Genomic DNA, 57,671 nt, shown 5'->3' with positions numbered 1-57,671 from the left:
CACCTCCAGTTAAAAAATTAGCCGAATTTATAAACTTGCTTTTATGATAAGAATGCGATTGAATTGTAAATAAAATAGATATAGAAAACAACAACAAGAATAACAAAAAGTTTTTGTTTCTTATTATAAAATTTATAATCTGTTGCATGTTTAATTTTGTATTGCTATTTAATCAATACGCTTTTATATTTAGGTAAATTTTTAAGAGTAATACCAGTGCCTCTAACAACCGCTCTTAATGGATCTTCGGCAATATAAACAGGCAAATCTGTTTTTTGAGACAAACGTTTATCTAAACCACGAAGCATTGAGCCTCCACCAGCTAAATAAATACCTGTGTTATATATATCGGCAGCTAATTCTGGTGGTGTTTGCGATAAGGTTTCCATAACTGCATCTTCAATTCTTAAAATAGACTTGTCTAATGCTTTAGCTATTTCTCTATATGAAATAGAAACTTGTTTTGGCTTTCCAGTTAATAAATCACGTCCTTGAACACTCATATCTTCTGGAGGTAAATCTAAATCTTCAGTGGCTGCACCAATTTGAATTTTTATTTTTTCAGCAGTACGCTCACCAACATATAAGTTATGTTGCGTACGCATGTAGTAAACAATATCGTTTGTGAAAACGTCTCCTGCAATTTTAACCGATTTATCACAAACAATACCACCAAGCGCAATTACTGCAATTTCTGTAGTACCACCACCTATATCTACAACCATATTTCCTTTAGGTTGCATAATATCTACACCAATACCAATAGCCGCGGCCATAGGTTCGTGAATTAAATAAACTTCTTTACCATTAACACGTTCACAAGATTCTTTTACGGCACGCATTTCAACTTCGGTAATTCCAGAAGGAATACAAACAACCATTCTTAATGCAGGCGTGAAAAACTTCTTTTTTAAAGCAGGGATGTTTTTAATAAACATGCTTATCATTTGCTCTGAAGCATCAAAATCGGCAATAACACCATCTTTTAAAGGGCGAATGGTTTTAATGTTTTCATGGGTTTTTCCTTGCATTAAACTAGCTTCTTGACCAACAGCAATAATTTTACCAGAAATTCTATCTCTAGCAACTATAGAAGGAGAATCAACAACTACTTTGTCGTTATGTATTATAAGAGTATTTGCAGTACCTAAATCTATTGCAATATCTTCACTTAGGAAGTCAAAAAAGCCCATGTGTTAACAGTGGTTTATGAGGTTAAAATTCAATTGCAGTAAAAGTAATAAAACTAAATAAAAAAATGGAGGTTTACTATTGTTAGTTGAAAAATAATTTTTAAAGATAGTTTTTCTAACAAAAATCTATAACCGCTTATTTTTTTGTATGAATAAAGTGGTTTTTTGTGTAAAAATATCTTTTTGTCTATTAAATTTGTTTTTTAACGATTTATTTTGTAGGATTGTATTTTCAAATACTTCAAAAGTATTTAATATTGAAGCCAAATTTATTAACCTAAAAAGTAAAAAAAATGAACACAACAAATTTATGTATAACACCTCCTCCAGGAGTTCCTGTTAAGAAAAGTAACATTAGAATTACAAAGCTAGATGCTGAAATTAGTTTTGGTTTTACAATTAATTCATCAAGTGAGAAACCTTTTTCGCCGTTAGTACAGGTTAGTTATGGTGCCTCAGGTAACCTACAAGTAAGTGCAGTGGTTTTTGTAGCTGCTTCTGAAAAGCCTAATTTTTCAGGAGTTAATATGCAATCTGTTATTTCAAATTCTGGAGAAAAGGAATTAGATTTCTTTATAATTTATGATGAGCCAGAAGAAAGGTATCAAAATTTTGAAGCCTACCGAGTTGATTTTATTGTTGAAAACCCACCTGAAGATTTAGCTCAAATTCAAACTTTTTTGTGGAATAAAGATCCTGTTTCTTCTAGAGGTACAGTGAATCGTTTTTAATTATTTTTTTATTCTTTTATTATAGTAAAAGCTATAGGTGAATACCTATAGCTTTTTTTAGATATATTTGTTGTTATGGATTTTTATTTGAAGAAAATAATTAAAACTAATATATTATTCCTATTAATTTTGTCAATTAATACCATGTTTTCTCAAGAAGAAAGCAAAAAATCATTATTGTTTAATAAGCAAATTAAAAAAAAGGCATTACAATATAAATCGAATATTAATTTTTATAAATCGACATCTTTTTTTGTTGAAAAAAAATGGGATTCTACTTTAATTTATGCAATAAAGGTTTTAGCTGCTCCTCAAAATGATACTCTAGCTGATTATGCTCATTATTTTAGAGGAGAAAGTTTCTTAGAGAAAGAATTATTTGAGCAAGCACAGAAAGAATACGATCTAATATCAGATAAGTTTGAGTTTTACTATTTGGTTAAAAATGGTTTAGCACATATAGCTGCTGAACAATATCAATTTAAGAAAGCTATTTCTTATTATATTGAGTTAATAGAATTACCTGAAGAATGTTATGACTTTTTTGATAAAAGTATAGCTTTTAGAAATCTAGGTTTGTGCTATATGTATCTTAAAGAGTTTAAGAAGGCAGAACCTTATTTAGCTGAAAATGTAAGATTAAAAGAACAGCAAAAAGATACCATTGGTATTATTACATCATATGAAAATATAGCCACTTTTTATTATGAGCAATATCAAGATGATTTGGCGATTTCTTATTATAAAAAAGCGTATCAACTTTCAAGAGAAGTTACGGATGTTAGTTTGAAATGGCAAGGAGCTTTTAATATGGCTGTAGTAGAAGAAAATCGTAAAGATTTTAAAAAAGCATTAATATATAGAAAAGAGAGTGAGCAATGGAAAGATTCCTTAAATAATCAAAATAAAATTTATGAAGTAGCAAAACTTGAAAAAGAGTTTGCTGTTAAGCAAAAACAAAAAGAGGTTAGTTTATTACAGGCAGAAAATAAAACGAAAGAAGTAGAGCGAGATGGCTTATTATATTCTGTAGTAACCTTATTAATTTTGTTAGGAGTTACATTTTATTTTTATAAAGAAAAGCAGCAAGCTAATAAGATTATTGTTTCTCAAAAAGAAGGTTTAGATGAGTTAAATGCCACTAAAGATAAGTTGTTTTCTATTGTTAGTCACGATTTACGATCGTCTGTAAATGCTTTAAAAACAAGTAATACAAAGTTATTAGATAATTTAGAAGAAAAGAATTTAGAAGCGCTCGATGTGTTGTTGCATAATAATAGTGCTATTGTTAATGGCGCTTATAATTTGTTAGATAATTTGTTGAATTGGGCATTGCTACAAACCAAGCAATCTTATTTTGAAATTACATCGATACGTTTGTTTTTTATAGTAGAGCAAATGGCGTATAATTATAAACCACTTATGTTAGATAAATCGATAGATTTTGAAAGTACGGTTTTGAAAAAAGATGTGGTGTTTGCCGATCAAGAATCGTTGAAAATTATATTACGAAACTTATTAGATAATGCTATAAAATTTTCTAATCCACACGGAATTATTAAAGTTTATACTCAAAATGAAAATGAAACGTATTGTAATTTAATTATTGAAGATTCTGGTTTAGGGATGAGTGAAGATACGCGCAAAAATCTGCTTGAAGAATCATCGTTATTGTCTAAAAAAGAAAATGAAAACATTGAAGGTACAGGTTTGGGGCTGCAATTGTGCAAATCGTTAATTAAAAAGAACAATGGTAAATTATCAATAGAAAGCGAATTAGGAAAAGGAACAAAAATGATTGTATCTTTGCCTAAAACAGCATTAAATGGAAAAGGTTAATGTTCTTATTATTGAAGATACTCCTGCCGAAAGTAATAGATTAATAAAAGTACTTGAGGCTAATAATTATAATATTGTTGGAGTTGCTACATCGTTTAAAGACGGGTTAGAGCTTTTTTATAACCGCGCAATAGACATTCTTGTTATCGATATTTTCTTAAATGGTAACCCAGACGGAATTTCCTTTGCCGAAACCATTAGTGTAAGTCCAAATGCTTCTAAGCCATTTGTGTTTTTAACCAGTTCTACAGACCGAAAAATATTTGAACGTGCTAAATTAACTCAGCCTTTTAGCTACTTAATGAAACCTTTTAATGAGTTAGAAATTTTATACGCCTTAGAAATGGCTGTTGAAAAATTCTATGAGCAACCCGATGTTTTTTTAGGAGATGAAGAAGATACTATTATAAGTGACGACCATCTATTTATAAAGAAAGGAAAGGCTCTAAAAAAAGTACTTATTACAGATATTATTTATATTGAAGTAGAAGAGAAATATTGTAATATTATTACTAAAAAAGAGAAATTTGTAATTTTAATATCGCTAACAAAAATCTTGAAATTGTTAGACGAATCTGTTTTTTCTAGAACTCATAGAAATTATATAGTAAACACCGAAAAAATTATTGAAATTATTCCTTCAGACAACCTTATTATTCTTTCTGGAAATCATAAAGCTGTACTTAGTGATACTTATAAAGCTATCTTGAAAAAGATTCGGACTTTAAAGTAATTAAATGTAGAGATTATATTTAGTTTTTCAACAAATAATCTTTCTTCAATAGGTGTTTTTCAAAGCACATATTAGGTTTGTTTTTCATTTTTCCGCTCTCATGGGTAAAAATTCCTGTTTCATGCCTATAATTTTAAATACATAACTGTTTAATAATAAATTTATTCAAAGAATAAACCACTATTTATTAATAACGTATGTATTCTGAAAAAAAAGATACTGATAAAGATAGACCAAAAATGAACTTAAGTAGAACTAAAAAAAAGTTGTCAGATTATTTTATTTACATCATAGTAATAGCAATAATAGCGCAATTATTTCTTTTAATTTATAGGTTAACTCAATTGTAATTACTAGAATAAATTGGACTACATAGTTTAGGGTTATTGTAGTTTAATAATTTCTTAGAGAGAGAAGTTGAGGGAGAGGAGTGTTAATACTTGTTATTAAATTAACTCCAAAAAAAAGAGCACTATGGGTAGTGCTCTTTTTGGATTATATTAATTTTTCAATTAATGTTTAAAATGACGTGTTCCTGTCATAACCATAGATACATTATTTTCATTACAATAATCAATACTTAATTGATCTTTAATAGAGCCACCAGGTTGAATTACTGCGCTAATGCCAGCATTTTTAGCAATTTCTACACAATCAGGAAACGGGAAAAATGCATCACTAGCCATAGCAGCACCATTTAAATCAAACTTAAAAGTTTGTGCTTTATGTATAGCTTGCTCTAAGGCATCAACGCGACTTGTTTGTCCTGTTCCAGCAGCAAGTAATTGATTGTTTTTAGTTAATACAATGGTATTAGATTTTGTGTGCTTACAAATTTTTGATGCAAAAATTAAATCACTTAACTCGCTTTCAGTAGGGTTTGTATTGGTTACATTTTTCAATCCTTCAATAGTATCTGTAACGTTGTTTCTGTCTTGTAATAAAACACCATTTAAACAACTTCTAACATTCATTTTTGGCATTTCAATATCATGAAGTACTAAAAGGATTCTGTTCTTTTTACCTTTTAAAATTTCTAATGCATCATCAGCAAAAGAAGGGGCGATAACTACTTCACAAAATAAACCGTGAATTTCTTCAGCAGTAGCTAAATCAATTTCTTTATTACTTATTAAAACACCACCAAATGCAGAAACAGGGTCTCCGGCAAGGGCATCTACATAAGCTTGGTGTAAAGACTCTCTTTGTGCTAAACCACAAGCATTGTTATGTTTTAAAATAGCAAATGTTGGTGCATCGTTTTTAAATTCTAAAATTAAATTAACCGCTGCATCAACATCTAATAGGTTATTATAACTTAATTCTTTACCATGAAGTTTAGTAAAGATTTCATCAAAATTTCCGAAGAAGAAACCTCTTTGGTGCGGGTTTTCTCCGTAACGTAATACTTTTCCTTTTGTTTCACTTATTTTTAAAGCAGCTTCATCATGGTTTTGGTTGAAGTAGTTAAAAATAGCTGTATCATAATGTGATGATACGTTAAATGCTTTTCCAGCAAAACGCTTTCTGTTTTCTTCAGAAATGTTTCCGTTGTTTTCAGAAATAAGTTCTAAAAATTCCGCATAATCATCAACCGATGATACACAAACAACATCAGCATAATTTTTTGCAGCAGCACGAATTAATGAAATACCACCTATATCTATTTTTTCAATAATATCTTGTTCGCTAGCTTCAGAAGCTACTGTTTTTTCAAACGGGTATAAATCAACAATAACCACATCAATTTGCGGAATCTCATATTCTGCTAATTCAGCAACATCACCATCATGATTTTGTCTGTTTAAAATACCTCCAAAAACTTTTGGGTGTAATGTCTTTACACGACCACCAAGTATTGAGGGGTATGAAGTCACATCTTCAACAGGAACAACTTTAATGCCTAAATCATTAATAAATTTCTCAGTACCACCAGTAGAATAAATGATTACACCTTGTTTGTCTAGTTCTTTTACAATAGGCTCTAAACCCTCTTTGCTAAATACAGATATTAATGCCGATTTAATGGTTTTTTCGTTGCTCATTTTGTTGTGTTATGTTTTTAAGGATGTGAAATTTGCAATTATTTGCAAAAGTACTTATTTACTTTAAAAAAGGAGCTTAGATTTGTTAAAAAAGAGGACGTTTTTTTAACTAAAAGAAAGAGTTGTTAACAACTATAATATTTTGGCTACTTCATTGCATACAAATTCTAAAAAGCGTTCGTCTGCTTCAGTAAATGGATCTGGCGTATTAGAATCTATGTCTATTTGCCCAATATTTTCACCATTTACAAAAATTGGGACTACAATTTCAGCTTTAACTGTAATGCTGCAGGCAATATAATTATCTTGAGCAGCTACATCTGGTACAACAAAGTTTTTATTGCTAACGGCTACTTGTCCGCAAATACCTTTTCCAAAAGGAATGATAGTATGGTCTGTTGGCGCACCAACATAAGGCCCTAAAAGTAGTTCTTCTTTAGCGCCATTTCTAAAATAAAATCCTGCCCAGTTGTAATATTCTATATTTTTTTCTAGCAATTCACAAATACTTAAAAGACGTTCGTTGGTTGTTTTTTCTGTTTGTTTAACAATTGTTGTAATTTGTGGTTTTAAAGTATCAAAAATCATAAAGCTAAAAGTTTTGGTAAAAGTATTTAAAAAGCTGTAATTTCGATATTCACTTTTAATAAATTTAACACCTAGAAATATTTTAATTTTTTGAAGGAACTTTTCATAAAATATAAGTCGGTTATAAAATTTATACTTACGTTTTTAGTGGTATATATCGGTTTTTCGGTATTGTATAAATTTTATTTACAATATTCCAATGGTTCAAAATTCTATCCAGATTATATGACGCATTTGGTTTCTAAACAAACTGAGATATTGTTAAATACATTTGGATATAAAACACAAGTTTTGCCACATCCAGATGAGCCTTCAATGAAACTTATTGTAAATGATAGATACCTCGCTAGAATTGTAGAAGGTTGTAATGCAGTTAGTGTAATTGTTTTGTTTATTTCATTTATAATAGCCTTTTCAGGAAAACTAAAAACTACCTTTTTTTATATTCTTTCAGGTAGTGTTTTGATTTACTCATTTAATTTATTTCGTATTGTTATTTTGAGTATGGGCTTATATCATTATCCTTATTATTCAGAATTTTTGCATACAGTTGTATTTCCTGCAGTTATTTACGGTTTGGTATTATTGTTATGGGTTTTTTGGGTGAATCGTTTTTCTAAACTGAATAAGAAGTATGAATAAGATTTTAAAATATATCCTACTATTTATCCTTTTTGGGTTATTGGTTTTAATTCGTTTTTTTGAAGATGAATTATTTTACGATCCTTATCTAATGTTTTTTCAAAATGATTATTTGTATATTGATAGTCCGCGACGAGAAGTTTTAAAAGTTACTGCTTTTACAATGTTACGGTATATTTTAAATACCCTTATTTCATTAAGTATTCTCTACGTTTTTTTTAAAGATAAAAGTATTATTAAGTTCTCTGTTGTTATTTATTCAATGGCCTTTTTTGTGTTGCTATTAATCTATTTGTATTTTGTTGTAAACCCTAGACAAGAAGATTATTATTTGTTTTTTAATGTACGTCGCTTTTTAATTCAGCCTATTATTTTAATTCTATTATTACCAGCATTTTATTATCATAAACTTAGGGCTTAAATGTTAATCATTTAACAAAAAAGAGTTTGAGGTTTAAGTATTTTGTACATTTGTAATGTGATAAAGCAATTTTTACATAAAAGTTTTTCAATACTATTAGCATTACTTGTATTGTTTTCAACCGTATCTTTTACTGTTGAAAAACATTTTTGTGGTGATGTTTTAGTTGATGTTTCTGTTTTTTATGAAGCCCAAAAATGTGATATGGGTTCTAATGGAATGCAACAGGAAACTATTAAGAAAAAGTCATGTTGTAAAGATGAAATAGAAGTAGTAAAAGGTCAAAATGAATTAAAATTCTCTTCATTTGAAGATTTACATTTTGAACAACAACAGTTTATTACATGTGCATTCTATGCTTATATTAATTTATTTGAAAGTATAGAAAGACAATGTATTCCTCATAAAGATTATTCACCTCCCAATTTGGTTGCCGATATTCAGGTGTTAGACCAAGTTTTTATTATTTGAGATATAGATTTTTTGATTCCCTTGAATAAGGGAATCTCTTAAGGTTTTCCGTTTTCAAGGAAATCAAAAAAAGAATCTTAAACATTCAAATAAAATTTCAAAATGAAACGTACATATACAGTTACAGGTATGACCTGTAATGGTTGCAGAACATCTGTTGAAGATAAACTTAACGCGTTAGAAGATGTTATCAACGCAACCGTAAATTTAGAAAATGCAGAAGCTACTGTTGAAATGACTAAGAATATTTCGGAAGAAACATTGCAAAAAACACTTTCCGATAAATACACTATTTCAGAAAATAGCATATTTCAAAAAGTATCTAATATAAAAACAGAAGAAAAAAACGATTTAAAACAATTGTTTCCTTTGTTCTTAATTTTCGGTTATATCATTATAGTATCCGTTTTATTAAATAATAAGCCGTGGGATGCTAGCAGTTTTATGCTCGATTTTATGGGATTATTCTACATTGTTTTTAGCTTTTTCAAGCTTTTAGATTTAAAAGGTTTTCCAAAATCTTTTAAAATGTACGATCCCTTAGCAAAAGTACTACCAGTGTACGGTTGGGTCTATCCGTTTATTGAAGTTACTCTTGGTGTTATGTTTTTAATGCGTATACAAATTTCAATAGCCCTAATAATTACTTTAATCGTTTTAGGAATTACAACCATTGGAGTAACAAAAGCATTGCTTGATAAAAAATCGATTCAATGTGCTTGTTTAGGAACCGCTTTAAAACTTCCCATGACTAAAGCAACTTTTATTGAGAATAGTATTATGATTATTATGGCAATTATTATGCTACTTAAAACCTACAATTAAAATGAAAAAAATATTATATATATTATTAATGCTTCCTGCTGTTTTTAATTCGCAAGACAAAATAGGCGGAATGATTATGGAAGCAAACGATAAAAACGAGCATATAGGATTAGCAGGCGCTAATGTCTATTGGCTTAATACATCTATTGGAGTTGTTACCGATATAGATGGCAAATTTTCAATTTCTTATTCAAAAGAAAACACAAAACTGGTTATAAGTTATGTGGGTTTTAAAACCGATACTTTAACTATTAGAGAACCAAAAATGGTACATCATTGGTTGCAACCAACCGATAATTTAGATGAGGTAACAGTAACTTCTAGAAAACAAGCAACTTCAAAATCGTATATGCAAGCTACCAATGTTTTTACTGTTAGTAGTGATGAGCTGTTAAAAGCAGCATGTTGTAACTTGTCTGAAAGTTTTGAAACCAATCCTTCCATCGATGTTAATTTTGCCGATGCTATTTCAGGAACACGACAAATTAAAATGCTAGGATTAACAAGTCCGTATATTTTAATTGCTACAGAAAATATTCCATCCATTCGTGGTGCTTCACAAGCTTTCGGATTGAGTTTTATTCCGGGTACTTGGGTTAGTAGTATTCAAATAACAAAAGGCGCAGGGAGTGTGGTTAATGGATACGAGAGTATTGCGGGACAAATAAATGCAGAATTGATTAAGCCAACAACCGATGATGAATTGTTTTTAAATGTTTATCGAGCTGGAAATGGACGGTTAGAATTAAACACACATATTAATACTAAAGTGAGTGACAAATGGCATTCTGGTTTATATATTCATGGAAATATTAGGAAAAAAAAGAATGATAATAATAATGATTCATTTCTTGATATGCCATTACAAAAACAGGTGAATTTAATGAACCGTTGGCAATACACAAATGCAGAAAAAGGCTTTATGAGTTTTATAAATTTTAAATTTTTAAACGATGAAAAGCAAACAGGGCAGCTTGATTTTAATCCAGAGACCGATAAATTAACAACAAACCATTGGGGAGGAGAAATAGATACGAGGCGTTACGAAGTTTCGGCTAAGTTAGGTTATGTAAACCCTGAAATTCCATACCAAAGTTTGGGTATTCAAACAGCATTTAGCAGTCATAAACAAACATCTTATTTTGGATTAAATCAATACGATATTACTCAAAATAGTTTGTATACTAATGCTATTTATAATTCTATTATTAGCGATTCTAGGCATAAAATAAAAACTGGTATTAGTTATACTTACGATCATTATGATGAGTTTGTAAATACGGTTTCCTATGAAAGAACAGAATATTCTATTGGCGCTTTTTTTGAATACAATTATGATAATTTAGATAAATTAAACCTAACAGCGGGTGTTCGTGTAGATAATCATAATTTATTAGGAACCTTTGTAACACCTAGATTGCATGTGCGTTATACACCTTGGGAGAAATCGGCTTTACGAGCTTCGGTTGGTCGCGGAAAACGAAGTGCTAATATTTTTGCAGAAAACCAAAATATGTTTTCAACCTCAAGAGTTATTAATATTGTGAATAGCGGTGGTCCTGTTTATGGGTTAGATCCTGAAATTGCTTGGAATTACGGTGTGTCTTATCTGCAAGGGTTTAATTTATTTGGAAGAAAAGCAGATATTACTTTAGATTATTATAAAACAGATTTTCAAAATCAAGTGGTTGTAGATAATGAAAACCCACAGGAAGTTAGTTTTTATAATCTGGACGGAGAAAGTTATGCTAATAGTTTTCAGTTTGAGTTTAATTATAATGTTTTTCAGCATTTCGATTTACGTATGGCATATAAATATTATGATGTGCAAACGCAATATAATTCTGGAAAGTTAGAAAAACCATTAATTCCAAAACATCGATTGTTTGCTAATGCATCCTATGAGACACCTATTAAAGAAGGCGCTAAACAATGGAAGTTTGATGCAACTTATAATTGGTTGGGAAAACAACGTTTTTCATCAACAGCATCAAACCCTCTTCAATATCAATTAGCTGTAAATACACCAACATTAGCAACCTTAAATGCGCAAGTAACAAAAGTATTTTCTCCTAAGTTTGAAGTGTATATAGGTGGTGAAAATATAACTAATGTGAGACAAAATAATCCTATTTTAGGAATCGATAATCCTTTTGGTTCGAATTTTGATTCTACATTTGTGTACGGACCGATTTTTGGAAGTAATTATTATGCAGGATTAAGATTTAAGATAAAATAAAAATTAAAAAACAATAAATACAAACAGATGAAAAAAATACTAGTAATTGCAATTATACTAATAGGAACAGCAACATTTGCACAGAACAAAAATGCAAAAGCAACTATGGAAGTTGATGGTGTTTGTTTAATGTGTAAAACTAGAATTGAAAAAGCATGTCTAAACACAAAAGGGGTAAAATCTGCTGTTTGGAATGTGAAAACTCATGAATTAAAATTAATTTTTGATGAACGCAAAACAGATGTTAAAACCATTAAAAATAGCGTGGTTGCCGTTGGTCATGATACAAAAGAATTAAAAGCGACAGATGAGGCGTATGCATCAGTACATCCATGTTGTAGGTATAGAAGTGAAGAGGTAAAAGATGATCATAAAGAGGTTAAGGAGCATGAAGAGAATGATGCTAATAATCATTAAGAAACAATAATTTTAAATTTGAAAAGCCCAAACAATTTGTTTGGGCTTTTCAAATTTAAAATATATTTTTAGTTTTAGGTCTTGAGTTTTGATGTGTTAGCAAAGTGTTAATTATCAATTATTTAATTTGATATTCTGTATATTAGTAGCTTATGCTTTTTGTTAACTTCAAATAATTATAAATGAAAAATATTTTAACCATTATTTCATGTTTTTTTACAATAACAATTATGGCTCAATTAGAATCTGTAAAAGCTGGTGCCTATAAATGGGCAGATCATCCAGTAAAAGTAGGAGAGGATAGAGAATCTAGAAAAATACTAGAAGGTGTATCTCCTCATTTCGAATATCTAGAAATCCATGCTACCACTCAATTCCCTGGTGCAAAACCAAGTACTGCTCATGCAAATGATGATATAGAAGAATGTATTATTGTAAAAGAGGGATTAATGAAAGTTACTCTTGAAGGTAAAAGTACTGTTTTGGGTGTGGGAGGTGTTTTTTTATTGATGCCGCAACAAATGCACTCACTTCAAAATATTGGAGATACCAATCTTACTTATTATGTAATGCGATTCAAGTCTAAAAAGAAAATGAATATTGAGAGGGGAGAAACCTCTGGAGGTTCTCTTTTGTTAAATCCACAAAACTTGGTTTCTAAACCAAGTTCTCGTGGCGCTAGACGTGCTTATTTTGATAGATCAACTGCTATGTGTGAACGATTTGAAATGCATGTTACTCGTTTAGATTCTAAAGGACTCAGTCATGATCCTCATGAACATGTTGAAACAGAAATGATTTTAGTACTATCTGGAGAAACAGAAATGATGATTGAAGGTAAAAACTATACTGGTATAACAGGCGATTTTTATTTTACGCCATCTCAGTTGTTTCATGGTATTAGTAATGCATCTGATAAGCCATGCTCTTATTTAGTTCTTAAGTGGAATTAATTACTTGTCATTATTTCTTAAAAAATTATATTAATTAATGTTTTATTTTATAACTAATTTACAATACTATGTTTTCTAATTTTACTAAACTGACAATTACTTGTTTATTATTAATATTTTGTACTATGTTTTCATGTAAGAAGCCAACAAAAAAAGATGTTGTTGAAAAACCAGATTATGTTTCTTTGGTTAAAAACGATTCGTTAAATAAACTTGATGTTTTTATTGAAGGAAAATATTTTACATCTTATATGTATGTTGACAGTATTTTGAGAAAACCTGTGCTTTTTCCAATTTTTACAGCTAGTGAAAAAAGGATTACTCGTGGGTTTCCTATAGCTCCAAATCCTCTTGAGCGTATGGATCATCCTCACCATTATGGACTTTGGTTTAATCATGGTGTTGTGAATGATATTGATTTTTGGAATAGTGCCGTTATACCCAGACATCCTAATGTGCGTTACGGAAGAATAAATCATGTAAAGTTTCTAAAAGTAAAGTCTGGAGATGTTGGTACTTTAGAAATTGAAAAAGAATGGCGTAGTGATATTGAAGAACTTATTATTAATGAAAAAACACAATATGTTTTTAGTGGCGATGAAAATAAAAGAATAATTACTTTCACTACCACCCTTACTGCACCAGAAGTTGACGTGTTATTTACAGATTCTAAAGAAGGTATGTTTGCTATGAGAATGAGAAGAGAATTAGAAATAGCTTCTGATAAGCCTGCGGCTCTTTTTGATGATAAACAGGTTGCTGCTGAAAGTGCTGTACTTAACAATGAAGGCGTTTCTGGTCACTATAGAAATAGTAATGGTTTGGAAGGTTATCCTGAAGTTTGGGGTAAAAGAGCTAAATGGATGCAGCTCGCAGGTTCTGTTAATGGAGATAGTATTTCAGTTTGTATTTTCGATTCTCCAAAAAACCTTAATCATCCGCCTCATTGGATGACAAGAGATTATGGATTATATGGCGTTAATCCTTTTGGTAGTAATATATACACTGAAGGTAAAGAGCAATTTAACTATACATTAAAAAAAGGAAAGTCTACAACTTTTAAATATCAAGTAGTTATTATTGATGGAGAATATCCTAAACTTGAAAATATTGAAGCTATTTATGAAGATTTTATTTCAGAAAACAAATAGAATATTTATAATGTCTGAGTCGTAAATGGGTTCTAATTATGTAACTTATATTTTATTATAAGTAAGAAACAGAATTAATAATAGATCTTTTGTTTTAATTCTGTTTTTTACTTTTTCATCATGTTTAAAATTAAAACATTAATCTTCCTTTTATTTATTTGATTTTTTTTGAATAAATAGTCTTCCCATTCTACTTTTTTAGATAACATTATTTCGTCTGTATGCTATTTGCTATATGGGCTTAATAAGTAATATTATACAATCGTTTATTTTTATAAATTTATATTTATAAAATAATATCAAAATTATATATTAACACAATCGATTGTTTTTTATCTTTGTTTTCTTTTTTTGCCTAAATAATTGTCAATTTCGTATTTTATTAGCTTTTAAACTACTTTTTATGAAAAAAGGATTTTTTTTAATTGCAGGAGTAATATGCTCCTTATTTTATTATTCATGTAGGCTTCGATCAGAAGGGAAGCCTGATAATCCCATTAATCCAGAAACTCGTGCCGACTTAAAGTTAATACAAGATGGTTATAGTTTTACTGAGGGGCCTACTGTAGATAAAAAAGGAAATGTATTTTTTACAGATCAGCCCAATGATAAAATTTTTAGATGGGATGAGCAGAGTGGAGATGTATCCTTGTTTTTAGAAGGTACAGGTCGTTCTAATGGAATGGCTTTCGATAGAGATGGTAATATAATTGCTTGTGCTGATATGCACGGTGAATTGTGGAAAATATATCCTGATGGTACTCATGATGTATTGGTAGATAATTATAATGGTAAACTATTAAATGGACCAAATGATGTTTGGATTAATCCTAAAACAGGCGGTATTTATATTACAGATCCAATGTTTCCAAGACCGTATTGGGAGGCATCTGATCCAAGAACGGCTAACAGTTGGCCTCCAACACATTCAGAGCAAGGTTCTGGTATAGCAGGACATGTATATTATTTAGCTCCCGGTAGTAGCTCATTAGTTAGAGTAACACCAGAGGATGGAATATGGAGTCCAGATGATTCGTTTCCTAATGGTGTAGTTGGTACTCCTGATGGGAAAAAATTGTATGTAAATAGATGGACAGGTGATAACATGGGAGGTACATTTGTATTCGATATTAACTCTGATGGTACGCTTTCTAATATCGAAAAGTTTGTAGATATGGGAGGAGATGGTATGTCAATGGATGAGCTTGGGAACGTATATATAAGCAATGGTTTTGGTGTTGTTGCTTTTAATAAAGAAGGACAAGAAGTTCTTCGTGTAGATACTGGAGGCGGTGCTACCAATAATGTTTTTGCAGGTAGAAATGAAAAAATATTATTTATTACGGGGCCAAGAGATAGGGTGCAGTCAGTAAAAATGAATGTAAAAGGTGTTGAAAAATTCAAACATAATTAAAAACGATAATTGTACTTAATAACAAGTAGTAAGAAAATAAAAACGCTTCGAGAAAAATTTATTCTGGAAGCGTTTTATATTTTATAAGATTTTTTTCTTACATCATTCCTGGCATACCGCCACCTCCCATTGGAGGCATAGCAGGAGCATCTTCTTTAATGTCTACTAAAGCACATTCAGTAGTAAGAATCATTCCAGAAACAGAAGCAGCGTTTTCTAAAGCTACACGTGTTACTTTCTTAGGATCGATAATACCAGCTTTAAGCATATCTACATAAGTATCAGATTTCGCATCAAAACCAAAATCTTTTTTGCCTTCAAGAATTTTGTTTATAACTACAGAGCCTTCGCCACCAGCATTTTCAACAATAGTACGTAAAGGCGCTTCGATAGCACGTGCTACAATTTGAACTCCAGTTGTTTCATCTAAATTATCAGTAGTAAGTTTTTCTAAAACCGATTTAGCTCTTACTAAGGCAACACCACCACCAGCAACAATGCCTTCTTCAACGGCAGCTCTTGTAGCGTGTAAAGCATCATCAACACGGTCTTTTTTCTCTTTCATCTCAACTTCACTAGCAGCACCAACATAAAGAACAGCAACACCACCAGCTAATTTAGCTAAACGCTCTTGTAGTTTTTCTTTATCGTAATCGCTCGTTGTTGTTTCAATTTGAGCTTTAATTTGGTTTACTCTTGCTTTAATGTCTTTAGCAACGCCAGCACCGTTTACAATAGTTGTGTTGTCTTTGTCAACAGTAACTGTTTCAGCAGTACCTAACATGCTTAAGTCAGCATTCTCTAAAGTAAATCCGCGTTCTTCAGAAATAACAGTACCACCAGTTAAGATAGCAATATCTTCTAACATAGCTTTACGTCTGTCTCCAAAACCTGGTGCTTTTACAGCAGCAATTTTAAGACCTCCACGTAATTTATTAACAACTAAAGTTGCTAATGCTTGTCCGTCTACATCTTCAGCAATAATTAATAAAGGACGACCAGACTGAGCAACTGGCTCTAGTATTGGAAGAATTTCTTGTAAGTTAGAGATCTTTTTATCAAATAATAAAATGTATGGATTCTCTAAATCGGCAATCATTTTATCAGCATCTGTTACAAAGTAAGGCGATAAATAACCTCTATCGAATTGCATGCCTTCAACTACGTCTACATAAGTATCCATACCCTTAGCCTCTTCAACAGTAATAACCCCTTCTTTACCAACTTTACCAAAAGCAGTAGCAATTAGTTCGCCAATAGTATCATCATTGTTCGCAGAAATAGCAGCTACTTGTTTTATCATTTCTGATGAGTTACCTACTTTTTTAGCTTGTTTTTCTAAGTCAAGAGTAATAGCGTCTACAGCTTTATCAATACCACGTTTTAAATCCATCGGGTTTGCGCCAGCAGCAACGTTTTTTAAACCTTCTTTTACAATAGCTTGTGCTAAAACGGTTGCAGTAGTTGTTCCATCACCAGCTAAATCGTTGGTTTTAGAAGCTACTTCTTTAACCATTTGTGCGCCCATGTTTTCTAAAGCGTCATCAAGTTCAATTTCTTTAGCTACAGAAACCCCATCTTTTGTTACTTGAGGTGCTCCAAAACTTTTTCCAATAATGACATTACGTCCTTTTGGACCTAATGTTACTTTAACAGCATTTGCTAATGCATCAACACCACGTTTTAAACCGTCGCGAGCTTCAATATCAAATTTTATATCTTTTGCCATAATATCTTTTGTTTTATTATTTCCGCGAAAGCGGGAAACTTGTTTTAATTAAAATCTAGTTTGTTTCGTTAAATTTCCGCCTACGCGGAAATGAAAAAGAAATATTTTAAATAATCGCTAGAATATCACTTTCTCGCATAATTAAATAATCTGTTCCTTCGAGTTTAAGCTCTGTTCCTGCATATTTACCATACAAAACAGTGTCGCCAACTTTTACCGTTATAGGTTCGTCTTTAGTGCCTTTTCCGGCAGCAACAACAGTTCCTTTTTGAGGTTTTTCTTTAGCGTTATCTGGAATAATAATTCCTGATGCTGTTTTAGTTTCAGCGGCAGCAGGTTCAATAAGAACTCGGTCTGCTAATGGTTTAATGTTTAAGCTCATTTTAATATTACTTTTATTTAATTAAATTATTATTTATGTGTAAGCTAGAAGCTAAAAATGTGCCAATGATTAATAACTGACAAACTTGCAGAAACAAAAAATGCCAACTGATATAGTTGGCATTTTTTGTATTTATAAAGGTTGTTAATTACTTAACACTATCTTTTATTGTTACAGCACCATTTGCTGTGTTAGCAGGTGCGGTTGGTAAAGGTTGTGTACTTGTTGCATCAGAATCTAATGCTTTAGAATCTATGCTATCAGAACCTTTGTTTATTGCAATATTAGAAAGTAGTATTAATACTAATAATAATGTTGCTAAAGTCCATGTGCTTTTGTCTAAAAAATCTGTGGTCTTTTTTACACCACCTAATTGTTGAGTGCCTCCGCCTCCAAAAGAAGAAGATAACCCGCCTCCTTTAGGGTTCTGTACCATGATTACTACGATTAGCAAAAATGCTACTGCAACTATTAGAATTAAAAATATTGTAAACGTACTCATTATTCTTTGTTATTATGTTCTTGTAATTGTTCTACTGCCTTAATTTGGTTTGCAAAGAAACTACTTTTTTCTGGATATTTCAAACTTAAAATTCTATAAGATTGAATTGCTTTTTTATAGTTTTTTTGTTCTACATATATACGAGCTAAAGTCTCGGTCATTAAAGACTCTGGTTGTATCATTTGTGCTTTTGCAAGATTACCTTTAGATGACGCAGGTTTTTTGGGGTTTATTTTAGGGTTTTTAGTAATGAATTTATCAATTAATTCAAACTTTTTGGCTTTGTCTTTAGATTTAGGAGTAGTTTCTTCTTTGTTAATTTTTGGTTGTTCTTCAATTCCTTCTCTAGATATGGGTTTGTAGTTAGCTATTTTTAACCATTCATTAAAAGAGTGGGTTTCTCTTTTTTCAAATTGAAGAGGCTTTCCTAAGTTTAATATATCGGATGTAGAAGCTTCTTGTGTTTTTGTTTCTTCAGTAGCGTTTTCTATAGATTCAGATTCATCTAAAATAAAAGATGGTATTGGGCGTTCTTCTTTTGCTTTAAATAAAGCTGGGTCTAAAACGCCGTCTGTGTCTTTTATTTGTTGTCTTAATTCATCGTCAATGGTGATGCTTTTGTTTATTGAAATGTCTTCAATATCAACATCAATGTCTTTTAAATGTGCCGTATTTTTTTTGATGAATTGTGAGATTTCATTTTGAATGAATTCATCAGAAGTAATAAAATCAAATAGAATACTTCTATCAGTTGTGTATGCAGCGGTAGTTTTAAGTTCTTGATTGTATTTGAAACTACTCTGATTTTTTAATCCTTTAAGATAAATAGCTCGTGCCGATTGAAAATAAGGAAATTCATCAATAATAGATTTAACACCGTCAGTTTGTTGATGTGTTATAGCTTGCGGATTTTGAAGTATATATGTAAAATCTATTTGATTCATTGACTAAGTCAAATTTAATGTATTTTATTTTTTAATTACCACTTTGCTAATGTAGCATTAAAAATATCTTGTGTTAAGCGTTCAAAAATTTCTTCGTGCGCTGTTGTTTTTTGGCTACCAATTAATTGTGCGCTTCCATTATAATCATAAAAAAATGAAAATGATTGCTCTAAATCGTCCTCTTCTTTTTTTCTATTATAAAATCTAACTTTTACACTAATTGTTAATCTGTTTTGAGCTGCTGTGTTTTGCGAGGTTGAAGTAGTTGGAGAAATTCTGTAATCGGTTATTTCACCTTCATAAACTAAATCGCCATTTGATGGAACTAAGTTTAAATTAGTTTGATTTTGAATTAAATCTTCTAACGAAAGTTTGAAATCTCTTTCTAATCCAGGTTCAACTAAAAGTGCATTGTTTTCAAAACGATTTACTTGATAGGTTTTAACATCGGCAGGAATTGATGCTCCTGTAAAAGAATAGAATCCGCAGCTAGTCAGTAAAAAGCTGAAAACTAAAAATAAAAAGTAAAAAAAATAGTTTTTCATATTAAAAGACACTTTGATTATGCTCAGTGTGATATTTAATTAATAATATAACAACGAATGGTTATTAGTTTTGTTGCGTTTTTAATGCTTATTTTTAAAGACCATATTGTTTTATCTTCCTGTACAATGTACGTTCACTAATTCCTAGTTCGGCAGCTGCTAATTTACGCTTTCCGCTGTGACGTTCAAGTGATTTTTTTATTAATTCTAATTCTTTATCGTGTAATGAGAGTGTTTCTTCTTCTTCAATCTCTTCGGCAAAATGGTATTTATCTTGAATATCTATAACATCATCAAGGTTTGATGAATGTTCGGGTATTGATATAACTTCAGTGTTTTCTTGAGGTTCTTCAAAAGTAGTTGTGGTTTCTTCATCATTGCCATAAATTTTCTGAATAAGACCTTCATGATCTTTTTCAACATCTTTTATGTTACCTGTTTTCATAAGTTCCATGGTAAGCTTCTTTAAATCGCTAAGATCACTTTTCATGTCAAACAAGACTTTATATAAAATTTCGCGTTCGCTACTAAAATCGCTTTCAGATTTAGAAGTTTTAATAACTGCAGGTAAATTAGTATCTGATGTTGGTAAATAACCACTTAACGTATCTGCGCTAATGGTTCTGTTTTGTTCTAAAACAGAGACTTGTTCGGCAATATTACGTAACTGACGAATATTTCCGCCCCAGCGATGTTTTAAAAGCACCTGTATAGCATTATCGGTAAGTTTAACCGTTGGCATTTTGTATTTTAAGGCGAAATCGCTAGCAAACTTTCTGAATAGTAAATGAATATCTTCTTTTCGTTCGCGTAAAGGTGGTAAATGGATATCTACAGTACTTAATCTGTAATATAAATCTTCACGAAATTTTTCTTTTTCAATAGCTTCAAACATATTTACGTTTGTTGCTGCAACAATACGTACATCTGTTTTTTGAACCTTACTCGATCCTACTTTTATGAATTCGCCATTTTCTAAAACACGCAGTAAACGCACTTGAGTTGTTAGAGGTAATTCGCCAACTTCATCTAAAAAAATAGTACCACCATCTGCAACTTCAAAATAACCACTTCTGGTTTGAGAAGCACCTGTAAAAGCACCTTTCTCATGTCCAAAAAGCTCACTGTCAATCGTGCCTTCTGGTATGGCTCCACAGTTTACAGCAATATATTTATTGTGTTTTCTGTGAGATAATTGATGTATTATTTTAGGAATACTTTCTTTTCCAACACCGCTTTCTCCAGTAACCAGTACCGAAATATCGGTAGGAGATACTTGAATCGCTTTTTCAATAGCACGATTTAGTGATGGTGTGTTTCCAATAATACCAAAACGTTGTTTTATAGCTTGAATTGATTCCATTAATTTTTAATTTTAATTCTCAATATATTCAGAAATTCCGCTTTCATCTTTATCTCCTAACCATTCCCAATTAAGTTTTAACTTTATCTTATTTAGTTTTGTTAAACTTATTTCAGCAATTGCTTTTCCTGCTTTTAATTCATTTTCTGTTGTTATACATTGGTATAACATATTGAGTGTGTTGTTTTTTAAAGTGGCAATTATTTTTCCGTATTTAATAGTTCCACCATAATAATCAGCTGTAATTAAATTACCTTCTTGTTTGTATTTAAAAATAGTTTCAGAATTAACTTTTCCATTTTCAGTGTTTTCTATTAAAGAAAATGTTTTATTATCAAAGTTAAATTCTTTCATTCGTATTAATTATTTTTACTCAAGCCAATGGCTTCACCAATGAGCGTAGCACTTGTGCAATCTGTAACTTTTACATTTACAAAGTCTCCAATTTTATAGTTTTCTTTAGGGAAAACAGCAACCACATTTTGCGATGTTCTTCCAGACCATTGCGCATCAGATTTTTTAGATTCTTTTTCAACTAAAACCTCTACAGTAGTGTTTAAAAAGGCTTTGGTTCTAATTTCGCTATGTACTCTTTGTAGATCGACAATATCTTGAAGTCTTCTTTTTTTAGTTTCTTCAGGAACATCGTCTTCCATATTTCGTCCTGCCATGGTTCCTGGGCGTTCTGAATAAGTAAACATGTATCCGAAATGATATTTCACATATTCCATTAATGAAACAGTGTCTTGAAAATCTGCTTCGGTTTCTGTTGGAAATCCAACAATCATATCTTGACTGATGGTACAATTTGGAAGAATACGATGTATGTTATCAATGAGTTCCATGTATTCTTCACGCGTATGTAAACGGTTCATTGCTTTTAAAATACGATTACTTCCGCTTTGCACTGGTAAATGAATGTGATTACAAATATTTTGATATTTTGCCATGGTTTCAACCACATCCAGAGTTAAATCTTGAGGATTTGATGTTGAAAAGCGAATACGCATTTTAGGTTGTGCTTGGGCACAAATTTCTAATAAATTAGCAAAATTTACTGCAGTGGCTTTTTGTAAATCACTGGCTTTATCAAAATCCTTTTTTAATCCGCCACCATACCAAAGGTAGCTATCTACATTTTGTCCAAGAAGCGTAATTTCTTTATAGCCTCTGTTCCATAAATCGTTAACTTCTTCAATAATACTTTGCGGATTTCTACTACGTTCTCTACCACGAGTAAAAGGAACCACGCAAAACGTACACATATTATCACAACCACGGGTAATAGATACAAATGCTGTAACACCATTGGTGTTTAAACGTACAGGAGAAATATCGCCATAAGTTTCTTCTTTAGAAAGAATAACGTTTATAGCGTCTCTGCCTTCATCAACTTCGGCTAATAAATTAGGTAAATCTTTATAAGCATCAGGCCCAACAACTAAATCAACAATTTTTTCTTCTTCAAGAAATTTTGTTTTCAAGCGTTCTGCCATACAACCCAAAACCCCCACTTTCATTTTAGGGTTATGGTCGCGTTTTATAGCATTATATTTTTCTAAACGTTTGCGTACAGTTTGTTCTGCTTTATCTCTAATAGAGCAGGTGTTTACTAAAACTAAATCGGCATCTTCAAGGTTTTGAGTTGTATTGAATCCTTGATCTTTCATTATAGAGGCAACAATTTCGCTATCGCTAAAATTCATAGCACAGCCATAACTTTCAATAAAAAGTTTGCGGGTGTTTCCTTCTTTTTGTTCAAGAATTAATGAGTTTCCTTGTTTGCTTTCGTCTATAGTCTTTTCCATAATTTGCTTCAAACGCATATCGTTCAATAAGTATGCAAAGATATAATTTATTTATGTTTTGTGACAAAGTGGCAGATATAAAATGTGTATTAAGTTTTGTTAAATATTATATAAAATGGTTCCTTTGGATGAAATAATAACCAAGATTTTAAATATGAATACACTTGAAAGTCTCCAAAGAAAAATAGAGAATGCACCAGCTTTAGATTTCGGTACAATTATTAGCGATTGTATTGAATTATTTAAAAAAGTTTGGCTTAAGGGCTTTTTAGTAGTGTTGCTTATTATTATTGCGGCTATGATTATTGGCTTTTTTTTCTCAGTAATAGGTCTTGGTGTTCAAACAGATTTATTTATTGATGGGTTTAATTTTGAATCTTTTTCAGAGTTTTATTCTATGAATGCAATATATAGTTTACCACAAACTGTTTTAACAAGTACATTAACGCTTCTCTTTATTGGGGCCTTTTATAGAATTTGCAAACAGGTAGATTCAGGAGGAAAGGAGAATGATGACTATTTTTATTTTTTTAAAAAGGAATATTTTAGTAAAATATTTATGTTAGGTATTATTTATGCTGCAATAGCAACAGTTGCACAGTTATTATTTGTTATACCTTATATCTATGTGTTTGTTCCTTTGTCTTATTTCGCAATAGTTTTAGCAAATAATCCAGATTTGACTGAGATGGATATTGTTAAAGTAAGCTTTGCATTAGGAAATAAAAAATGGTTAATAACTTTTGGAACTATGTTTGTTATGGGGATAATTGGAATATTAGGAGTTTTAGGATGCTTTATTGGCGTATTGTTTACTATGTCTATTGTTTATTTACCTGTGTTTTTTATTTATAAAGATGTTGTTGGTTTTGATGAAACCAGTGAGATAGATCAAATAGGAATGCATAATGAAGAATCAAGTTTTTAATAATTAAGTAAATTATATTATTAAATAAAAAACTGTGTTTTAAGTGTTAAATGCAGTTTTTTTTGTTTAAATATTTAACAGATAATCTCTAAAATTAGGCAGATAAACTTTTTTTCACATACATTTGTAGCTTCAAAAAATGAAGTATGGCGAAGAATTTAGTGATTGTTGAGTCACCTGCTAAGGCTAAAACTATTGAAAAGTTTTTAGGAAAAGATTTTAAAGTAGAATCTAGTTTTGGACATATATCCGATCTTCCTTCTAAGGAATTAGGTGTAAATGTAGAAGGTGATTTTAAACCAACATATGAAGTTTCAAAAGATAAAAAGGCAGTTGTAAAAAAACTGAAAGATTTAGCTAAGAAAGCAGAATGGGTATGGCTAGCAAGTGATGAGGATCGCGAGGGTGAGGCTATAGCGTGGCACTTAGCAGAAACTTTAAAATTAGATAAAGACAAAACAAAACGTATTGTTTTTCATGAAATTACCAAAGCTGCGATTCAAAAGGCTGTTGAAAATCCTAGAGGTATAGACTACGATTTAGTTGATGCGCAACAAGCACGTCGTGTATTAGATAGAATTGTAGGGTATGAATTGTCGCCAGTACTTTGGCGTAAAGTAAAAGGAGGCTTGTCGGCAGGTCGTGTACAATCTGTTTCTGTACGTCTAATTGTTGAAAGAGAACGAAGTATTCAAGATTTTTCTCCAGTAGCTTCTTATAGAATTGATGCTGAGTTTTCAAATGAAGATGGTCAGTCTTTTAAAGCGAAACTTCCAAAAACATTTTCTTCAAAAGAAGAAGCTTATAAATTTTTAGAATCAAATAAGGCAGCCGATTTTAAAGTCGCAGATTTACAAAAAAAACCTGCTAAAAAATCGCCAGCTGCACCATTTACCACTTCTACTTTACAGCAAGAGGCGTCACGTAAATTGTATTTTTCAGTAAGTAAAACCATGACTATGGCACAGCGATTGTATGAGGCTGGACTTATTACTTATATGAGAACAGATAGTGTAAATTTATCTGATGAAGCAAGAAATGGAGCGCAAGCAGAAATAGAAAGCGCTTATGGTTCTAAGTATAGTAAGCCAAGAAATTATAAAGGTAAAGCAAAAGGAGCACAAGAGGCTCACGAGGCTATTAGACCTACAAATTTTGCAGTACATTCTGTAGATATAGATTACGATCAAGCGCGTTTGTACGATTTAATATGGAAACGAGCTATTGCTTCTCAAATGAGTGAAGCAGAATTAGAGCGTACCAATGTAAAAATTAGTGCGTCAACACACAAAGATACCTTTACGGCAAACGGTGAGGTTATTACTTTTGAAGGCTTTTTAAAAGTGTATTTAGAAGGTACAGATGATGAAGATGCAGAGCAAGAAGGAATGTTGCCTGCAATGAAAGTTAATGAGACGCTTCTTAATAGTTATATTACAGCTACAGAGCGTTACACGCGTCCGCCAGCAAGATTTACAGAAGCTTCATTAGTTAAGAAATTAGAAGAATTAGGTATTGGTCGTCCGTCTACTTATGCGCCAACTATTTCAACTATTCAGAATAGAAATTATATTGAAAAAGGCACTGTAGAAGGGGTGGAACGTGAATATTCTCAACTTAAATTACAAAACGATGATTTAATAGATACTATGTTATCTGAAAAAGTAGGATCTGATAAAGGAAAGCTCGTGCCAACCGATATTGGAATGATAGTTACCGACTTTTTAGTGAATCATTTTGAAAACATTTTAGATTATAATTTTACAGCCAAAGTTGAGGCTGATTTTGATAATATAGCTGAAGGGAAAGAAGATTGGATTAAAATGATGAAGTCGTTTTATAAAGATTTTCACCCCGTAGTAGAAGATGTTAAAGAAAATGCAGCTAGAGAATCTGGAGAGCGTATTTTAGGAACCGATCCTAAATCTGGAAAGCAAGTAAGTGTACGTTTAGGTAAATTTGGTCCTATGGTGCAAATAGGAACGGTTGATGATGAAGATAAGCCGCAATTTGCTAGTTTAAGCCCAGATCAACAATTAAACACAATTACTTATGAAGAAGCAATGGATTTATTCCAGCTTCCTAAAAACATAGGGGTTTTTGAAGGTGAAGAAATTTTAGTTAATAATGGTCGTTTCGGACCTTATGTAAAGTTTGGAGATGCCTTCGTGTCCTTGCCAAAAGGTGTAGATCCCTTAAGTGTTGAACTTGATGATGCTATTGTTTTAATTAAAGAAAAACAAAAAGCAGATGCGCCAATATACATGTATAAAGATTTACCTGTTCAAAAAGGTAAAGGACGTTTTGGACCATATATTAAATGGAACAGCATGTTTATAAATGTGAATAAAAAATATGATTGGGATAACCTTTCTGATGATGATATTGTTGAACTTATTGAAGTTAAAATTCAAAAAGAGATAGATAAAGTTATTCATAATTGGGAAGATGAAGGCATTCGTGTTGAAAAAGCACGTTGGGGTAGACATAATGTTTTAAAAGGGAAAATTAAAGTTGAATTGGCTAAAACAGTTGATGTAACTGAAATGACTTTAGAAGAAGCTAAAGCAATTATTGAAGCAAATACACCAAAAAAGAAAGTAGCTAAGAAAAAAACAGCTACTAAAAAAACAACAACAGCAAAGAGGAAAACAGCTGCTAAGAAAAAATAGATTTTTATATAAATACCTATTATTAGGTGTTTATATAGTTGTTATTATTTTTTAGTTTTGTTGTAAAATCATTTTTTCTGTTGATATTTGTAAATAAAGAATCAAAATAATTTTATCTGTTTAATGAATTTTAGTTTTCTGTCTCCTGTTTCAGATTTAGTTTTAGCTCACAACGAGTTACTTTCTTCACAGGCTTTAGGAAGAAAAATTAGGATTCATTCTACTCAAAACGGTATTCCCGATTTAGAGAATGTAGATATTGCCATATTAGGCGTTTTAGAAAATAGAAACGATGTAAATTATATTGGTGAAGAATTTCAGTTAAACGAAATTAGAAAGTCTTTTTATGGTCTTTTTCCAGGAAGCTGGAATACCAATGTAGCAGATTTAGGAGATATTAATAAAGGAGAAAGTGTTGAAGATACTTATTTCGCTTTAAAAGAGGCTGTTAGTGTTCTTATTAAAAAAAATATCATCCCAGTTATTTTGGGTGGAACACAAGATCTTACTTATGCTAATTATCGTGCCTATGATAATTTAATTCCTATGGTAAATATTGTCAATATTGACTGTAAATTTAATTTAGGAGATTCTACTAAACCTATCAAAAATAATAGTTTTGTTGGAAAAATAATTTTAGATGAACCATATAATCTGTTTAACTACGCCACTGTAGGTTATCAAACCTATTTTAATTCGCAAGAAGAAATAGATTTAATGGATAATTTATATTTTGAGTCCTATAGATTAGGAGAGGTGTCAAAAGATATTACCATTGTAGAACCAGTGTTAAGAGATGCTAATATAGTTAGTGTTGATTTAAGTTCGGTTAAAGGAGCCGAAGTAAGTTTAAATCAAAAGTATTCTCCCAATGGTTTAGATGGAAAAGAAATTTGTGCGATTGCACGATATGCAGGTATAAGTAATAAAGTGTCGTCTTTTGGAATATATGAATATAAGCCTTCAAAGGATGATGAAATTACATGTATGTTAATATCGCAGATGCTTTGGTACTTTATTGAAGGTTTAAATTATAGAGTAAATGATGATGATTTTTCAAATGAAAAACAGTATCAAAAATTTATAGTTTTAGTAGATTCAGAAGAGTTGGTGTTTTATAAGAGTAATAAAACGGGAAGATGGTGGATAGAAATTCCTTTTTTGTCTGAAGTTAATAATAAATTAAAGAGACATACGTTATTACCTTGCATGCATCAAGATTATCTTGATGCATGTAACAATAAAGTGCCGGACCGTTGGTATAAGGCATTTCAAAAAAATAGTCTTTAAAAGACAGTCTAGGGTTAAAACGTTAATTTCATCGGTAAAAAGCTATTTTTTTACGACGAAATGTAATTTTTTTTGACAAATAGTTGTTTTTTAAAAAATATATAAATATGTTTACGCTCTCAAAATGAAGCTTAAAAAAATTAACCTCGAGTTTTCTATGAATATGAAGAAGTTTATATTATTAACCGCAGTATTAACAATGCTAGCTAGTTGTGGCTCTAAAGATAGAGGAGAATTAGTTGGTGTGCAAGGAAAAAAATGGCATCCAGAAAAACCATATGGTATGGAGTTAATCCCTGGTGGTTCATTTATAATGGGTAAAGCCGATGATGATTTGGCAGGAGTTCATGATGCACCAGCAAAGACAGTTACAGTTAGAGCAATTTATATGGATGCTACTGAAATTACTAATAGTGAATACCGCCAATTTGTGAATTGGGTTAGAGATTCCATAGTTAGAATGAAACTAGCCGTTTTAGCTGATGAAGTTGCCAAAGTTCCAGAAGATGGTGGTATAGGTGAGTATGCATTTAAAGATGCAGATACAGCTAATATGTCTGTTTATGAAAAATATATGTTCGAAAACTATACTGGTTTAGGACCAACTGGTTATGAAGGTAGAAAAATAAATCATGATATAGATTTGATTTTCGATACTGCAGAATATCCAGATGAATATTATGCTGAAGTAATGGATACTATGTATTTGTCTTTAGAAGAATCTTATAACGGACAACGTACTTGGGATGTAAAAAAATTCAAGTTTCAGTATAACTATATGGATATACAAGAAGCTGCAAAAAACCGAGGTATAAGTAGAAAAAATGCTATTAAGAAAGAAGAAATTGAAATTTACCCAGACACAACAGTTTGGATTAGGGATTTCGCTTATTCTTATAATGAACCTATGCATAACGATTATTTTTGGCATGACGCTTACAGTGACTATCCAGTAGTTGGTGTAACTTGGAAACAAGCTAAAGCCTTTTGTGAATGGAGGACTATTAATAAAAACTCTTACCAAAAATCTAAAAAGGGAACTGCTATGGTAAACACATTTAGATTACCATCAGAAGCAGAATGGGAGTATGCTGCTAGAGGAGGACTTCAAGCTGCAACTTATCCTTGGGGAGGCCCTTATACTAAAAGTGATAGAGGTTGTTTTATGGCAAACTTTAAACCTGTACGTGGAGATTATGCCGCAGATCAAGCTTTGTATACGGTAGAAGCAAAATCTTATGAGCCAAATGATTATAATTTATATAACATGGCTGGTAATGTTTCTGAGTGGGTTGATGCTTCTTATGATCCCAATTCATATGAATATACGTCTACAATTAATCCAAGTGTAAACGATAAAAATAATAAACGTAAAGTTGTAAGAGGAGGTTCTTGGAAAGATGTTGCTTATTTTTTACAAGTAAGTTCTAGAGATTACGAATATGCAGATTCTGCAAGAAGTTTTATAGGGTTCAGAACAGTACAAGATTACATGGGGACAAAAGTAACTAAACAGTAACGAACACCTAAAGAGTATAATAAATTTAATCAAATCAATAAATAACCTATTTAATTAACCTACTTAAGTAGAAATACTTAAAATTTAAAAATCGAAAATTATGGCAAATTCAAAAGCAGGTAAGAAGTTCATGAACATGGCTTACGGATTAGGAGCAGCAATTGTAATTATTGGAGCACTTTTCAAAATAACTCATATGGAGTTTGGATTCATTACAGGTAACTTTATGTTAACCTTAGGTCTAGTAACAGAAGCAATTATTTTTGCGCTTTCAGCGTTTGAACCAGTTGACGACGAGTTAGATTGGTCTTTAGTATATCCTGAATTAGCAGGAGGTCAGACTAGTAAAAAAGAAGTAAAAGAAGATGCCCAAGGAATATTATCTAAAAAATTAGATGAATTATTAAAAGACGCTAAAATTGATGGCGAATTAATGGCTAGTTTAGGTGATAGCATCAAAAGCTTTGAAGGAGCGGCAAAAAATATGTCATCTACTGCAGATTCTATTGAAGCTACTAAAAAATATGGTGAAGAATTATCATTAGCTGCAGCTCAAATGGAATCATTAAACAGTTTGTATAAAGTTCAATTAGAAAGCGCTAGTAAACAAGCTAGTATTAATGAAGAGTCTGTTGAAAATGCAGCTAAATTAAAAGAGCAAATGCAATCTTTAGCATCTAATTTGTCTTCGTTAAATGGTGTGTATGGCGGTATGTTGTCTGCAATGAACAAAAACTAATTAGGGTTAATCCCAAATTTAATATTAACCAAAAACCTAATTAGAAATGGCAGGAGGAAATTTATCACCCAGACAGAAAATGATTAATCTGATGTATTTAATATTTATAGCAATGCTAGCTTTAAATATGTCTAAAGAAGTGCTTTCAGCCTTCGGATTAATGAACGAAAGGCTTGTAGAATCTAACCAAGCAGCTGAAGAGCGTAATAATAGTTTTGTGGCTAGTTTAGATGTTAAAGCTAATGAAGAACCAGCTAAATATGGCTCATTAAAATCTAAAGCAGATAAAATTGATGATTTAGCCCATAAGTTTGATGCTTATTTAGAAGATTTAAAAGGAAAAATGACTGCAACTGTTGATAATCCTAACGATTATGAAATTATGGATAAAGGTGATTACCTAGATCAAAATTTCTTTAAAGGAGGAAAGATAAAGGAAGAAGGGCAAGAATTTTTAGACCAAATAAATAAGTTTAGAGAAGGAGTTGTTTCTCTGTTGCAAGGAGAAAAAGGTATGGAATCTGTTATTAAGGATGTTCAAACAAAGTTTAACACTACAAATATTGGTGGTGTGGGAAAACAAACTTGGTTAGATCGTAATTATAAAGGGTTTCCATTAGTAGCATCTTTAACTAAAATGACACAGATGCAAGCCGATATAAAAACGACTGAGTCTGAAGTTTTATCTAAAATGTTAGCAGGAGCTCAAGCAGGTCAATTATCTATGACAAATTATACAACGTTGATGGAAACATCAAAATCGGCTTATTTTAATGGTGAGCAGTTTGATGGTCAAATTGTATTAGGTCGTAAAGATGCATCTACTAAGCCAAGTAGAGTAGAATTAACTCTAGATGGTAGAAAACTTAATGAAAATCAATATTCTATTGAAGATGGTAAAGTGAAGTTGAAAATTGGTACAGGAGGTGTTGGTGAACATAAAATTGAAGGAAAATTAATTTTCGCTCAAGATGGTGAAGAAATTGAGGTTCCTGTAAAATCATCATTTGCAACAGTAGCTAAACCAAATTCAGCAACTATTTCTGCCGATAAAATGAATGTTGTATATCGTGGTGTTAAAAACCCAATGACTATTTCATTTGCTGGTGTTCCTGATAATAAAGTTAAAGCTAATGCTCAAGGTTTGTCTTGGGTTTCAGGTAGTAACTATGTTATGGATGCTACAAAGGTTAAAGGAAGAGAAGTAACTATTAATGTTACTGCTACTTTACCTGATGGAAAAACGGTTCCAGATAACGCTAAATTTAGAATTAAAGATTTACCAAAACCAACAGGTACTGTAAGAGGAGAAGATGGTGCAATTAAAATGCAAAAAGGAAGTCTTAAAATTTCAACTATTGGAGCTAAGTTTGACGATTTCGATTTTGAATTACCATTACGTGTTACAGGATTTAAATTTAAAGTTCCAGGACAACCTACTGTAAATGTTAGAGGTAATAAATTAGATAGCAGATCTCAATCAATATTAGCTAAAGCTAAACGAGGATCTAGTGTTACAATATTTGATATTGAGGCTAAAGCTTCAGGTGTTAGTGTTATACTTAAAAAGGTGTCACCAATCATTATTGAGCTTACAAATTAAATTCATTAGGAATAATTTCCTAATAATAATAAAAGTAAATGGAGATGAAATTAAAAAGTTTTTTATTAACCGTAGTAACTGTTTGTTCAGTATCTGGTGTATTCGCACAAGCTAATATATTAAATGCTAAAAGCCCAGATGAAATTGGGGTAAGAACAGATGCACAAAAAGCAATCGATAACGATAAACCTTTAGAATATGGTTATGTTGACGATAGAGATATTCTTTTTTCAAAAACGGTATGGGAAAAAGTCGTTTTAGATGAGCGTGCAAATTTTCCACTTTACTATCCAATAGATACAAATAATATTGGGAAAGATAGACGTTCTTTATATGATGTTCTTATAAAGAATATCAAAAACGGAAAAATAAAAAATATTTATGACGATTCTTACTTTACAACAAAAAGAACTTTAAAGGATATTGAGTCTGCATTAGTTAAAATTGATACTACCGAATTAGGTATTGAGCAATTAAATGCTGGTGAAGAGTTATCTGCAGAGTATATTGATAGAAGAGATATTACAGCAGCAGATATTACTGAGTATCATATTAGAGGACTTTGGTATTTTGATAAGCGTCAAGCTGAGATGAAATACAGACTTATTGGTATTGCTCCTGTAGCACCAGATGTAAACTTTATTGAAGATGAAAATCCAGATTTAGTGCCTCTTTTTTGGGTGTTTTTCCCAGATGCTAGAGAGGTGTTACATGAAGCCAAAGCTTTTAACAATGAAAATAGCTCCATTCCATTTTCTTTCGATCACATTCTAAATTCTAGACGTTTCCAAGGTTATATTTTTAAAGAAGAAAATGAACAAGGAGATAGAAAAATTAACGAATATGTTTCTCAAAATGCATTGATGCAATTATTAGAATCTGAAAGAATTAAAGATAAAATTAGAGATTTTGAATTAGATATGTGGACATACTAATTCATACAAAATTTTAAAAAAGTAAAAAAGACTATCTGAAAATGATAGTCTTTTTTTTGTCATTATAATTACCTTTACGTGCATATGAATGTAGATTATATTATTGTTGGTATTGGTTTAGCAGGTATTAGTTTTTGCGAACAGTTGAAAGCTAATAACAAAAGTTTTATTGTGTTTGATGATAAATCACAACAATCATCAACTGTTGCAGGTGGCTTGTATAATCCTGTTGTTTTAAAACGTTTTACCTCTGTTTGGAAAAGTAAAGAACAGTTAGATATTGCACTTCCCATGTATAAAAGTTTGGAGGAAGTATTAAATGTTAAGTTAGATTATAAAATACCTGTATATAGGAAATTTGCATCATTAGAAGAGCAAAACGATTGGTTTGCTGCGTCCGATAAGCCAAAACTTTCCGAATATCTTTCAACAGATATTATTAAAAATAACAACGAGTCAATACAAGCTTCTTTTGGTTTTGGAAAAGTTTTAAAAACAGGAAGAATAGACGTTAAAACTTTAATAGATGCATATAAGCAAAAGTTGTTAAAAAACAATAGTTATGTTGAAGAAGCATTTAATTACGATAATTTAAAAGTTGACGAAACTAATATTCAGTATAAAAATATAACGGCAAAGTATATTGTATTTGCTGAAGGCTTTGGTGTTGTAAAAAACCCTTATTTTAGTCAATTACCTTTGGTGCCAACAAAAGGCGAGTTACTTGTAATTCATGCTCCTAAATTGAAAATTGATTATGTTTTAAAAGCTGGAGTGTTTTTAATTCCGTTAGGAGACGACTTATATATTGCTGGAGCAACTTACGAATGGACTGATACTACACATGTCATTACAAATAAAGCAAAAGAAGAACTTTTAACTAAACTAGATAAACTTATTAGTTGTTCTTATAAAATAGTAAGCCAAGTTGCTGGGATTCGTCCTACGGTTAAAGATAGACGCCCTTTAGTTGGGCAGCATCAAGACTATAAACGTATGTTTGTTTTAAACGGATTGGGAACTCGAGGTGTTATGATTGGGCCTTATGTTGCTAAACAACTTTTCAATTTTATCGAAAACGAAATTCCTCTAGAGAAAGAGATTGATATTAAACGCTTTGTAAAGTAGCTTTTTTTGACACCATGAATTCGCGTTAGGGATTAAAGTGAAAATCCTTTTTGTGATGTACGAGAAAAAAGATTGTAAAGATAAGCCCGACCAGATAGGGTAACTCCCAAATAAAAAAATCACGTGTTAGCTAAAGATTTATCGAAATGCATAAAAATATTAATCCAGATATTTCTAGAGACTCTTATAATTACTGGTAAAAAAACAATTAAAGTAGTAACAATAGATATAAAAACAATATTTATGTTAGCATTAAAAAAATAAAATGAAATTACAAAAGCAGCTACAGCAAAAGCAATACCTACTGCATAACTAACATACATAGCGCCGTAAAAAAAAGAAGGTTCTATTTTGTATTTAGTGCCACAATGATTACATGTTTCGTGCATGTCTAATACTTCAGAAAGAATATAAGGGTTCTTGTTTTTAAACATAGATTCTTGATGACATTTTGGACAAGACCCAGTAAAAATACTATATAATTTTGTTCCTTTTTTAAACATATATTTTAGTGTATTTTTGCAAACTCAATTACAGAACAAAAATAAGATTTTAATAATTAAAATTCTGTAGCTTAAGTTACATTTCTATGATGAACATTCATAATTTATCGGTTTCATTTCAAGGAGAATACCTGTTTGAAGATATTACATTTAAACTAGGTAATGGTGATAGAATTGGCCTTATTGGAAAAAATGGTGCTGGTAAATCTACCATGTTAAAAATTCTATCTAAAGAGATGGAGCCAGATACAGGACAAATTGCTGCGGATAAAGAACTTAAAATTGGTTTTTTAAAGCAGGATATAGATTTTATTTTAGGAAGAACGGTCTTAGAAGAAGCCTATGAAGCTTTTACAGAGATTAAAGAATTAGAAGCTAAAATGGAAGCTGTTAATACGCAAATGGCAGAGCGTACCGATTATGAAAGTGAAGGCTACCATCAACTTATGGTCGATATTAATGAGCTTCAACATCAATATGAAATTTTAGGAGGTTATAATTATCAGGGTGATACCGAAAAAATCCTTCAAGGATTAGGATTTAAAAGAGAAGATTTTAATAAACTTACTGATACTTTTTCTGGTGGTTGGCGTATGCGTATTGAATTAGCTAAATTATTACTTCAAAATAATGACATCTTACTTTTAGATGAGCCAACTAACCATTTAGATATTGAATCGATTATTTGGTTAGAAGGCTTTTTGAAAAATTATACTGGTGCTGTAGCTATTGTATCGCATGATAAAATGTTTTTAGATAACGTAACTAATAGGACTATTGAAATTTCTCTAGGAAGAATTTATGATTACCCTAAACCATACTCAAAATACTTGGTGCTTAGAGAAGAATTGAGAACACAGCAGTTAGCATCTCAAAAAAATCAGCAAAAGCAAATTGAACAAACAGAAAAGCTGATTGAGAAGTTTAGAGCCAAAGCTTCAAAGGCTACTATGGCGCAATCGCTTATTAAGAAACTAGATAAAATTGATAGAATTGAAGTTGATGAAGATGATAATAGTGTCATGACACTTAATTTTCCGGTGTCTATTACACCAGGAAAAGTGGTTGTTGAAACCGAAAAGGTATCAAAAAATTATGGTGATAATCAGGTTTTAGAAAATATTGATTTACTTATTGAGCGAGATACCAAAACGGCATTTGTTGGACAAAATGGACAAGGAAAATCTACTTTAGCCAAAATTTTTGTTGGAGATATTAAGTATGATGGACTTTTAAAGTTAGGACATAATGTGCAGATAGGCTATTTTGCTCAAAACCAAGCAGAGTATTTAGATGGGAGTAAAACAGTATTAGATACCATGATTGATGCCGCTAATGAAACAAATAGAAGTAAAGTAAGAGATATATTAGGATCGTTTCTGTTTAGAGGAGAAGAGGCAGATAAATATGTGCGTGTGCTTTCTGGAGGTGAACGTAACCGTTTAGCATTAGCTAAATTAATGCTTCAACCATTTAATGTTTTAATAATGGATGAGCCAACAAATCACTTAGATATTAAATCTAAGAATGTTTTAAAAGAAGCATTAATACGATTTGAAGGTACTTTAATTTTAGTTTCTCACGATCGTGATTTTTTACAAGGCTTAACAACTAGTGTCTATGAATTTAAAGATCATAAAGTAAAAGAGTATTTAGGTGATATTGATTATTATTTAGAGCAACGTAAAGTTGAAAATTTGCGTGAAGTTGAAAAAAGAACGGTTGAAAAGAAAGAAACTCCTAAAGAAAAGAAACAACAATCATATGAAGATCAAAAAAAGATCAAATCTTTAAATAATAAATTGAGTAATGTTGAGTCTAAAATTAATGAGCTAGAACGAGACATAAAAGCTATTGATTTATCGCTTGAGATTAATTATGAGGAAGTCTCGTCTCAACCAAATTTCTTTGATAATTATCAAAAAAAGAAAGCAGATTTACAAGTTTTTATGCAAAAGTGGGAAGACATTCAGCTGGAAATTGAGCAGTTGGTCGATTAGTAATTGTTAAAATTTAATGTATTTCATCGAATAAAATGGTTTTTAGACTGTCTCCGAGCTATATTCGCTTAAGAATTAATCCCAAATTTATTCAAAATGAAAAACTTTAAACTTATAGCTGTATTTTTCTTTGTTACAGTATACTCTTTTGCAAACGTATCTTCAAATGATAAAGATGCCTTAATTGCATTATATAATGCTACTAATGGTGCCGAATGGAACTCTTCTTGGGACTTAAATGCCTCAGTTGATACTTGGTATGGTGTTAAAATAGAAAACAATAAGATTGTTGAAATTAATTTGCAGTTCAATAATTTACAAGGAACTTTACCACAAGAAATAGGGAGTTTAGTTAGTTTAAGAAAAATTAATTTAGGTTTTAATAAATTAGAAGGTACACTTCCAGTGTCTATTAAGAATTTAAAAGAATTAACATCTTTAGAATTATTTATGAATAAATTAGAAGGTAATATACCTTCAGAATTAGGAGAATTAAAAAACTTAAAATACTTAAAATTATATAGTAATAAGTTTGAAGGAAACATTCCACAGTCTTTAATGAATTTGACCAATTTAAAAGAGCTTTTATTAGGAAGTAATTTTTTAACTGGTACTATTCCAAATGATATTTATGCTTTATCTAAATTAGAAAAGCTTAGTTTGATGGATAATAAATTAGAAGGTGAAATTCCAGTAGAAATAGCACAATTAACTAATTTAGAAGAGTTAATTTTATCTACTAATAAGCTTACTGGTGATTTACCATTAGAGTTTATGAATTTATCTAATTTAAATACTATCATGGTTAGTGATAATAATTTAAATAAAGAGTATGTTAGTGTTTCTGGGAATAACCCTCCTAGTTTAATGTTGATTGATATGGAGAATCCTACCGCTACTGTTGATATTGAAAAAGAGTAATTAATAAAGTTTTATAAATTTTAATTAAAGAAAACAGATAGCTATTTTAGCTATCTGTTTTTTGTTTTATATTTATGTTAGAGCAGTTTTTTACTTGTCCCTATTGTTGGGAAAATATATCAATGTTATTAGATAATTCAATTTTAGAACAATCTTATATTGAAGATTGTGAGATTTGTTGCAACCCAATTCAAGTAACAATAAAATTTAATAATTCAGAAATTGTACATTTTCAAGTAGATAACATTGAATAGTAATATTTTCTAATTTAATGCTTGTGCAAGCATAAAAATGATTGTATATTTGCAGTCCGAAATAATTTGGTCGGTATTATGAGCCGAAAGTTGAAAGCTAAGTAAGTTGTTTTAGGAATTATATCGCGGGATAGAGCAGTAGGTAGCTCGTCGGGCTCATAACCCGAAGGTCACTGGTTCGAGTCCAGTTCCCGCTACTAAAAAAGACTCAAATACATTTTGTATTTTGAGTCTTTTCTTTTTTATATTATATACTTCTAGAGTATATTAATTAGAAACAAGGTAATTAGAATACTGCAATTAAAGTTTTGAAAAGAATAATATATCATTATCATTAATTTTATGATATTGTAAATAATTTATAAAAGATTTGTCTAGTAAATTTGTAGTTCAATTTTTATTAATGACAACATGTTATTATTAAATTTTAAACAACACAATTTATGTATACATAATTAAAATAACACTTAATAAGTTCGTGGATGATTGTTAACAGACTTTTAAAAAATCATATTAGATTTCTGCTTTTTATATTTCTAAATTTTTCACAAGTTTCTTTTTCACAAGTAAGAACAGTGCAACAATTAGATGCTAATTGGAAATTTCAAAAAGGAGAGATTGAAAATGCTTTTGATATAAACTATGAAGACACTGCTTGGGAAACTGTTAGTGTACCTCACGATTGGGCTATTTATGGCCCTTTTGATAAAAATATAGATAAACAAGAAGTCGCAATTGTTCAAAATGGAGAAAAAGTGGCTACTGAAAAAACAGGTAGAACAGGTTCTTTACCACATATAGGAACAGGTTGGTATAGGAAAAAAATTACCATTCCTGAATTTAAAGAAGGCAAAAAGGCTATTATTCTTTTTGAAGGCGCTATGGCCGAACCTCAAGTGTATTTAAATGGAAAGAAAATTGGTGAATGGGGTTACGGTTACAGTTATTTCTATTTTGATATTACTAAGGATTTATTGGTTGATAAAGAAAATATACTAGCTGTAAAATTATCAAATGAAGCATTCTCATCTCGTTGGTATCCAGGTGCTGGTTTATACCGTAATGTAAGCGTCATTGTCACTAATAATACTCGTTTTAACCAATGGGGAACGTTTATTACAACACCTACAATTTCCAAAAATGTAGCAACTGTAAATATTAAATCGAAAGTAACTGGAGAAAATGTTTCTATTATAACTAAAATAGTAGATTCAGATAGTAATGAAGTTGCGACTTTAAAATCTAATACATCATCTGAAAATCAATTTGAACAAAATATAGAAGTTAAAAACCCAAAATTGTGGAGCCCAGAAACACCTTATTTATACACAGCAAAAATGCAATTGTATGAAGGAGATGTTTTAAAAGATGAAATAACACAACGTTTTGGAATTAGAGAAATAAAATACGAAGCTCACAAAGGTTTTAGCTTAAATGGAGAAATAAGAAAATTTAAAGGCGTTTGTTTACATCATGATTTAGGGCCGTTAGGTTCGGCAATAAATAAGGCGGCTTTACGACGTCAATTAACCATTTTAAAAGATATGGGGTGTGATGCTATTCGTAGTTCTCATAATATGCCTTCTTTTGAGCAATTAGAATTATGTGACGAAATGGGCTTTATGTTTTTAGCAGAAAGTTTTGATGAATGGGCAAAGCCTAAAGTTAAAAATGGATATAACAGATTTTTTCATGACTATGCTGAAAAAGATGTCGTTAATTTAGTAAGAGCAACAAGAAACCACCCATCCATTGTTATGTGGAGTTCGGGTAACGAAGTTCCAGACCAATGGGGAAAAGAAGGTGTAAAACGTGCGCAATGGTTACAAGATGTTTTTCATAGAGAAGATCCAACAAGGCCTGTAACAGTTGGTATGGATCAAGTAAAAGCAACTATGGCGTCTGGTTTTGGTTCGCTATTAGATATACCAGGACTTAATTATCGTGTGCATTTATATGAGGAAGCTTATAATACATTTCCACAAGGATTTATTTTAGGATCAGAAACAGCCTCTACCGTTAGTTCTAGAGGTGTTTATAAATTCCCAGTTGTTCAAGAAAAAAACAAACAATATGATGATTTTCAGAGTTCTTCTTACGATTTAGAAGCCTGTAGTTGGTCTAACGTCCCTGATGAAGATTTTGTTTTGCAAGACGATAAGCCTTGGGTTATTGGTGAGTTTGTATGGACGGGTTTTGATTATCTTGGAGAACCAACACCTTATGACGAAAGTTGGCCATCACGAAGTTCCTATTTTGGAATTTCAGATTTAGCAGGACTGCCAAAAGACCGTTTTTATTTGTATAGAAGTAGATGGAATAAAAAAGAAGAAACCTTGCATATTCTACCTCATTGGAATTGGGAAGGTAGAGAAGGAGAAACAACGCCTGTTTTTGTATATACTAATTATAATAGTGCTGAGCTTTTCATAAATGGTAAAAGTATGGGGGTTCAAAAAAAGAATACTTCTACGCCACAAAATAGATATCGTTTAATGTGGATGGATGCTAAATATGAGCCAGGTGTATTAAAAGTAGTTGCTTTTGATGATGAAGGAAAATCAATTGCTGAAAAAGAAATACATACTGCTGGAAAACCTTATAAAATAGTGCTTAATCCAGATAGAAAAATAATAAAAGCAGATGGAAAAGACTTGTCTTTTGTTGAGGTTTCTGTTGTTGATAAGTATGGAGTTCTGTGTCCTACAGCAACAAATCAATTAAAATTTCAAGTTAAAGGAGAAGGAACTTATAGAGCTGCTTGTAATGGTGATGCAACTTCCTTAGAAATGTTCCATTTACCAACAATGAAACTGTTTAGCGGAAAACTAGTTGTGTTAGTTCAATCTTCAAATGAATCAGGAATTATTAAATTATCGGTTACAGGTGACGGGTTAAAAAAAGGATGCTTCAAATTAAAATCACTAGATTAAGTTTTTAACTGCCTCTTCTTTTAGTATAAATAATAACAGAACCATCTGTTTATGTGTGTGTTGTGTTTTTTATTTAAAATATTTAAATTCTTTTATAAGAAAAGCAAGGGTTACTAAAATTTGCTTTGTTATATGTTTGTATATAATTCTTTAGGCTCTTAAATTGTAATCGATTACATATTGTGTTTGCCCTAAGTTTAGTATACCTACATAAATTATTGAATAATTTTTATTGTTCTATTTAGATATTATTCTATTTAACCAAAAGGAGAATATCTATATAAAAGTAGAGGAATATAAAAACTATAACTAATTAACTAAACAAATTAGCACATGAAGAAACTATCAATTTTATTAATGATTACCTTGTCGTTATGCGCAGTTTTGATGCAAGGACAAACAACTACATCCTATAATTTAGCTGATGGTTCTACTTTTTCTAATACAGGAACCCAATGGGATCCTGTTACCACAACTACAAGTCCAGATGGTAAAGTCAGAACCCAAGCTGCTACAAGTCCATGGCATAGTTCTGGTTATGGTGTTGCTTTTAAAGATGGTAACTCGCTTGAAATTGATGTTACAGGTCATACTACTGTTCGTTTTTACGGATCTATATATAGTAATGGAGCGATGAGTGGAGGCACAACAGTTGGTGGCAATGATTTAGGTTCAGAAGATGTAAAAGTTTCTACTGATAAAACAGGTTTTTATGAGTTTACTCATATTGGAGGACCTGCTACATTATATTTTACATTTAGTGGCGATAATGCTTATACTCCAGTTATTGATGTCATTTCTCTTACATCCTCTTACAACTTAGCAGATGGATCTACGTTTACCAATAATGGGGTTCAATGGGATCCCATTACTTCAACAACAAGTCCTGATGGAAAATTAAGAACCCAAGCAGCTACAAGTCCATGGCATAGTTCTGGTTATGGTGTCGCTTTTAAAGATGGAAATTCTCTAGAAGTAGATGTTACTGGTACCAGTACTACCGTTCGTTTTTACGGATCTGTATATAGTAATGGAGCAATGAGTGGAGGTACAACAGCAGGAGGTAGTGATTTAGGTTCAGCTGATGTAAAAGTTTCTACTGATAAAACCGGGTTTTATGAATTTACTTACACTGGAGGTCCTGCCACTTTGTATTTTACGTTTAGTGGCGATAATGCTTATACACCAGCTATAGAAGTAAGCAACCTTCCTGTTACTGTAATTAAAACTGATGTTTGGGATTTTGGAGCAGAAGAATTAGATCCAGTGTTATATAATAATATGCTTACAGAAGCTAAAATTAATGCTTGGTATGATGGCGCTATAACCCCAGGTTCTTCTGGAAATGTGTTAGCTACAACATTTACAGAGGGAGTCTTAAGTTGGACTGGAGGAACTAATGACCGATTAAGAACTTCTAATGCGAATCTTACTCGTTATGATGAGAATCTTGGAGGGGCTTCTGGTTATACAGGTAGAGTTTATGTAAATGCGGGTGGAGCAACTAATAGACAAATGACTTTAACTTTAAACCAAGATGATGAAGTTACGGTAATGATGCTTACTCAATCAGGAACAGGAATAATTCATTTTGAATATGCGTCAGACCCTGCTGTTCAAGATGATGTTGTAGCAGTAGGAGCTACAGTTCAAGAAGTGAAATTTGTAGCAAAATCAGCTGGTGATTATCATATTTATGATGAAGCAGATAAACCAAGTTATTATAGAATATTAAGAAAAGATGCTAATTATGTAACGTTAACAGGTAATGTTGATGAAACGCAAGCCTCGGGTATTCCTAATGGTTATTCAATTGATTTTACCAACGAAGCAGGAAAAACATATTCAGCAGTTGTTTCTAGCGGTACTTATAGTATAGATTTACCAGCAGATAAAACCTATGCACTTGGTTTAGGTAATGCTAATGGTTATGTTATTTCTAATGGTCTTAGTTTAGATGTTACAGAAACTACAACAAGTTATGATGTTTCTGTGATACAGGTAGATTTATTTACAGTAACTGGTAATATAACGGGATTAACAGATCTTACTAATCTTTCATTAACTTATACGCCAGATCCTGCAGCAAATAAAATTTACGACCCAATTATTACTATAGATACAGGAGCGTTAACATATAGTGTCGATCTTGAAGCAGGTGTAGAGTATACAATTTCAGCAGATGGAGTAAATGATTTTGAAATTTTAGCTAATACAATTACAATTGCAGGAGTAGATACAGCAGATATTGCTTTTACATCAAAGCCTTTACATAATGTAACAATTGATGCACCTGCATTAGATGCAACACAATTAGGTAAATTAAGCTTAACATTTACTAATTTAGATGAAGCAGGTTATGAATATAATTTTACAGATGTAGCAGCAGTTGCGTTAAGAGATGGGGTTTATTCTATTAATTACGATGGTTTAGATGAGTATGCTATTGAATTAGGATTAACTTCTAATTTAACTGTCTCAGGATCGGCTACTTCTAAAACATTAACATTTACTCCGGTAACAAATTGGAGTTTTGATGATAAAGTTATTTCTAATACTGATTTGTTTTATAAAGGATTAGCGATCTCTGGTTTGAAAAATGAAATTGCAAAAGGACACCTTTCTGGAGGAGATGGTAGTACAATCGTAGTTCCTATGAACCCTGGAGAAAAAATAATTGTATCATATTATTATAAAGCAGATTTTTCTATTGAGGGTGGTGATATGGTATATACTAATAGTGGAAGTACAAGTCAAATAGAAAGTGTTGAGTATATTTATTTAGGTGCTTCAGCGGGAACAGCAACAATTACTTGTGGTGCTAGTCAAGCTACAACTTATTTTACAAATATAGAGATTAAGCAAGTTGTTGCTTATTCATCTGTAATTACAGTAGGTGCAGATAAAGATTACCAAACTATAAACGAGGCCTTAAATGCTGTAGCTAAAATGGATCGTCCAAATGATGAACGTGTTACAGTAATTATAGATCCAGGTAATTATGAAGAAATGATTGTTATTAATAGTGCAAATGTAACTTTAAAAAATGCAGCAACGTCACCTAGTATTGCTATTTTAAATGCAGGTGTAGATATTGATGCCAATGCGGTAAGAATCACTTCTTATTATGGTCAAAAATATAATTTTTATAGCCAAGGTTCTGATAATAAATGGCATGCAGATGTATTAGCTGCTAATAAAGCTAATGGCTATATATCACATGTTAATGATGAAGGTTCGACTAACGGTTCTTATTGGAATGCAACTGTTGTAGTAATCGCTGATGGTTTTACAGCTGAAAATATTATTCTTGAGAATTCATTTAATCAATATATATCTCAAAAAGAATCAGAAGATATTGTAGAAAGAAAGGCTATTAGTGAGCCAGTAAGACCTACAGACTATGGTAATACATCTGTGCAAGATAGAAGCGCAGGTTATGTAACTCAAGCTGCAGCAATTGGAATTGCAAATGGTACAGATAAAGTTACTTTAAATAATTGTCGAGTTATTGGTCGTCAAGATTCTTTTTACGGAGGAAAAGACTCTAGAGTTGTAGTTTACAAAGGCGCTATGATGGGTGCCGTAGATTATATTTATGGAGGTATGAGTGCTGTGTTTTACCAAACAGATCTTATATTAAACACAAGTGATTCAGGAAGTGATGTTGCTTATATTACTGCAGCTCAACAAACAAGTGGAAGAGGATATTTAATGTACGAATGTCATGTAAAATCACCTGTTCCAGGTGTAGAAACAGCATCAGTTAATGGTTCAAAACCTGGTTATTTTGGTCGTCCATGGAGTCCAAATACAAGTGAAGTTGTATTTTATAATACAACTATAGACGAGTCAACTAACCCAAGTTATATAGGGCAATCTTTAATTTTTCCTGATGGATGGAAAAGCTCTTTAGGAGGAGAATCTAGTAAGATGTACGAAAGAAATACTAATGAAATTTCTGGTGAAGATAATTCTGGAAGTCGTGCTTCTTGGTCAACTATACTTTCAACAGATCAATTAACTGACGGAACAGATATTACTACTTTCAATTTTACAAAAGGTAGTGATAATTGGGATCCAATTGCAGCATTAATAAGTTTAGGTATTGATGATGTTTTTGCGTCAGGCTCTTCTGTAAAAATAGCTGGTTATAATAATAGAATTTATGTTTCTAATGTTAAATCTAATACTAATATTAATATTTATAGTCTTAATGGGGCATTAGTTAAATCATTAAAAACTGATACAGATACCGATTTTAGTTTTAAAAATGGTCTGTGGATTGTTACAATTAAAGATGCTGATGGGCAAAAGGTTTTAAAAGTATTAACACACTAAATGTTAATTTCTAATCATTTAAAAGGCGAATAACTTATAATTTAGTTTTTCGCCTTTTTTTATGTATTTTTTACACTTATTTATTTGTTGTTAAAAATATGAAATTTTTTTTGATAACATTGTGTATCAGTGATATAGAAAGTTTTTTTTATTGTAAAAACATGTGTTTTTTTTTGTTTATTATAAATAAATGTTTAAATTTATGCAATCGATTACAATGGTGTGATTGAATTAAACTTTTTAACTATTTAAAACATGAAAAAAAATTTACTTTTATTAACATTTACTATGTTACTTTTTACCTCGCTTTCTCAAGCACAATTAATTAAAGTTTGGGATTTTGGAGCAGTACAGTTAGATGGTGCAACTTATGATAACCAATTGAATGACACTAATATGAATTCAGTAATTAATTTAAATTCAGGAACTGTTGCTCAAGGTGTGGCAAACAGTGATAATCAGATTGCTTCGCCTGGATTAGATTTTGGTGCTATTAAGTACGTTACAGATGGTACAAATGATAGATTAAGAACCACTAATACTGCGTTAACAAGACGAGATGATAATGGAGGTGCTAATTTTGCGGATTTAGGATTAGCAGGTCGTATTTATGTTAACTCTAGTGGGAAAAGAACAAGATACATGTCAATAACTACTACTGAGGCAAATCAAGAAGTAACTATAATTATGAGAGGAGAAAATGTTGATGGCAGTGGTAATTTTGGACACCATATTGATAGTGCAGATGGTACTACGTTTACTTTCTTTACTCCATTAATTGATTCTGATATTAAAGAATTGCATATAACACTTCCAAGTGCAGGTGAATATCAATATTATGATGATATTGGAAAGCCAAGTTGGTATAGAATCTATTTCGGAAATGTAACTCTTGATGGTATAGATGCAGATGATGTAATAGGGAATAGATTAAGTGCAGATGATTTTGCTTCACAAGTTTCAACGAATGTAAAAGCTGTTAAAAGTAGAGTGTATATATCAAACGTTAAATCTTCAACAGAAGTAAGAGTTTTTAGCATCACTGGAGCTTTAGTTAAGTCGTTTAAAACTTCTGAAGATACAAGTTTTAATCTTAAGCAAGGTCTTTATATTGCTACAGTTAAAACTTTAGAAGGTCAGAAATCTGTTAAGGTGTTAACTAGATAATATATTCTAAATATAGGCTATAAAAAAAAGGGGGTATGAATTTCATATCTCCTTTTTTTATTATCTGTTTTGTCAGTGGATATATTATTATATATTTACAAAGTTTAAATAGAATTTAGTATTAAAAATATGTTTTTTTAAACGTAGATTAGGATTATATTTTATAAAAAAGATGTTTTTTTTATAATTTTACATACCTTTGCGTAATCGATTACAATTTTTAATTACTGTCAATCTTTTAGACATAATCACAAAAATAATTTAAAGATAATAAGCTTAAAATGAGCAAAAAATTTATTAACGACAATTTTCTTTTAGAAAATAAATACGCAGAGGAATTATATCATAATTATTCTAAAAATCAGCCAATTATAGATTATCATAACCACTTATCACCACAACAAATATCAGAAGATAAGATATTCGATAATATTACTCAAGTTTGGATAAATGGAGATCATTACAAATGGCGTGCAATGCGTACATTGGGTATAAATGAAAATTTTATTACTGGTAATGCTCCCGATAAAGATAAGTTTTTAAATTGGGCAAAAACGGTGCCTTACACAATGCGTAACCCATTATATCATTGGACACATTTAGAGTTAGCTCGTTATTTTGATGTGTATGATTTGCTTAATGAAAAAAATGCTGATAAAATTTACGAAGAAGTTTCAGCTAAAATTAACACTAAAGAATATAGTACTCAAAATTTACTTCGAAAAGTAAATGCAGAATACGTTTGTACAACTGAAGATCCTACAGATACTTTAGAATACCACCAACAGATTATAAAAAACAATTTAGATATTAAAGTTGGTACTTCATTTAGACCTGATAAAGCGATAATGATTTCTAATGAAGGCTATAACAACTATGTTGATTCTTTAGCTAATGCTTCAGAAACGCCTATTAATTCTTATGATGATTTATGTGATGCATTAAAAAATAGAATTGAGTTTTTCGATAAAAATGGTTGTTCAGTTTGTGATCATGGTTTAGATCAAATCTATTTTGAAAAATTTACAGAAGCTGAAGTAAAGTCAATTTTCAAAAAGAAAAGAGAAAATCAAAATATTACATTAGAAGAAGCTTTAAAATTTCAAAGTGCTATTTTATTATTTTTAGCAGAAACTTATCATGAATATGGTTGGGTACAACAATATCATCTAGGGGCTTTAAGAAATAATAACAAAAGAATGTTAGATGTTTTAGGTCCTGATACAGGATGGGATTCTATTGGTGATTATCCACAAGCTCAAAAACTATCAGCATTTTTAAATGCACTAGATAGTAAAGACAAACTAACAAAAACCATTATTTATAACTTAAACCCTGCCGATAACGAAGTCATGGCTACCATGATAGGTAATTTTAACGATGGTAGTGTAAAAGGAAAAGTGCAGTTTGGCTCTGGTTGGTGGTTCTTAGATCAAAAAGATGGTATGATAAAGCAATTAAATGCGCTTTCAAATATGGGGCTTATTAGTTGTTTTATTGGGATGTTAACAGATTCTAGAAGTTTCTTGTCATTTCCAAGACACGAATATTTTAGACGTATTCTTTGTAATCTTTTAGGAGACGAAATAAAAAGAGGCGAATTACCAAACGATATGGAATGGATTGGTAAAATGGTTTCTGATATTAGTTATAATAATGCCAAAGATTATTTCAAAATTTAAATAAAGCTTTACCAACTAAAATTTTATATACACGAAGTATAAGTGTATATTTAACACCAATAAACTTAGAAAATTATGAATGAAACGCAGAAGATAGGAAACTATCGTTACAGGATTTTAGGGCTTTTGATGTTTGCCACTACAATCAATTATTTTGATAGAAGTATCATTGGAGTACTTTATCCCACACTTCAAAAATTATTTGGTTGGACAAATAGTGATTATGCAGGGATAATTATTTGGTTTCAAATTGCATATGCAATAGGAATGCTTGCTATGGGAGGAGTTATAGATCGTTTAGGTACAAAAAAAGGATACACATTAGCCATTGGAACATGGAGTTTCTTTGGGGTTCTTCATGCTTTTGTACAACCAGGATTTAGTATTTTAGGATTTTCTGTAGCTCGTTTTGGTTTAGGAATAGGTGAATCTGGAAATTTTCCAGCAGCTCAGAAAACGGTAGCTGAATGGTTTCCTAAGAAAGACAGAGCATTTGCAACGGGACTTTATAATGCGGCTACAAGTATAGGCGCTATAGCAGCACCATTTGTTATTGGTTGGATTGTTCATGAAAATGGAAAAAACTGGCAAATTCCTTTTTTAATTACTGGAGCTCTTAGTGCCATTTGGGTGTTTCTTTGGTTTCGCATTTATAAAAAGCCAGAAGTTCATCCTAGCCTATCAAAAGGCGAATTAGCTTATATTCAAAGTGATTCTAAAGTAGAGAATGAAGATAAATTACCATGGAAACAGGTTTTCTTTAAACGAGAAACTTGGGCTTTTGCTGTGGCAAAAATGACCGATGCTGTTTGGTGGTTCTACCTTTTCTGGGGAGCAAAATATTTATCTGTAACATTTGGTGTAGATGTTAAAAGTATTGGGGTTCCATTTTTTGTTATTTATGCTATGGCAGATGTAGGTAGTATTTTTGGAGGATATCTTTCAGGATTTTTTATCAAAAAAGGATGGTCAATTAATAAAGCAAGAAAATCAACTTTATTAATATGTGCTTTAATTATTTTACCAGTTGCAATTGTAGCAATAACACAAAATAAATGGTTAGCAGTATTTCTTATAGGATTAGGAGCAGCAGGGCATCAAGCTTGGTCTGCAAATATTTTTACATTGGCTTCAGACGTATTTCCTAAAAAGGCAGTTGCTTCTGTAACAGGTATTGGTGGAATGTCTGGTGCTGTTGCAGGAATCATATCATCTTTCTTATTAGGTAAAGCGCTAGACTCAGCTGGGAATACAGGTTTTTTCTGGGCGTTTCTAGTAGCAGGGTCTTGTTATTTAGTCATTCTTGGTTTAGTACATTTGTTAATGCCAAAAATGACCCCTTTAGATGAAAATTTAAATTACATAGTAGAATAATATAGGAGTCTTTAAAATTAAAAAATTAAATAAAGGATTCAATTAGTCTTAAACTTTTTAAGATTAATTGATCCTTTAATTATTATATAAAAATGAAAAAGTTAAATAGAGTAAATGTTGGATTAGAAGAAAAGCTTCCAATAAAAATAGTACAATTTGGAGAAGGTAATTTCTTAAGAGCCTTTATAGGTTATGCGTTTCAGGAATTAAATAAAGCAGTCGATTTTAATGCTGGAATAGCTGTGGTACAACCAATTGATAGAGGTTTAGTAAAAATGCTAAACGATCAAGATGGATTGTACACTTTGTTTATGAAAGGTGTTAAGAAAGGCCAAGAAATTCAAGATATTGAACTTATTTCTAATATTGTAAAAGGTGTAGATCCATATGCTAATTTTAATGATTATTTAAGTTTAGCAAAAGAAGAATCTTTAGAATTCATTATTTCTAATACTACAGAAGCAGGTATTGCATATGTAGGTTCTGATACGCCTGAAATGCAACCACCAAGTTCATTTCCTGCTAAATTAACTGTTCTTTTACACGAAAGGTTTAAGCATTTTAATGGAGATACAAGCAAAGGATTAACTATCATTCCATGTGAGTTAATTAATCATAATTCGGAGACTTTAAAAGAAATTATTTTAAAGTATGTAATCGATTGGAATTTAGGTAATGACTTTAAAACATGGCTATTAGAAAGTAATGCTTTTCACAGTACATTAGTAGATAGAATTGTTCCAGGATATCCAAAAGATGAGATTGAAACTTACAATGCACAGTTAGATTATTCAGATAACTTAATTGTAGCTGCCGAAGCATTTTTATTATGGGTTATTGAAGGAGGAGACGATTTAAAAGCAAAATTACCATTTAGTAAAACAAGTTTAGATGTTAAGATTGTTGATGATATGCAACCTTACAGAACTAGAAAAGTACGTATCTTAAACGGTGCACATACAGCCATGGTTCCTTTTTCTATACTTTACGGTAATAAAACAGTAAAACAATCTGTAGATGATTCGTTTACTGGTCCTTTTATAAATAAAGCTGTATTTGATGAAATTATTGACACATTAGATATGGACAGAGATGAGTTGAATAGTTTCGCGGATGATATTTTCGACCGTTTTAGAAACCCATTTATTATTCATAATTTATCAAGTATAGCTTTAAACACGGTATCTAAATTTAAAGTTAGAGTATTACCTAGTTTATTAGAATATGTAAATATTCATAAAAAAGTACCAACTAATTTAACGTTTGCTTTTGCTTCATTAATACGTTTTTATAAAGGAGGAACTTGGAATGGTGAAGATTTACCAATTAATGATAGCGCAGATGTTGTTGAAGCATATGCTAAAATATGGGAATCTAGCGATTATTCAGAAATAGCTAAAAATGTTTTAAGTATTGAAGATTATTGGGGAGAAGATCTAACCAAAGTTGAAAACTTAACAGATGCTATTGCTTTGGCTTTACAAGAAATTGATGCTAATGGTATTGAAAAAGGGTACACAAATTATAGTGCTAAGTTTTAGGAATTAATAAATTATATGATGCAGAAAAAGATCATTAAAGTAAATTCACCAGACAACGTTGCCGTTGCTTTGGTAAATTTAAATGCAGGCGATATTGTTTCTTTTGAAGGAGAAGATATTAAGATACTTTCATACACGAAGTCTAAACATAAAATAGCTTTACAGAAGTTTGAATCTGGAGATAGAATTATTATGTATAGTGTTCTTGTAGGAACAGCGAATGGAGTTATTGAAAAAGGAGATGTTTTAACAACTGAAAATGTAAAACACCAAAGTGAAAAGGTTTTTGGTAAAACAGAATCATTTACTTGGGAAGCGCCTAATGTTGAAAAATGGAAAGGAAGAACCTTTAATGGTTACCACAGAGAAGATGGGCAAGTAGGAACAGAAAATGTTTGGTTGTTCTTTCCTCTAGTTTTTTGTGAAAATAGAAATATTGAAATTTTAAAAGAAGTTTTTGAAAAAGAACTTTTAAAAGAAAAAGAAACATCACATCAATTATTACTTCGCTCTTTAGTTAGTGGAGGTGCAGAAGAGACAGCAGCTGAAAAACCTTCTGAAAAAGTATTTAATAATATTGATGTAAAGTTTATAACACATCCAGGTGGTTGTGGAGCAATAAGACAAGATTCTGAAAGTTTAGCAAAATTATTAGCCGGTTATGTAAATAATCCTAACGTTGCAGGTGCAACGGTTTTAAGTTTAGGGTGCCAAAACCTTCAAATAAGCGTTTTTAAAGATGCATTGGATGCTATTAATCCAAATCTTAAAAAGCCAGTCCTTATTTACGAACAACAACAGATGGGAACTGTAGATGAAATGCTATCTACAATTGTTAAAGATTCTTTTAAAGCTATTACCGAAGCTAATAAAGCAGAACGTAAACCTGCACCACTTTCAAAACTTAAAGTTGGTTTAGAATGTGGTGGATCTGATGGGTTCTCTGGTATTTCTGCAAACCCTACTTTGGGAGCAGTTTCAGATTTATTAGTAGCTTTAGATGGAACTGCTGTTTTAGCTGAGTTTCCAGAATTATGTGGTGTTGAGCAAGAATTAGTAAATAGATGTGTTGAGGATGCTGATGGCGAGAAGTTTTTAGAATTAATGAAAGCTTACGAAAAGTCTGTTGTTGATGCTGGTTCAGGGTTTGATATGAATCCGTCACCGGGTAACATTAAAGACGGTTTAATTACCGATGCCATGAAATCTGCTGGAGCAGCTAAAAAAGGAGGGACTTCTCCAGTTGTAGCTGTTTTAGATTATGGGGAGTATATTAATAAGCCTGGTTTAAATTTATTATGTACACCAGGTAATGATGTAGAAAGTACGACTGGATTAGTTGGTTCTGGAGCAAACGTTGTATTATTTACAACAGGGTTAGGAACACCTACAGGTAATCCTATAGCGCCAATAATTAAAGTGTCTTCAAATACAGAAATGGCACTTAGAATGTCTGATATTATAGATATTGAAACAGGAGCTGTTATTCGTGCAGAGAAAACCATTGATGAGATGGCTGATGAAATGTTAGAATTTATAATTAAAGTTGCAAGTGGTGATATTCAAACCAAAGCAAAGCTATTAAATCAAAATGATTTTATTCCCTGGAGACGAGGAGTGTCATTGTAATGATATTTATTTTAAAATGATTAGAGAAACCAAGCCTTAGTGCTTGGTTTTTTTTATGAAGTATTTTTAACATGTTTTATGCTTGAAAGAGATTTGTGTTTTTATAATGAAGATTTGAGCATTGTAAAAACAAGGGTTTTTGAAATTAGTCTTGTATTGTATTTAGTCGATAATGAATCACCACATTAAAAGTGTAATCGATTATATTTTAAACTAAATGATATAAAGTAAGTTATTATGAATACACTTAAATGTTTAATAGTATTTGTTGGTCTAATTTTTTTAGCAGGTTGTAGTAGTGACAATCCTGTTGAAGAAATTTCTAATAATATTCTAATAAAAAGCATTATTATAAATGGGGGTAATATTGAAGATGGTACTGCCAAACAATTGTCTCTTGATATATTGCCTAATAACGCTACTAATAAGACTGTTATTTGGAGTGTCTCAGACGAGGCTATAGCTAAAATTTCATCATCAGGAATATTAACTCCTATTGATAACGGTACACTAACTGTAAGTGTTATAGCTAACGATGACTCTGCAACTTCTGCAGAGAAGATATTTAAAATTTCTGGTGTATCAGGGCAATCTATTTTAGTAAATAGTATAACAATTTCTGGAAGTGATATAACAGATGGAAACCCTCAACAATTATCAGTAGAAATATTACCAGCAGATGCAACAAATAAACTTGTTACTTGGACTGTGTCAGATCCTCTTTTGGCAGATATCTCAAGTGATGGGGTGCTTACACCAAAGGATAATGGTGCAATTACAATTACTGCAACTGCAGCAGATGTTAGTGGTGTTACTAATCAATTTATTATGAATATTTCAGGAGTTACACCTGTTTATGCTACAATATTAAAAGCAGAAAATATGCTGTTATGGCAACGAAGTAATGGAGGATGGCCAAAAGAACCTTATAACGATTTTTCTGGTTATGAGAGAACACAGACTGCTAATGAGATATCAACAGCTAATAATACTAAAGACTATACAGATACAACAATTGATAATAATCATACTGTTGGAGAACTTAAGTTTTTGTTAAGTGCTTATAAATCTACGAATAACCCAGATTATTTAGATGCTGTAATTAGAGCTATTGATTACCTTTTTGAAGCACAATACGATAATGGAGGTTGGCCTCAATATTATCCTTTAAGAGATAACTATAGTCGCCATATAACTTATAATGACAATGCTATGGGTAATGTTATGAATTTAATGAAGGACATTATTAATGGAAATAGTAATACAGATGTACTCGATGCATCTTATGTTGCTAAAGCTCAAACAGCATTTGATAAAGGTATTCAAGTTATTTTAGATACTCAAGTTGTTATTAATGGAATTAAAACAGCTTGGTGTGCACAGCATGATGCTGTTACTTTAGCACCAGCAACAGCTAGATCTTATGAATTAGCTTCAAATAGTGGGTCGGAGTCTGTTGGTGTAGTACGTTTATTAATGGATTTAGAAAACCCTTCCTCTGAAGTTATTGATGCAGTTAATAGTGCTATAGCTTGGTTTGAGTCTGTTAAAATAGTTGGTTATGCTTTACAAAGTACGGGTAGTGATAAAGTTTTAGTAGAATCGCCAGGTAATGTGATGTGGGGAAGGTTTTATAGTTTAGAAGATTATGCTGGTTTTTCATACGCTTCTTATTTTGGTATTTTTGGACCTAATGAAGCATTTTTCTGTAGTAGGGATGGAATACCTAGAAAAACCATTGCCGAAATATCTCATGAAAGAAGAAATGGTTATTCATGGTATGGTAGCTGGCCTAAAAATTTAATTAGTTCTGAATATGCTTCTTGGAAAAGCAAACACGGTATTTAATAAAAACGTCAAGAAAATCATTCTAAAACATTTTACTTGATTAAAAAGCCACCAAGAATTAAATTCTTGGTGGCTTTTTAAATTTTATTTTAATCTAAATAAAGCTATTATTTAAATACTATATTCAAAAAATTAACGGTGTAATTAAGCGTTGTTTCAAACCAAGGATGCATCAACCAAAAAGAATGTGGACTATCTGGAATGGTATGTGTCTCATTATAAATATTGTGTTTATTTAAAATAGCCACCATATCATCACGTCCCGCATGAAAACGAGCTTGAGCACTATTAATAAATAGGGTAGGAGGTGTGTGTTCATTTACATATTCTAGAGGAGATGCTTCTTTCCAGTTTTTAAAATTATCTTCCTTTTCACCATTAAGCCAAATACCAGCCATAGATCGCTTACCTGGTTTTGATTCTGCAGCAGCTTCAGGATGAATAAAAGATACGATACCATCTATATTAACAATAGCTTGAACTTCATCAGAAATTGATGCATTAGAGCCATAAACAGATGAATTTGGTGTGGCTCCAATCAATGTTGCTAATTGTGCACCCGCAGACGCTCCTAATACTGCTATTTTTGCTGGATTAATTTTATATTTTTTTGCGTTTTTACGCATCCATCTAACAGCGTCTTTTAAATCGATGATTCCTGCAGGATATAGAGCTTCAAAACCAAGTCTATAAGAGACTGAGATGGCTACAAAACCCTTTTCTGCCAGGTGTTGAGCCATAACACGTTCGTTTTCTTTACTACCAACGAGCCATCCGCCACCATGAATTAATAAAACTGCTGGGTATGTTTTTGAATTTTTGTTTTTAGGAATATAAACATCAAGTCTTAACTTAGTACCATCTACCTTTTTATAAACAACATCTTCTTTGTAACAAATAGCTTTTGAAACTAACGGTTCTATAGGAGAAATAAAAGGATGATTTTTTTTTAATTTTTGATAGGTATTTTCAATAGTATAGGCTTTGTAATCTGATTTTTTTACTTGTGAAAAAGTATTGCTACTAACAATAATCAATAGAGTAAAACATACTATGCTTTTTAAGACTTTCATTATTAATTTAGTATGACTGTTTTCTCAGATAGCCCTTTTTCTATTATAATTTGTTCTTTTTCGTTTGAAAAATCGTTTTTATCAAACTGAATACTTTCACTTTTTTCTCCTAGTACTCTAATTGGTAATTTACTTTCTTCAAAAGTTAGATTCGAAATTTTTACATTTTTACCATTATAAATAGTAAGTGCATGATCATTTGATGCAATAATCTCAATATTAGAAAGTGTTAATCCATCTACATCAATAGCTGTTATACCTTTTTTAGTTTCGAAAACTGCATTTTCAAGCGATACATTTTTTAAACTCATTTCAGGTAATCCCATGAAAAAGGCTGCCTTTTCAGAATTTGATACTCTAATGTTTTTCATGAATATATTTCTAAAAGAAGGTGTTTCTTCATTGACTTCAACTAAAATTTGATCTCGTTTTTCTTCTATTGATTTATCTCCTTCATCTAACATAGGCGATTCCCCTCCGTAAAATAAATTAAAACGAATAGCTTCCGCTGGAATCTTTGTCATGTTAATGTTAGATATGTATATGTTTTCAACAATACCACCTCTTCCTCTGGTACTTTTAAATCGTAAACCAACATCAGTTCCAATAAAAGTACAATTTGAAACATGAACATTTTTAACACCTCCAGACATTTCACTACCAATAATAAAACCACCATGCGCATGATATACCGTATTGTTTTTAACAATGACATTTTGTGTAGGCATGCCTAGTTGTCTACCATCCTCATTTTTTCCAGATTTAAAACAAATGGCATCATCACCAACATCAAAAGTGTTATTATAAATCAAGACATTTTTACAAGAATCTAGATCTAAACCATCACCATTTTGTGAATACCAAGGGTTTCTCACGCTGATATTTCTGATAATGATATCTTCACTTTTTAAAGGGTGAATATTCCAAGCAGGAGAGTTTTGAAACGTTGGACCATCTAAAAGTATTCTTTTACTAGTAGAAATACTTATCATTACAGGTCTTAAAAAATCTTTTACTGATTCTAACTCAACATCATCAATTAAATCGGGCACATTAAAACTGGAGCTGCTTTCATAGCCTTTTTTTGAACTTTCAGTAGGAAACCATCTGTTTCCATCTGCAGATAGAGCACCACCTGAATTAAGAAGTTTTTGCCATTGTTTAGTTGTCATTTTACCTTTTTTAACAGGTCGCCATGCATCACCATTACCATCTATGATACCGTTTCCTGTTATAGCAATATTTTCAACTTTAAAAGCATTGATTGGAGATGTGCATCTAACAGTATGTAAGCCTTCAAAGCTTGTTTTTATAAGTTTGTAATCATCAAAATCTTTACTAAATAGGATTAACGAACCATCTTCTAAATGAAGATTTACATTGCTTTTTAAAGTAATAGGTCCAGTAAGCCAAATACCTCTAGGAATTATAACTTTACCGCCACCTTTAACGTTTACATCATTTATAGCTTTAGAAAAAGCATCTGTGTTTTTAAAAAGACCACCACTTACTGCTCCAAAATCTGTAATACTAACTGTGTAATCTGGAAAGTTTGTCGTTTCTACCTTTGGCATTTCAAATTCAATACCTTCATAAATATCAAGGTTATTTGTATCTACAACTTTTTGAGCCTCTTGCTGTTTACATGAAATGGTTATTAATGATAAACAGAAAATTATTACTAACTTATTCATAAATATATTATTTAGTGATTTTAAAATAATCTACATCGGCATAACCATAGCGTTTAGCTTCTCTTGTGCTAATACTGAATAAACCAACTTTAGCACCTATCCATTTGCCGTTTGTAGCTTTAAACGGTTTTCCTATATTTTTATATTTTTTTCCGTTTTCAGAATAGCTAAATTGACACATAGCATCTGGTCCAACAACGTTAACTTTAAAATATGCTGAATTGGTTTTTATACGTTCTATGGCATTCGTTTCTTCTTTAACGTCTTTAATGGCACCAATAGCTTCTGTTTGCTTAATAAAATAACCATTTTCATCAAGACTAATACTTATGGTGGCATAATTCATACCCATAACAACAAGTCCTGCCGTTTTTCCGTTGGTAGCATCTTCAGGGTGTAGTGTTATTTTTGTAGCTGCTGTAAAGTTTGGTGCCGGAAATTTTTGAAGTAGTAAATTTGGAACCATCCATAAATTAACAGCATCTTCTGGTGGGATGATAGAGAACAGTCTTAAATAATCTTTATTAGGAAATTTAACATGCCATAAAATATTTGAATTTGCATGCCATTGCCATTGAAGTCCAATATCTTGTCCGTCAAAATTATCCGTTTCAACAGGTGTTACTATAGGGTAGGTTTTACCAACATTTGGTTTTTTATGTGAAGCAACTGGTTCTCCAATACCATTGCCATCAAAATCTTTACCCATAACTGGCCAATCATTTTTCCAAGACATAGGTTGTAAATGAACAATACGTCCGTAAGCTCCATCATCTTGAAAATGATAAAACCAAGATTCTCCATTTGGCGTATCGACCCATGCACCTTGATGCGGACCGTTAATTGCTGTACTTCCTTGTTCTAAAACTACTTTTTCTTCATAAGGACCATAAACATTTTTTGAACGCAAAATGAGTTGCCATCCAGTAGATACACCTCCTGCCGGAGCAAAAATGTAGTAG

47 protein-coding genes and 1 tRNA gene (2 of these 48 cut by a window edge) are annotated in these 57,671 nt (G+C 31.2%); 32 read left to right on the top strand and 16 right to left on the bottom strand.

Annotated features, from left to right (window positions below; genetic code table 11):
* Together mreC and ACH5TW_RS07605 are read right to left on the bottom strand one after the other, a co-directional pair.
* Positions 1-148, bottom strand: partial view of a rod shape-determining protein MreC gene (gene mreC / locus ACH5TW_RS07610; protein ID WP_439335908.1) — the 5' portion only. 668 nt of this gene lie to the left of the window's left edge; 148 of the gene's 816 nt are visible here — the first part of the coding sequence; it begins with the start codon at positions 146-148; its stop codon lies beyond the left edge, outside the window.
* Positions 149-164: 16 nt separating this feature from the next.
* Positions 165-1,193 (bottom strand): rod shape-determining protein, encoded by a 1,029-nt coding sequence (locus ACH5TW_RS07605; RefSeq protein ID WP_439335907.1) that lies wholly within the window; start codon positions 1,191-1,193, stop codon positions 165-167.
* 293 nt (positions 1,194-1,486) lie between these two features.
* On the opposite strand from ACH5TW_RS07605, the gene ACH5TW_RS07600 reads away from it, so the two are divergent.
* The 3 genes from ACH5TW_RS07600 to ACH5TW_RS07590 all read left to right on the top strand — a co-directional run bounded on the left by ACH5TW_RS07600 (position 1,487) and on the right by ACH5TW_RS07590 (position 4,496).
* A complete protein-coding gene (locus ACH5TW_RS07600) occupies positions 1,487-1,924 on the top strand; it encodes a hypothetical protein (RefSeq protein ID WP_439335906.1) in 438 nt (145 codons plus the stop codon).
* 144 nt (positions 1,925-2,068) lie between these two features.
* Positions 2,069-3,763 (top strand): tetratricopeptide repeat-containing sensor histidine kinase, encoded by a 1,695-nt coding sequence (locus ACH5TW_RS07595; RefSeq protein ID WP_439335905.1) that lies wholly within the window; start codon positions 2,069-2,071, stop codon positions 3,761-3,763.
* The gene (locus tag ACH5TW_RS07590; protein WP_439335904.1) at positions 3,750-4,496 is read left to right on the top strand and encodes a LytR/AlgR family response regulator transcription factor; all 747 of its coding nucleotides are present in this window, start codon (positions 3,750-3,752) and stop codon (positions 4,494-4,496) included. The genes ACH5TW_RS07595 and ACH5TW_RS07590 overlap by 14 nt, the downstream gene beginning before the upstream one ends.
* 512 nt (positions 4,497-5,008) lie before the next feature.
* Here ACH5TW_RS07590 and purH read toward each other — a convergent pair.
* Complete coding sequence (purH, locus tag ACH5TW_RS07585) at positions 5,009-6,541, bottom strand: bifunctional phosphoribosylaminoimidazolecarboxamide formyltransferase/IMP cyclohydrolase (protein ID WP_439335903.1); 1,533 nt, start codon at positions 6,539-6,541, stop codon at positions 5,009-5,011.
* A 132-nt stretch (positions 6,542-6,673) separates the two neighbouring features.
* On the bottom strand, positions 6,674-7,129 hold the full coding sequence (locus ACH5TW_RS07580) for an XrtF-associated fRMsr-like GAF protein (RefSeq protein WP_439335902.1): 456 nt from the start codon (positions 7,127-7,129) through the stop codon (positions 6,674-6,676).
* 90 nt (positions 7,130-7,219) lie between these two features.
* Between ACH5TW_RS07580 and xrtF the strand changes: the two genes are divergently transcribed.
* From xrtF to ACH5TW_RS07535, 9 genes are all read left to right on the top strand, one after another.
* Complete coding sequence (gene xrtF, locus ACH5TW_RS07575; protein WP_439335901.1) at positions 7,220-7,771, top strand: exosortase family protein XrtF; 552 nt, start codon at positions 7,220-7,222, stop codon at positions 7,769-7,771.
* Positions 7,764-8,192, top strand: a complete 429-nt coding sequence (locus tag ACH5TW_RS07570; RefSeq protein WP_439335900.1) for an exosortase F system-associated membrane protein — start codon at positions 7,764-7,766, stop codon at positions 8,190-8,192. The genes xrtF and ACH5TW_RS07570 overlap by 8 nt, the downstream gene beginning before the upstream one ends.
* 57 nt (positions 8,193-8,249) lie before the next feature.
* The gene (locus ACH5TW_RS07565; RefSeq protein WP_439335899.1) at positions 8,250-8,663 is read left to right on the top strand and encodes an HYC_CC_PP family protein; all 414 of its coding nucleotides are present in this window, start codon (positions 8,250-8,252) and stop codon (positions 8,661-8,663) included.
* 102 nt (positions 8,664-8,765) lie between these two features.
* On the top strand, positions 8,766-9,488 hold the full coding sequence (locus tag ACH5TW_RS07560; protein ID WP_439335898.1) for a heavy-metal-associated domain-containing protein: 723 nt from the start codon (positions 8,766-8,768) through the stop codon (positions 9,486-9,488).
* Position 9,489: 1 nt separating this feature from the next.
* The gene (locus ACH5TW_RS07555) at positions 9,490-11,727 is read left to right on the top strand and encodes a TonB-dependent receptor (RefSeq protein ID WP_439335897.1); all 2,238 of its coding nucleotides are present in this window, start codon (positions 9,490-9,492) and stop codon (positions 11,725-11,727) included.
* A 27-nt stretch (positions 11,728-11,754) separates the two neighbouring features.
* A complete protein-coding gene (locus tag ACH5TW_RS07550) occupies positions 11,755-12,144 on the top strand; it encodes a heavy-metal-associated domain-containing protein (RefSeq protein WP_439335896.1) in 390 nt (129 codons plus the stop codon).
* Positions 12,145-12,326: 182 nt separating this feature from the next.
* The gene (locus tag ACH5TW_RS07545; RefSeq protein WP_439335895.1) at positions 12,327-13,097 is read left to right on the top strand and encodes a cupin domain-containing protein; all 771 of its coding nucleotides are present in this window, start codon (positions 12,327-12,329) and stop codon (positions 13,095-13,097) included.
* 125 nt (positions 13,098-13,222) lie between these two features.
* The gene (locus ACH5TW_RS07540; RefSeq protein WP_439335894.1) at positions 13,223-14,248 is read left to right on the top strand and encodes a DUF6807 domain-containing protein; all 1,026 of its coding nucleotides are present in this window, start codon (positions 13,223-13,225) and stop codon (positions 14,246-14,248) included.
* A gap of 403 nt (positions 14,249-14,651) precedes the next feature.
* On the top strand, positions 14,652-15,662 hold the full coding sequence (locus tag ACH5TW_RS07535; protein WP_439335893.1) for an SMP-30/gluconolactonase/LRE family protein: 1,011 nt from the start codon (positions 14,652-14,654) through the stop codon (positions 15,660-15,662).
* Between the two features lie 97 nt (positions 15,663-15,759).
* Here the strand turns inward: ACH5TW_RS07535 and groL are convergent, their stop codons facing one another.
* The 8 genes from groL to miaB form a co-directional block, all read right to left on the bottom strand.
* Positions 15,760-17,391, bottom strand: coding sequence for a chaperonin GroEL (gene groL, locus ACH5TW_RS07530; protein ID WP_439335892.1), 1,632 nt, complete (start codon positions 17,389-17,391; stop codon positions 15,760-15,762).
* Positions 17,392-17,497: 106 nt separating this feature from the next.
* Positions 17,498-17,773, bottom strand: coding sequence for a co-chaperone GroES (locus ACH5TW_RS07525; RefSeq protein ID WP_042498021.1), 276 nt, complete (start codon positions 17,771-17,773; stop codon positions 17,498-17,500).
* Positions 17,774-17,921: 148 nt separating this feature from the next.
* Positions 17,922-18,275: a preprotein translocase subunit SecG gene (secG, locus tag ACH5TW_RS07520; RefSeq protein WP_439335891.1), complete on the bottom strand. Its 354-nt coding sequence runs from the start codon at positions 18,273-18,275 to the stop codon at positions 17,922-17,924.
* Positions 18,275-19,219, bottom strand: coding sequence for a DUF8458 domain-containing protein (locus ACH5TW_RS07515; protein WP_439335890.1), 945 nt, complete (start codon positions 19,217-19,219; stop codon positions 18,275-18,277). Before ACH5TW_RS07515 ends, secG begins: the two co-directional genes overlap by 1 nt.
* Positions 19,220-19,254: 35 nt before the next feature.
* A complete protein-coding gene (locus ACH5TW_RS07510; protein ID WP_439335889.1) occupies positions 19,255-19,764 on the bottom strand; it encodes an LptE family protein in 510 nt (169 codons plus the stop codon).
* Positions 19,765-19,858: 94 nt separating this feature from the next.
* Positions 19,859-21,127, bottom strand: a complete 1,269-nt coding sequence (locus ACH5TW_RS07505; RefSeq protein ID WP_439335888.1) for a sigma-54 interaction domain-containing protein — start codon at positions 21,125-21,127, stop codon at positions 19,859-19,861.
* Positions 21,128-21,139: 12 nt separating this feature from the next.
* Positions 21,140-21,481 carry an avidin-fold protein gene (locus ACH5TW_RS07500; protein WP_439335887.1) on the bottom strand — a complete coding sequence of 114 codons (342 nt, stop codon included), beginning with the start codon at positions 21,479-21,481 and terminating at the stop codon, positions 21,140-21,142.
* Between the two features lie 5 nt (positions 21,482-21,486).
* A complete protein-coding gene (gene miaB / locus ACH5TW_RS07495; protein WP_439335886.1) occupies positions 21,487-22,935 on the bottom strand; it encodes a tRNA (N6-isopentenyl adenosine(37)-C2)-methylthiotransferase MiaB in 1,449 nt (482 codons plus the stop codon).
* A gap of 154 nt (positions 22,936-23,089) precedes the next feature.
* On the opposite strand from miaB, the gene ACH5TW_RS07490 reads away from it, so the two are divergent.
* The 8 genes from ACH5TW_RS07490 (at position 23,090) to ACH5TW_RS07455 (ending at position 33,749) form a co-directional block, all read left to right on the top strand.
* On the top strand, positions 23,090-23,863 hold the full coding sequence (locus ACH5TW_RS07490) for a hypothetical protein (RefSeq protein ID WP_439335885.1): 774 nt from the start codon (positions 23,090-23,092) through the stop codon (positions 23,861-23,863).
* A gap of 146 nt (positions 23,864-24,009) precedes the next feature.
* A complete protein-coding gene (gene topA, locus ACH5TW_RS07485; RefSeq protein WP_439335884.1) occupies positions 24,010-26,535 on the top strand; it encodes a type I DNA topoisomerase in 2,526 nt (841 codons plus the stop codon).
* Positions 26,536-26,658: 123 nt separating this feature from the next.
* On the top strand, positions 26,659-27,825 hold the full coding sequence (locus ACH5TW_RS07480; protein WP_439335883.1) for a formimidoylglutamase: 1,167 nt from the start codon (positions 26,659-26,661) through the stop codon (positions 27,823-27,825).
* A gap of 163 nt (positions 27,826-27,988) precedes the next feature.
* Positions 27,989-29,344 carry a T9SS ring complex lipoprotein PorK/GldK gene (porK, locus tag ACH5TW_RS07475; RefSeq protein WP_439335882.1) on the top strand — a complete coding sequence of 452 codons (1,356 nt, stop codon included), beginning with the start codon at positions 27,989-27,991 and terminating at the stop codon, positions 29,342-29,344.
* A 100-nt stretch (positions 29,345-29,444) separates the two neighbouring features.
* A complete protein-coding gene (gene porL, locus ACH5TW_RS07470; protein ID WP_439335881.1) occupies positions 29,445-30,083 on the top strand; it encodes a type IX secretion system motor protein PorL/GldL in 639 nt (212 codons plus the stop codon).
* A gap of 46 nt (positions 30,084-30,129) precedes the next feature.
* Positions 30,130-31,686: a type IX secretion system motor protein PorM/GldM gene (gene porM, locus ACH5TW_RS07465; protein ID WP_439335880.1), complete on the top strand. Its 1,557-nt coding sequence runs from the start codon at positions 30,130-30,132 to the stop codon at positions 31,684-31,686.
* 44 nt (positions 31,687-31,730) lie between these two features.
* Positions 31,731-32,621 carry a type IX secretion system ring subunit PorN/GldN gene (porN, locus tag ACH5TW_RS07460; RefSeq protein ID WP_439335879.1) on the top strand — a complete coding sequence of 297 codons (891 nt, stop codon included), beginning with the start codon at positions 31,731-31,733 and terminating at the stop codon, positions 32,619-32,621.
* An 84-nt stretch (positions 32,622-32,705) separates the two neighbouring features.
* The gene (locus ACH5TW_RS07455) at positions 32,706-33,749 is read left to right on the top strand and encodes an NAD(P)/FAD-dependent oxidoreductase (RefSeq protein WP_439335878.1); all 1,044 of its coding nucleotides are present in this window, start codon (positions 32,706-32,708) and stop codon (positions 33,747-33,749) included.
* 119 nt (positions 33,750-33,868) lie between these two features.
* On the opposite strand, the gene ACH5TW_RS07450 is transcribed toward ACH5TW_RS07455, so the two are convergent.
* The gene (locus ACH5TW_RS07450) at positions 33,869-34,252 is read right to left on the bottom strand and encodes a DUF983 domain-containing protein (RefSeq protein WP_439335877.1); all 384 of its coding nucleotides are present in this window, start codon (positions 34,250-34,252) and stop codon (positions 33,869-33,871) included.
* An 86-nt stretch (positions 34,253-34,338) separates the two neighbouring features.
* Here ACH5TW_RS07450 and ACH5TW_RS07445 point away from each other — a divergent pair, with 86 nt between their 5' ends.
* From ACH5TW_RS07445 to pelA, 12 genes are all read left to right on the top strand, one after another.
* Positions 34,339-36,252 (top strand): ABC-F family ATP-binding cassette domain-containing protein, encoded by a 1,914-nt coding sequence (locus tag ACH5TW_RS07445; protein WP_439335876.1) that lies wholly within the window; start codon positions 34,339-34,341, stop codon positions 36,250-36,252.
* Between the two features lie 96 nt (positions 36,253-36,348).
* Positions 36,349-37,173: a Two component regulator three Y domain protein gene (locus tag ACH5TW_RS07440; protein ID WP_439335875.1), complete on the top strand. Its 825-nt coding sequence runs from the start codon at positions 36,349-36,351 to the stop codon at positions 37,171-37,173.
* Positions 37,174-37,247: 74 nt separating this feature from the next.
* Positions 37,248-37,427 carry a CPXCG motif-containing cysteine-rich protein gene (locus ACH5TW_RS07435; protein ID WP_439335874.1) on the top strand — a complete coding sequence of 60 codons (180 nt, stop codon included), beginning with the start codon at positions 37,248-37,250 and terminating at the stop codon, positions 37,425-37,427.
* A gap of 124 nt (positions 37,428-37,551) precedes the next feature.
* Positions 37,552-37,624 (top strand) — tRNA-Met (locus ACH5TW_RS07430).
* 285 nt (positions 37,625-37,909) lie between these two features.
* Positions 37,910-40,360 (top strand): DUF4982 domain-containing protein, encoded by a 2,451-nt coding sequence (locus tag ACH5TW_RS07425; protein ID WP_439335873.1) that lies wholly within the window; start codon positions 37,910-37,912, stop codon positions 40,358-40,360.
* 333 nt (positions 40,361-40,693) lie between these two features.
* The gene (locus ACH5TW_RS07420) at positions 40,694-44,701 is read left to right on the top strand and encodes a pectinesterase family protein (RefSeq protein ID WP_439335872.1); all 4,008 of its coding nucleotides are present in this window, start codon (positions 40,694-40,696) and stop codon (positions 44,699-44,701) included.
* A gap of 255 nt (positions 44,702-44,956) precedes the next feature.
* Complete coding sequence (locus ACH5TW_RS07415; RefSeq protein ID WP_439335871.1) at positions 44,957-45,868, top strand: T9SS type A sorting domain-containing protein; 912 nt, start codon at positions 44,957-44,959, stop codon at positions 45,866-45,868.
* Positions 45,869-46,149: 281 nt separating this feature from the next.
* Positions 46,150-47,550, top strand: coding sequence for a glucuronate isomerase (uxaC, locus tag ACH5TW_RS07410; protein WP_439335870.1), 1,401 nt, complete (start codon positions 46,150-46,152; stop codon positions 47,548-47,550).
* A gap of 75 nt (positions 47,551-47,625) precedes the next feature.
* The gene (locus ACH5TW_RS07405) at positions 47,626-48,924 is read left to right on the top strand and encodes an MFS transporter (RefSeq protein ID WP_439335869.1); all 1,299 of its coding nucleotides are present in this window, start codon (positions 47,626-47,628) and stop codon (positions 48,922-48,924) included.
* Between the two features lie 92 nt (positions 48,925-49,016).
* On the top strand, positions 49,017-50,465 hold the full coding sequence (locus ACH5TW_RS07400) for a tagaturonate reductase (RefSeq protein WP_439335868.1): 1,449 nt from the start codon (positions 49,017-49,019) through the stop codon (positions 50,463-50,465).
* Between the two features lie 18 nt (positions 50,466-50,483).
* On the top strand, positions 50,484-52,094 hold the full coding sequence (locus tag ACH5TW_RS07395; protein ID WP_439335867.1) for a UxaA family hydrolase: 1,611 nt from the start codon (positions 50,484-50,486) through the stop codon (positions 52,092-52,094).
* A gap of 237 nt (positions 52,095-52,331) precedes the next feature.
* Positions 52,332-53,942 carry a pectate lyase gene (gene pelA / locus ACH5TW_RS07390; RefSeq protein WP_439335866.1) on the top strand — a complete coding sequence of 537 codons (1,611 nt, stop codon included), beginning with the start codon at positions 52,332-52,334 and terminating at the stop codon, positions 53,940-53,942.
* Between the two features lie 107 nt (positions 53,943-54,049).
* Here the strand turns inward: pelA and ACH5TW_RS07385 are convergent, their stop codons facing one another.
* The 3 genes in view from ACH5TW_RS07385 to ACH5TW_RS07375 are tightly spaced (at most 7 nt apart) and all read right to left on the bottom strand, a layout consistent with a single transcriptional unit that may run on beyond the window.
* Positions 54,050-55,015: an alpha/beta hydrolase fold domain-containing protein gene (locus ACH5TW_RS07385; protein WP_439335865.1), complete on the bottom strand. Its 966-nt coding sequence runs from the start codon at positions 55,013-55,015 to the stop codon at positions 54,050-54,052.
* A gap of 2 nt (positions 55,016-55,017) precedes the next feature.
* A complete protein-coding gene (locus ACH5TW_RS07380; RefSeq protein ID WP_439335864.1) occupies positions 55,018-56,709 on the bottom strand; it encodes a glycoside hydrolase family 28 protein in 1,692 nt (563 codons plus the stop codon).
* 7 nt (positions 56,710-56,716) lie between these two features.
* On the bottom strand, positions 56,717-57,671 hold the 3' portion of the coding sequence (locus tag ACH5TW_RS07375) for a glycoside hydrolase family 43 protein (protein WP_439335863.1). Its footprint extends 671 nt past the window's final position; 955 of the gene's 1,626 nt are visible here — the last part of the coding sequence; the start codon falls outside the window, past its right edge — the gene reads right to left on this strand; the stop codon is at positions 56,717-56,719.

The organism is Thalassobellus sediminis (assembly GCF_044386045.1).
Taxonomy (GTDB): Bacteria; Bacteroidota; Bacteroidia; order Flavobacteriales; family Flavobacteriaceae; genus Thalassobellus; species Thalassobellus sediminis.
Note: the sequence above shows the minus strand (reverse complement) of the source record. Positions and strands in the feature narration are given on the sequence as shown.

Excerpts from the sequence above, each read along its gene's own strand:
- ACH5TW_RS07605 (WP_439335907.1), bottom strand. The coding sequence starts at position 1,193 with ATGGGCTTTTTTGACTTCCTAAGTGAAGATATTGCAATAGATTTAGGT.
- ACH5TW_RS07600 (WP_439335906.1), top strand. The coding sequence starts at position 1,487 with ATGAACACAACAAATTTATGTATAACACCTCCTCCAGGAGTTCCTGTT.
- ACH5TW_RS07595 (WP_439335905.1), top strand. The coding sequence starts at position 2,069 with ATGTTTTCTCAAGAAGAAAGCAAAAAATCATTATTGTTTAATAAGCAA.
- ACH5TW_RS07590 (WP_439335904.1), top strand. The coding sequence starts at position 3,750 with ATGGAAAAGGTTAATGTTCTTATTATTGAAGATACTCCTGCCGAAAGT.
- purH (WP_439335903.1), bottom strand. The coding sequence starts at position 6,541 with ATGAGCAACGAAAAAACCATTAAATCGGCATTAATATCTGTATTTAGC.
- ACH5TW_RS07580 (WP_439335902.1), bottom strand. The coding sequence starts at position 7,129 with ATGATTTTTGATACTTTAAAACCACAAATTACAACAATTGTTAAACAA.
- ACH5TW_RS07570 (WP_439335900.1), top strand. The coding sequence starts at position 7,764 with ATGAATAAGATTTTAAAATATATCCTACTATTTATCCTTTTTGGGTTA.
- ACH5TW_RS07560 (WP_439335898.1), top strand. The coding sequence starts at position 8,766 with ATGAAACGTACATATACAGTTACAGGTATGACCTGTAATGGTTGCAGA.
- ACH5TW_RS07555 (WP_439335897.1), top strand. The coding sequence starts at position 9,490 with ATGAAAAAAATATTATATATATTATTAATGCTTCCTGCTGTTTTTAAT.
- ACH5TW_RS07550 (WP_439335896.1), top strand. The coding sequence starts at position 11,755 with ATGAAAAAAATACTAGTAATTGCAATTATACTAATAGGAACAGCAACA.
- ACH5TW_RS07545 (WP_439335895.1), top strand. The coding sequence starts at position 12,327 with ATGAAAAATATTTTAACCATTATTTCATGTTTTTTTACAATAACAATT.
- ACH5TW_RS07540 (WP_439335894.1), top strand. The coding sequence starts at position 13,223 with ATGTTTTCATGTAAGAAGCCAACAAAAAAAGATGTTGTTGAAAAACCA.
- ACH5TW_RS07535 (WP_439335893.1), top strand. The coding sequence starts at position 14,652 with ATGAAAAAAGGATTTTTTTTAATTGCAGGAGTAATATGCTCCTTATTT.
- groL (WP_439335892.1), bottom strand. The coding sequence starts at position 17,391 with ATGGCAAAAGATATAAAATTTGATATTGAAGCTCGCGACGGTTTAAAA.
- ACH5TW_RS07525 (WP_042498021.1), bottom strand. The coding sequence starts at position 17,773 with ATGAGCTTAAACATTAAACCATTAGCAGACCGAGTTCTTATTGAACCT.
- secG (WP_439335891.1), bottom strand. The coding sequence starts at position 18,275 with ATGAGTACGTTTACAATATTTTTAATTCTAATAGTTGCAGTAGCATTT.
- ACH5TW_RS07515 (WP_439335890.1), bottom strand. The coding sequence starts at position 19,219 with ATGAATCAAATAGATTTTACATATATACTTCAAAATCCGCAAGCTATA.
- ACH5TW_RS07510 (WP_439335889.1), bottom strand. The coding sequence starts at position 19,764 with ATGAAAAACTATTTTTTTTACTTTTTATTTTTAGTTTTCAGCTTTTTA.
- ACH5TW_RS07505 (WP_439335888.1), bottom strand. The coding sequence starts at position 21,127 with ATGGAATCAATTCAAGCTATAAAACAACGTTTTGGTATTATTGGAAAC.
- ACH5TW_RS07500 (WP_439335887.1), bottom strand. The coding sequence starts at position 21,481 with ATGAAAGAATTTAACTTTGATAATAAAACATTTTCTTTAATAGAAAAC.
- miaB (WP_439335886.1), bottom strand. The coding sequence starts at position 22,935 with ATGGAAAAGACTATAGACGAAAGCAAACAAGGAAACTCATTAATTCTT.
- ACH5TW_RS07490 (WP_439335885.1), top strand. The coding sequence starts at position 23,090 with ATGAATACACTTGAAAGTCTCCAAAGAAAAATAGAGAATGCACCAGCT.
- topA (WP_439335884.1), top strand. The coding sequence starts at position 24,010 with ATGGCGAAGAATTTAGTGATTGTTGAGTCACCTGCTAAGGCTAAAACT.
- ACH5TW_RS07480 (WP_439335883.1), top strand. The coding sequence starts at position 26,659 with ATGAATTTTAGTTTTCTGTCTCCTGTTTCAGATTTAGTTTTAGCTCAC.
- porK (WP_439335882.1), top strand. The coding sequence starts at position 27,989 with ATGAAGAAGTTTATATTATTAACCGCAGTATTAACAATGCTAGCTAGT.
- porL (WP_439335881.1), top strand. The coding sequence starts at position 29,445 with ATGGCAAATTCAAAAGCAGGTAAGAAGTTCATGAACATGGCTTACGGA.
- porM (WP_439335880.1), top strand. The coding sequence starts at position 30,130 with ATGGCAGGAGGAAATTTATCACCCAGACAGAAAATGATTAATCTGATG.
- porN (WP_439335879.1), top strand. The coding sequence starts at position 31,731 with ATGAAATTAAAAAGTTTTTTATTAACCGTAGTAACTGTTTGTTCAGTA.
- ACH5TW_RS07455 (WP_439335878.1), top strand. The coding sequence starts at position 32,706 with ATGAATGTAGATTATATTATTGTTGGTATTGGTTTAGCAGGTATTAGT.
- ACH5TW_RS07450 (WP_439335877.1), bottom strand. The coding sequence starts at position 34,252 with ATGTTTAAAAAAGGAACAAAATTATATAGTATTTTTACTGGGTCTTGT.
- ACH5TW_RS07445 (WP_439335876.1), top strand. The coding sequence starts at position 34,339 with ATGATGAACATTCATAATTTATCGGTTTCATTTCAAGGAGAATACCTG.
- ACH5TW_RS07440 (WP_439335875.1), top strand. The coding sequence starts at position 36,349 with ATGAAAAACTTTAAACTTATAGCTGTATTTTTCTTTGTTACAGTATAC.
- ACH5TW_RS07435 (WP_439335874.1), top strand. The coding sequence starts at position 37,248 with ATGTTAGAGCAGTTTTTTACTTGTCCCTATTGTTGGGAAAATATATCA.
- ACH5TW_RS07425 (WP_439335873.1), top strand. The coding sequence starts at position 37,910 with ATGATTGTTAACAGACTTTTAAAAAATCATATTAGATTTCTGCTTTTT.
- ACH5TW_RS07420 (WP_439335872.1), top strand. The coding sequence starts at position 40,694 with ATGAAGAAACTATCAATTTTATTAATGATTACCTTGTCGTTATGCGCA.
- ACH5TW_RS07415 (WP_439335871.1), top strand. The coding sequence starts at position 44,957 with ATGAAAAAAAATTTACTTTTATTAACATTTACTATGTTACTTTTTACC.
- uxaC (WP_439335870.1), top strand. The coding sequence starts at position 46,150 with ATGAGCAAAAAATTTATTAACGACAATTTTCTTTTAGAAAATAAATAC.
- ACH5TW_RS07405 (WP_439335869.1), top strand. The coding sequence starts at position 47,626 with ATGAATGAAACGCAGAAGATAGGAAACTATCGTTACAGGATTTTAGGG.
- ACH5TW_RS07400 (WP_439335868.1), top strand. The coding sequence starts at position 49,017 with ATGAAAAAGTTAAATAGAGTAAATGTTGGATTAGAAGAAAAGCTTCCA.
- ACH5TW_RS07395 (WP_439335867.1), top strand. The coding sequence starts at position 50,484 with ATGCAGAAAAAGATCATTAAAGTAAATTCACCAGACAACGTTGCCGTT.
- pelA (WP_439335866.1), top strand. The coding sequence starts at position 52,332 with ATGAATACACTTAAATGTTTAATAGTATTTGTTGGTCTAATTTTTTTA.
- ACH5TW_RS07385 (WP_439335865.1), bottom strand. The coding sequence starts at position 55,015 with ATGAAAGTCTTAAAAAGCATAGTATGTTTTACTCTATTGATTATTGTT.
- ACH5TW_RS07380 (WP_439335864.1), bottom strand. The coding sequence starts at position 56,709 with ATGAATAAGTTAGTAATAATTTTCTGTTTATCATTAATAACCATTTCA.